The sequence below is a fragment of the Amycolatopsis sp. La24 genome (genome assembly GCF_029087445.1).
Taxonomy (GTDB): Bacteria; Actinomycetota; Actinomycetes; order Mycobacteriales; family Pseudonocardiaceae; genus Amycolatopsis; species Amycolatopsis nivea.
This window is the reverse complement of record NZ_JARACH010000002.1, coordinates 304,756-362,426: the sequence shown is the minus strand read 5'-3', so window position 1 is coordinate 362,426 and position 57,671 is coordinate 304,756. Positions and strand designations below refer to the sequence as shown.

Sequence of the window (57,671 nt, the reverse complement as noted above, 5' to 3'; positions counted from 1 at the left end):
CGAACTCGGTCAGCGTGGTACAGATCGGCTCGACTCCGAACCGGTCCTTGCATTCCGTGATGAACGTTACGAGCGTGACTGTCGAGGGTCGAGCTCCCTGATGCTCCTATGTCAAGCCCCTATGTCAAGCCGCCTGCGGCAGCGGTGCAGATTCGGTTGTGGTCGGCCGCTTGGCCGGCGCGGCACGGTGCTCGTCGGCCAGAAGTGCGCGGAACACAACGTCGGAGAGCCGTCGCCGGAGCAGGCGGATGGCCTCTTTGCGGGTCTTGCCGCGCGCGAGGAGCTTGTCGACGTAGTCCTTGCCCGGTCCGATGCCTCGAACCTGGGTGATGGCGATCATGTGCAGGGCGCAGTTGATGGTGCGGTTGCCGCCGCGATTGAGCCGGACCTTGCCAGAGCTGCTGCCCGACCAGACGGGGATCGGGGCGGTTCCACTGAACCGGGCGTAAGCGTCCTTCGAGCGAAACCGTTGCGCCCCAGCCGTTTCCCCAAGGATAACCGCGGCGCCCAGAACCCCGCAGCCGGGGACTTCCAGCAGCGTGGGCGCCAGGACGCGCACCCGGTCACGCAGTTCACGCTCCAGGGCGTTGATCTGCATCGTGAGCTCCCGGCAGCGAGCCAGCAGTTCGCGGGCGATGCGCGCCACAAGACCGTCGCGGCCGGCCAGGCGGCGGGCCAACTCATCGATGACGCAGTAACGGCGCAGACCACGCGCGGGGACATGCAAGTTCGGGTCGATTTCGTGCAGGTGCCAGCGCAACCGATTGATCAGCTCCGTGCGCTGCTCGACGAGGTTGTGGCGGTAGTCGACCAGCAGCTTCACCTCGCGAGTCGGCCCATCCAGCTGCGCGACGGCCAGGTCTGGCTCGCGCAGAGCCGCGTGCGCCACTGCCAACGCATCGATCGGGTCGGACTTCCCGGGCGCGCGCCCGCTGCGACGGGACGCGGCCATCAGATGGGTGGGCACCCGCGCCACCGCGCACCCGGCGCTCAGCAAGTCACGTTCCAGCCTGCGTGTGACATGCCGGCAATCCTCGACCGCGAAGCGCGCGTTCGGCCACTGGCCGGCCCATTCCACAATCTTCAAGTGGTCCTCGCTGGTGGTGCCGACCGTCCGCTCGGCCAGCTTCCGGCCGATCCCGTCAACGGCTACCAGCGTGTGGCTGCGTTTGTGCGCATCCACACCGATCACGACCATGCTCAACCCGGGTTCCCTTTCCTCGCAGACCGATGACACCATCGGGCGAGGCGGGCACGCGTCAATCGGGCCTGCGGCGCGCTCCTATGAAGCCACATCCTCGCCCAGCGGGTGTCCGGCGGGGCCGCACATCAGGACAAGCCACCAGTCGCCTGGGGCAGCGAAGAAACGAGCGAACCCTGCCGGACACCAAGATCATGACATTGACGCGAAGAAAATCGACGCCGCTTTCAAAATCTCCGTCGCCCGACGCAATTCTCGGTTTTCGCGTTCAAGCTCACGAATCCGCTCCGCCTCCGCGCTCGTCGGCCCCGGTCGCTCCCCGGCACCCGCCTCCGCCTGGCGCACCCACCGGCGCAGCGTCTCCGCCGTCACCCCCACCTTCTCCGCGATCGACCGGATCGCGTCCCACTGCGACGAATACTGCCCCACCTGCTCAAACACCAACGCAACCGAGCGTTCACGCAGCTCACGCGGGTACCTCGACGACCGTCCCATGATCATATTCTCCACTCACACGTGGAGTCTCCATCAAACCCAGTGAGACTTGCGGGGCAGACGTCACCGGCGGGGTCTGACTCGATCAAACCCTGACCTCGAATGGGAGTGTCTTCGCCCCGATCTGTCGGCCTTGCCGGGGCGTCTGCTTGGTACGCGCCGGAGGGCCGGGACGTGACTTGATAGGAGCTTGCGACCGCCCATCACTGGTTTGTCCGCCCAGCCGTCCGGCGCGTGCCGCCTTGCCCGGAACGTCCCGCAGGAAGGCGACAGGCCCCAGGATGGCACAACGCGGTCAGATGAAAAAGCCCAGCAAGCGCAGGATTGCCGGTGGGGTGGACACCCACGGCGACACCCATCACGCGGCGGTGGTGCTGCTCAACGGCGCGCGGGTGGCCGATGCGGAGTTCCCCGCCACCCAGCGGGGATACGACCAGCTGCTGAGCTGGCTGCGCTCACACGGCAGACTGCACGCGGTCGGCGTGGAGGGCACCAGTTCTTACGGGGCGGGCCTGGCGCGCCACCTGGCCAGCACGGACGTGACGGTTGTCGAGGTCAACCGGCCCGACCGCCGCCAGCGCCGCGCGAAGGGCAAGTCCGACCCGCTCGATGCCTACGCCGCCGCCGAGGCCGTGCTCGCCGGCCGGGCCACGGCCATTCCCAAGGCGGGCAGCGGAATCGTGGAGGCAATCCGCACCCTGCACACCACCCGCGCCGGCGCGGTTAAATCCCGTACGGCCGCGATGAACGAGCTACGGTCGCTGCTGGTGACCGCCCCAGCCGACCTGCGCGACCGGCTACGCGGCCTCGGCGCGGTCGGCCTGGTTGAGGCATGCCTGCGCTTGCGCCCGGCAGGCGACCCGGCCAGCCCGCAGGCAGCTGCCCGGGTGGCGCTACGCGCCTTGGCCCGCCGCCACCGCAACCTGACCACCGAGATCGCTGATCTGGATGCCCAGCTGCGGCCGCTGGTTGAACGGGCCTGTCCCCGGCTGATCGCCATCCACGGCGTGGGCTACGAGACCGCCGCCCAGCTCCTGATCACCGCCGGCGACAACCCCGACCGAATCGGATCCGAGGCCGCCTTCGCCGCTCTCTGCGGCACCGCCCCAATCCCCGCTTCCAGCGGCAAGACCCACCGCCACCGCCTGTCCCGCGGCGGCGACCGCCAAGCCAACCGCGCCCTGCACCTGATCGCCTGCACACGCTTGGCCACCTGCCCCAGAACCCGCGCCTACCGCGACCGCCGCGCCCAGCAACAACTATCCACAAAGGACATCCTTCGCTGCCTCAAACGCTACCTCGCCCGCGAGATCTACAAAGTCATCACCACACTGCACGCCCCCGACCACGAACTTCCAGCTACCGCTTGACAAACCATAGGAGCATCAGTGACCAAACGCGTTCAGTCTTCGCGGGAGCGACTGTCTGCGTCGAAGCGGGTCTGGCATTGCCGGTGAGAACCACGGGACCGGTTTTCGATGAGGACGTCTGGGATTTCACCGAGGTCATCGGTCTACGGGTGCAGATGACGCCGGCCCGCCGCCGGTTCGACTTCACCCTCATCGCCGACGCCCGCTGGCGGCTGGTTGCCAAGGAACTGGTCCTGGCCCTGCTTGCGCCTCGACACGAAGCCGTCGCGGTGCTGCCGCGCGCCCTGCGCACACCGCTGCACCCACAGACCTGCCACGGACGACTGGCCGAGCTGACCCGGTGGTTCACCTGGCTCGCCAAGTACGGCATCGTCAGCCTCGACGAGGTCGACGAGGACTGCTGCGCGGCATACCTGGCCCACCGCCGCTACGTTCGTGACGCGGACGGTGTCGTTGTCGGTGATCGCAGTCCCGCCGTCCGCCGAGCCGCTGCGCAGACGGTCGTCGACTTGCTCAACTATCGGGAGCTGTTCACCACTGATCGGGTCCGGGCGGACCTGCGGCCTTGGTCGGGCGCTTCTCCATCGGCCGTCGCCGAGATGCGATCCGGCCGGGACGGCAACACCACCCCGCCACTGGACGATCGAGTGCTGCAACCTCTGCTGGCCGCAGCGCTCTACCTGGTGACCGTGATCGGCCCGCGCACGGCCGAACTCACCGCTCAGATGCGCGAGCAACGCCAGTGGAAGCGTCGCCGAGACCCCGCCCATGACCTCCGCAAACAACCCCCAGAATCTCGAAAGGGATTCGCCCGCGTCCTCAGCGAATACCGGCAGGCCCGTCGACCGTTGCCGTTGCTTCCCGACCATATCGTCGCCGAGCGCGTGGACGCGGGCTGGTCCGTCAACGACCCGCTGACCCCGCTCGCGCTCGACAATTTGGCCAGGCAAGCCGGCTACGTCGTCTTCAACCCGAGCTGGACGCGCACGCTGCGCGATGTGATCGAGTCGACGCTCGACGTCGTCGGGGCAGAGAAACCCTTGGGACGCAACGCCACACACGTTCCTCTCGCCAACAACGACAACGAGACGGTCCCCTGGACTCTTCCCTTGCATGACGCCGAGGCACGCACGTTACTGGGTGCAGTCCGCACCGCGGCAATCATCACGATCACCCTGACCAGCGGGATGCGCTCGAGCGAGCTGATGGAGCTGCGGGCCGGCTGCCGCCAGCCCCCGCAAGAACACGCACCGGGGCTGGTGCGCTACCGGCTGGCCAGCCGCGTCGTCAAGGGCAAGCCGCTGGGCGGCGTCGAGGACGAGTGGGTCGTCGTCGAACCGGCCTACCTGGCCGCCGGCCTGGCCGAGCAACTCCTGGACGATCCCCAGTCCGGCGCCCTGTTGTTCGGACGGTTCGCCTTCGACGTCCGCTATCGATGGTTCCGCAACTGGGTGAATGGTCCCACTGGTCGCCGACTCGGACTGGCTTCCATCCCCGAGGACAACGTCACCATGCGCGCCATGCGCCGAACCCTGGCCCTTGAACTGGCCTACCGCCCCGGAGGGCTGCTGGCCGCGAAGGTCCAGCTGAAGCACATTTCCGTTGTTATCTTGAGCTGCTGAACGTGTGTCTTCCATGTGCGCCACGGGTTCGTGGGGCGGCGTGATCGACCTGGTGGACGTGGTTATCTCCGGCTCGTCTATCACGTTGATCACGTTGGAGGAGTTGTGCACGTTCAGCGCGTGGCGATGCCCGCGTCCCGGGTTCCATCCTGGACCGTCCTGAACGAGGACGGTATCCAGGTCGAGCCGATCGAGCGGTATCTGACCTACCTGACCGACATCGAGCGATCCCCGAACACCGTCAAGGCGTACGCCCATGATTTGAAGGACTACTGGGTCTTTCTGTGGCAGCGCGGGTTGGACTGGCGGGAGACCCGGTTGGAAGACATCGGTGAATACGTCGCGTGGCTGCGGCTGCCGCCGGCCGGCCGCGACGGCCACGTGGCCGTGTTGCCGTCGGTCCAGCCGCACGTGACGGCGTCCACGGTCAACCGGAAGCTCTCGGCGCTGGCGGCGTTCTACACCTACCAAGCGCGCAACGGCGTGGACGTCGGCGAGCTGCTGACCACCTGGCAGCTACCGGGCCGCCGGGGCGGGTGGAAGCCGTTCCTGCACCACATCAGCAAGGGCAAACCCCAGCCTCGGCGGGCGATCTCGCTGCGGGCCGAGAAGAAGCTCCCTCGCGTCCTGACAGTGGCGGAGATGCAGTCCATCATGGACGCCTGCGGTCGACTGCGGGATCGCTTCCTGCTTGCGTTGTTGTGGGACAGCGGCGTTCGCGTCGGCGAAGCGTTGGGGCTTCGGCACGCCGACATCGCCGCGGCTGAACGCGAGGTGACGATCGTGCCGCGGATCAACGACAACGGCGCGCGGTCGAAGTCGCGCGAGCAGCGCACCATCCCGGTGTCGGCGGAACTGATCCGGTTGTGGGGCGACTATCTGCACTGCGCAGTATGGCGATCTGGACTCGGACTACGTGTTCATCAACTTGTGGGCCCAGCCCCTGGGGCACCCATGGTCCTACCCGGCAGTCTATGACCTGGTGCGACGACTACGGCGGCGAACGGGGATCGCGTTCGACCCGCATTGGTGCCGGCATTCGGCGGCGACCAGGATGTTGCGCGACGGAGTCCCGATCGAGGTCGTGTCCAAACTCCTCGGTCATTCCTCTGTGACCACCACGCTTTCCGTCTATGGGCACCTCACGGCCGAGGACGCCCGGCGGGAGTTGGAGAAGGCCGGCTGGTTCACGGGGCGCGAGGTGAGCTGGTGACCACGTCCAAGGTGACGCCCGTCGGCGCGGTGCGTCCAGGCCTGCTGGAGAAGCTGGTCGCCGCGGTCCGACCGGAGTTCAGAGCAGAGATTCTGGCGTTCGGCCCGGACGATCCTGTCTTGGGTGGAAAGCCTTGCCGGGTAACGGGATGCGGGCGCACGGGTCGTATCCGAGGGTTGTGCTTCGGCCATGACAGCCGTTGGCGGCGCGAAGGAAAGCCAGACCTGGGCCACTTCATCGCCACTACCGACCCGAGGATGAAGGGTCACCAGCCCTTGGCGTCGTGCCGGATTCCGGGCTGCCTCAGGGGACGGAAGGAACGGGGGCTGTGCACGCGCCACCACTACGCCTGGCAGCGGTCGGGCCAGTCCGACCTCAACCAGTGGGTGGCCGCGCTGCCGCCGGTAGTGGAGCCCGATCCGCCGGCGACATGCCGGATCGCCTACTGCGACCTATGGGTCCATGCGGACTTGCCGTTCTGCCTGACGCACGGCATCCGCTGGAAAGAACAAGGCCGGCCGGACATCGACGACTACGCCCGCGGCTACGAGAACGACTCCACACCCGGCCACGAGCGCATCGACCTGCGCGAACTGGACGCGCATCTGCGACTGGAGACGCAGTACGCCTTGCAGTGCCGGCACGACGATGCAGCGATCCGGATCGCGCCGAGCGCGGTGCAGGTCGTGGTCAACTTCCTCGCCGCCACCGAGGTTTCCTCGCTGCTGGACCACGACGAACACGCTTGGCTACAGGCGTGGAAGCAACGATTCCCCAAGCGAGCACGGTTCTCCAACGGCGACTCCGGTCGCGCGCTGCTCATCTATGCGCGCCGCAAGGTCGAGGAGTCGCATCTCGGCCGAGGCTGGGACGTCGAGTACCGCCGTGACGTCTGGCGGCTGCGCAACCTAGGGGTCGAGGAGGGGCCCGCGACGGTGCGGTTCGACCAGATCAGCCAGACCTGGCTCAAAGAACTGGCCAAGCGGTGGATCCGGTGGCGGCTGAGCAGCGGCCTCGGCACCGGATCGGCCACCAAGGCCGCGCTCGCGCTCACCAGCTTCAGCCGGTTCCTGACCTCGCCCGCCGTCGGTGTCGACCGGCTCGCCCAGGTCGACCGGCCCCTGCTGGAACGCTACCTGGCCGACCTGCACACCGAGCTGGCCGGCAAGAAGATCCACGGCGAACGCATCAGCCAGCTGCACCTGTTCCTGCAAGCCATCCGCCGGCACGGGTGGGATGAATCGCTGCCCGCGAATGCGACGCTCCACAGCGAGGACTTCCCCAAGAAGGGGCAGTTGCTTCCCCGGGCGCTGGCCGAACACGTCATGACGCAACTGGAAGATCCCCACAACCTCAATCAGTGGAACGACCCCGACCGTCGGCTGATCACCCTCATCCTCATCCGCTGCGGGCTCCGGCTTGGTGACACCCTGCGCCTGGCCGTCGACTGCGTCGTCCACGACGCCGACAACGCCCCCTACCTGCGCTACGTCAACCACAAAATGAAACGCGAGGCCCTCGTGCCCATCGATGAGGAACTCGAAGCCCAGATCATCAAGCAGCGACGAAAAGTCAGCGACTGCTGGCCGAACCGGATCCCAGTGCTCTTTCCCCGCTCCAGAGCCAACCCCGACGGCAGCAAGCGCGCCAGCCACTCCGGCTACCAGCACGCGCTGGCCGAATGGCTGCGCCGCTGCGACATCCGCGACGCCCACGGCAACCCTGTCCATGTCACCCCGCACCAATACCGACACTCACTCGGAACCCGGTTGATCAACCTCGACGTCCCTCAAGAAGTCGTCCGACGCATACTCGATCACGATTCTCATGCCATGACGGCCCACTACGCCCGGCTGGCCGACACCACAATCCGCCGGCACTGGGAAAAGGCTCGCAAGGTCAACGCGACCGGCCAAACCGTCACCCTCGCCCCGGACGGCCCGATGGCCGAGGCGGCCTGGGCCAAGCAACGCATCGGCCGCGCCACCCAGGCCCTGCCCAACGGCTACTGCTCGTTGCCGCTGGTCAAGACCTGCCCGCATGCCAATGCTTGTTTGACATGCCCGATGTTCGTCACGACCGCCGAGTTCCTGCCCCAGCACCGGCACCACCATCAAGAAGTCCTTCAGATCATCTCCGCGGCCGAGGCCCGCGGCCACACCCGGCAGGCGGAGATGAACCGGCAGGTCGCCGACAACTTGGAGAAGATCATCACCACGCTTGAGGTCGACGATCCCGGCCAGCAAGAGGCGGCCGCCGATGCGTCCTGACAACACTAAGCCGATCATCGCCGCCGCCCGGCGGCGCCACGAGTTGACACGGGCCAAAGCGATCCAAGCACTACGCGAACTCGACCATGCCGGCACGCCGGTCACCTTCCACACTGTCGCCACTGCGGCTGCAGTCTCCCGGTCCTGGCTCTACGCCCAGCCCGACATCCGGGCCGAGATCGAGCGCCTCCGCGAGGCCACGGGACGCACGCCCACGCCGCCGATCCCGGCCAGCGAACGCACGACCGAGTCCTCGGCCCTGGCCAGGCTCGATGCTGCACTCAAACGAAACCGTGAACTCGCAGAGGAAAACCAGCGCCTGCGGCGCCAACTGGCCCACGCCCTCGGCCAGCTTCGTCATACACCCGACGCCAGCGACCCGACTGCTCCCGGCAAACGACGTCGCTCTTCGGTAACGATCGGGCCCTGCTGACAGGGATCCCACTACCAGCGGCGGCCGCGTCGGCGACACCGTTCACGACGTGGCCGCCCAGGTCACAGCCGGGATCAAATCGAAAGCTCAAGATAACCGTTGCTACGCCGTAGTCCTTCGCCGTGACCTCCCAGCCCAGGCATTCGATACCCGACCAGAAGTTCCCCACCCGAAATGAGGGGCGGGTGCGCACCGCGAACCAGCCCAGATCCACCGGGTTCGAGCTGGCGGCCCATGAAGAGGCGTAACAACACCGGTTTCTCGCGTATACCTTCCCGTCTCGCTCACCGCGCCCGGCCCATCCGGCAGTGCTGGACCGACGCGACTTCGTCGAGGCTGCTCCCACCCTCCCCGGCGACCCCCGGTTCAGGCTGCCTCCAGCTGCACCAGGCCGCTACGACGACCCAGCGATGGACGGTCTTCCACCTCCATCCGACACATCAGCGCCTCGTGGCGCACCGGACTTTGTGCCAGAGCCGGAATCCGGTCCGGACGAGCCCGTCCGCCTGGGCAAGGCCCGCGTCCAACACGTCTCGTTCGCCGCCTTGGCCAGGACGACCAGCCGTTTGACCAGGCCCCGTGCCTGGGTCAACCAGATCCGGTTGCTGTCCAGCACGACCTGCGAGTCGTCGATCAGTGCCTGGTAGCGGTGGTTGAGATCGCCGTGGTCGTCAACGATCCGGATCGCATGGGCCAAGGCCGCAAGCTTTGCCGTGCGGACGCTTTGCAGGTACGGATCATCCATCGTCACGGCCCGCCGAAGACGGTGCCCGCGCTGGACCAGAACACGAAGACGATTACCAGCAGCAGGAGCGCGACGACCCACCACACCGGCAGGTCGGGATCGATCGCGAAGAACCGCCTCGCCGGCTCGCCGCCTCGCAAGCCGCCTTCGACGACGTCCCTGCACAGCGGCCCGGCGAGGTCCGTCCGGAAGAACCGCCTGGCGAACTCTTCGCCGGTCCGCACGCCGCGCAGGAGGACGTCCGGCGGCCCGTGGGAGACGATCTTGCCGTTCCACAGGACGGCGACCTCGTGTGCCACTTCCCGTGCGAAGTCCAGGTCGTTCGCCGTGATCAGTACCGTGGCCCGCGCCTTCTCGTTGACCGACTTGATCGCCCTGACGATGGCACCCGTGTAGCGGGAATCGAGCGCGGTGTCGACGTCGTCGAGGACGATCAGCGGCATGCCGGACACCAACGCCTGCGCGAGGAGCACCCTGCGCCTCGCGTGCGCGGGGATCTCCTCGGGGAAGGAACGCGCGAAGGCCTCCAGGCCGAATTCCCGCATCAACGGCGCGGTGGTCGCGTGCACCTCATCGTCCGTCGCACCGGCACGACGCAGGACACAAGCGACGTTCTCGTAGACGTTCATCGAGGAGAACAGCCAGCTGTCGAACGGGTGTGAGCCGCCGACCACGGCCGCGATCCCGCCACGAGCACTGACGAGCTCGGCCGAGGTCAGCGACCAGACGTCACGTCCGTCCAGCCGGACGCTGCCGCCCGTCGGCGGCAGCAGGCCCACGAGGTGCCGCAGGAGAGTCGTCTTGCCGCACCCCGACTGTCCGAGGATCACCGTGACCTGCCCGTCCGGCACCGACAGCCGAAGCCGGTGCAGCACCGGTTCGTCGCCGAGAACCGTCGTCACGCCGTCGAATTCGATCTTCAAGGCGCTGGGGGCACTCTCCATGCGCTCACCTCCTCCTCACAGTCGGCTACACCGCGAACTTCACGGCGCGGAAGGTCATTCGAGGGTCTCCACCTTCAACCGGCCGTCCGCGTAGTCCCCGCGCAGCACCTTCTTGTCGAACTTCCCGACGCTGGTGCGCGGGATCTCCTCGACGAAGGTCCACCGCTCGGGCAGCCACCACCGAGGCAGCTTGTCCGACAACCAGGATCGGAGTTCCCCCGGCGAGACGATCGCTCCCTCACGAAGGACGACGGCCGCCAGCGGACGTTCCTGCCAACGCTCGTCCGGTGCTGCGATGACCGCCGCTTCGAACACGTCGGGGTGCCCCGCCAGGGCCGACTCGAGCTCGACCGACGAGATCCACTCGCCGCCGGACTTGATGACGTCCTTCATCCGGTCGGTCAGCGTCAGGAAGCCCTCGGCGCTGATGTGCCCGACGTCGCCCGTGCGCAGCCATCCGTCGTGGAAGCGCGCGTCATCGTCGACCTGGTAGTACGAGCCGGTCACCCACGGTCCCCGCACCTCCAGCTCGCCGACGGCCTGCCCGTCCCGCGGCTGAGGCGTGCCGTCGTCGCCGACGATCCGCATCTCGACACCACAGACCGGGCGTCCCTGCGTCGCCCGCATCCGCCACGCATCGGCTGGGCCGGCGGTGACCGCCGGGCGAGCCACCGACGCCATCGGGGAGGTCTCGGTCATGCCCCACGCCTGCAGGATGGTGACGCCGAGCCGGTTCTCGAACGCCTCCATGAGAGAGCGCGGCACGGCGGACCCGCCGCAGACGACCAGCCTCAACGACGAGAAATCCAGACCGGCGTCCTTCTCCGTGTCCAGGAGCACGTCGTTCCAGATCGTCGGGACCGCGCCGGCCACGGTGGGCCGTTCCGTGTGGACCATCCTGGCCAGCGGGGCCGCCTGCATGAACCGGTCCGGCATCAGCAGTTCCGCACCGGCCATCAAGGCCGCGTACGGCAGGCCCCACGCGTTGGCGTGGAACATCGGCACGATCGGCAAGATCCGGTCTTGCTCGGCGATGCCCAGTCCGTTGCCCGTGCAGGCGGCCATCGAGTGCAGATACAGCGAACGGTGGCTGTACACCACACCCTTCGGGTCGCCCGTCGTGCCGCTGGTGTAGCACATCGCGGCCCCGGCGTCCTCGTCCGCGTCGGTCCACGTGAACTCCGGTGACTCCGCGCCGAGGACGTCTTCGTAGCGGAGCACCGCCTTGCCGCTGCCCTCCAGCGGTGTCAGGTCACCGTCGTCGCCGGTGACCAGCACGACCTCGACCGTATCGACCCCGGGCAGGACGCGGGCCAGCAGCGGCACGAGCGAAGAGTCGACGATGACGACCTTGTCCTCGGCGTGCCCGGCGATGAAGCGGATCTGCTCGGCGGACAACCGGATGTTGAGCGTGTGCAGCACCGCACCCATCGCAGGCACCGCGGCGTACGCCTCCAGGTGCTCCTGGTTGTTCCACTGGAACGTGGCCACCCGGTCGTCGCCGGCGATCCCGAGGCGGCGCAACGCGTTGGCGAACTGACCGCACCGCCGACCCACCTGCTCGTAGGTCGACCGGCGGAACCCGTCGCCCGTCGCGGTGGTCACCTGCCGGTCACCGTGGACCTCCACGCCGTGCCGCAGGATCGACGCGACCGTGAGCGGTGTGCCCTGCATGGTGCTGCGCATCACTTGACCTCCGTCACGCCGACGACGTAGTCACCGGAACCCTGTCCGCCGCTCACGCCTTCAGCAGGTCGTCACGGCCGTCACGCTCGAGCAACGACTCGTAGGCGGGGAACAGGGACTTCGCCGCCGGCACCAGCTTCAGGATCTTCGAGACCGGTCCCTTCGCCCGGACCTGCCCCTTGGCCATCGCGACGGACAGGTTCACCTTGCCCAGCCAGAACCGGTTGCCGGTGTCGGCCGTCATGAACAGCTCGACCTGCGGCGTCAGGTCGCTCGCACCCCGGTGCACCTCACCGGAGGGGAAGTCGACCGTCAGGACCGAGTCGGGGTCGGTGTAAGTGATCTGGAGGACGACGCCGGAGCCCTTCAGCTTCGGGCCCACCTCCGGGTCGGCCAGACCGTTCTCGAAGACACCACCGATGTACTTGTAAACCTCGGAGTCATCCTTGAACGCACCCATTTTGCACTCCTCACTGAGTTTCTTGCGGAAAAATGTGGAATATGGACGGACGGCGGGTTTCAGTCCATCCCGATCCAGACCGACTTCGTCTGTGTGTACCCCAGCAGTGACTCCTCGCCGAGGTCACGGCCGTAACCCGAGGACTTGTAGCCACCGAAGGGAGCCGCCGGGTCGATCATGTTGTACATGTTCACCCAGACCGTGCCCGCCTCCAGATCACGCGCAACGCGGTGAGCTCGCTTCAGGTCGTTGGTCCACACGCCCGCGGCGAGTCCGTAGACGCTGGAATTGGCGCGGCGCACCGCCTCGTCCTCGTCGTCGAACTTCAGGACCGAGAGCACCGGGCCGAAGATCTCGTCGGCGCCGATGGACATCTCGTCCCGCACGTCGGTGAAGATCGTCGGCTCGAGGAAGTGCCCACCGGCCAGCGCGCCTCCGGGCCGTTCGCCGCCGCACACCAGCGTCGCGCCGTCGCGAACACCCGCCTTGACAAAGCCTTCCACCCGGTCCAGCTGCCGCGCCGAGATCAGCGGACCCATCTGGGTGTCCTCATTCAGGCCGTGGCCCAGCTGGATTCCCCGGGCCTCCGCGGCGAGAGCGGCCACGACCTCGTCGTGGATGTCGCGGTGCACGAACAACCTCGAGCCCGCACAGCACACCTGACCCTGGTTCAGGAAGATGGCGTTGAGGGCACCCTGCACCGCCGCCTCGATGTTGGCGTCCGGGAAGACGAGGTTCGCCGACTTCCCGCCCAGCTCGAGCGTGAGCTTCTTCAAGCTCCCGGCGCTGGCGGTCACGATCCGCCGCCCGGTTTCGGTCGACCCGGTGAACGAGATCTTCGCGACGCCCGGGTGGTCGATGAGGGCCTGGCCGGCTTCCGGTCCCAGACCCGTCACCAAGTTCAGCACGCCCGGGGGCAGCCCCGCTTCGAGTGCGACCTCGATCAGCCGCAGTGCGCTCAACGACGTGAACTCGGAAGGCTTGAGCACCGCGGTGTTCCCCGCGGCGAGCGCCGGTGCCACCTTCCACGACGCGATCATCAACGGGAAGTTCCACGGCACGATCGCGCCGACCACGCCGAGCGGCTCGCGCTGGGTGTAGACTAGGGCTTCGCCCACCGCGGGCGACACCGGCAGGGTCTGGCCGCCGAGCTTCGTGGTCCACCCGCCGAAGTACCGCCAGATCTGCGCGGAGAGGCTGACGTCGAGGTAGGTCGACTCGGTGAGTGGCTTCCCGTTGTCCAGCGTCTCGAGGGTGGCCAGTTCCTCGGCGTACTCGTCGATCACGTCGGCAACGTCCAGCAGCACGCGGCCGCGCGCGGCCGGGCTGAGGCGCCGCCAACCGGCGAAGGCCTTGTGCGCGGTCTCGACGGCGCGGTCCACGTCCGCTTTGCCGCCTGCCGCGATGTTCGCCAGCAGCGCGCCCGTAGCAGGGTCCGTGGTCGGGATCTCGCCCCCTGCGGCAGCCGTCGTCTCCTCGGCACCGATGACGATGCTCGCGGCCGCGTTCTCCAGGAAGGGACGCACCGCCGGCGGAATCTCGACTGACCCCATCGTCATCAGCGAACGCCTTTCTGACTGGGTTCTTCACCAAGCAACTTTGTCTCCACTTCGGGTCTCAATCCACCGCGACCGGGTCGACCAGCTCTGCCAGCCGCCGGACGGCGCGGTGCTGCAGTGCGCGCACGGCGCTGTTCTTCCGCTGCATGACCTGCGCGGTTTCCGACACGGACAGACCGTCGAAGAACCGCAGCCGCAGGCAGATCCGCTGGTCCTCACTCAACTCGAACATCTGCCGGGCGATTTCCTCCCGGCAGGGCTGCGAGAAGACGCTGAACTCCGGAATCACGACGGCCTGCTCCTGCTCGGAAAACTCCGAGACCATCACCTCGTGCCGGAAGCGTCCCGACTTCACGTGGTCCAGGATGATGTTCCTGGCGATCGTCAGCAGCCAAGCCCGGACGCTGGATCCGAAGTACCGCACCGTGCCGATGCTGCGGAGCGCACGGAGGAACGTTTCGCTGGTGACGTCTTCGGCAGCGTGTTCGTCGCGCAGCCGTCCTCGTGCGAAGCGGTACACGTCCACCGAGAACCGACTGTACAGCAGGCCGAACGCCCGGTGGTCACCCTCTTGCGAGGCACGGACCAAAGACCATGGATCCGTTTCGGAGGGCGCGAAGCAGGCCTGGCCGTGCCCTCTGTCCTCGTCCCCACGTTCGCAGTCAATCGTCGCCATTGACGTCATCCGGAACTCCTTTGTGGCCCACTCGCGGCCGAGACCGGTCCGAAGCGCGCAGTGTCGCGGCTAGTGCTTTTCGAAGTTCTTCACGTACTCCGTGTCCTCGATCGGGGGGTCGACCTTGGTGGACCCGCCCGGGCTGCCGAGTACGTCGAACGCCGACTTCGCCGATTCCTGGAACGGCCGCCAGCGGTCGTCGACGTGCTGGGCCGGCCTGATGGCCTCGACCGGGCAGACCGGTTCGCACGCCGCGCAGTCGATGCACTCGGAGGGGTGAATGTAGAGCATGCGCTCGCCCTCGTAGATGCAGTCGACCGGGCATTCCTCGATGCAGGTCATGTCTTTCACGTCCACGCACGGTTCTCCGATGACGAAAGCCATCAGTTCCACCTCCTCAGGGTCGTTCGATGAATGTCGGTGTGCTTCAGGCGCCGACTTGGGCGGGAAGGGTCAAGTCACTCGAGTGCCCCGGCGCGAGCCCGGCCTGCGGGTCGAGCGCCACGGCCGCGTTGTTGACCGCGGTCGCCACTTCGCCGAAACCGACGGCGATGAGTTTGACCTTGCCGTCGAAGGTTGCGGCGTCGCCGGCCGCGAAGACCTCGGGCAGGTTGGTCCGCATCCTGCTGTCGACCCGGATCGCGCGGCCCTCGAGTTCGAGCCCCCAATCCTTGATCGGACCGAGGTCCATCAGGAACCCGAGCGCGGCGACGACGACCTGCGCCTTGGTCTCGCGGACCTCGGCCTCGCCGGCCACCTTGATGGCGACGCTCTCCACCCGGTCCTGCCCACGCAGTTCGGTCACGTTCGCGTCGACCAGCACGGTGCAGGCGGACCGGTGAAGCAATTGGACCGAGTGCTCGTGCGCGCGGAACTGCCGTCGGCGGTGCACGAGTGTGGTCGACCGCGCACGCGGCAACGCCGCCAGCGCCCAGTCGACCGCGGAATCCCCGCCGCCGACCACCACGACGTCCTTGTCATCGAGCACCTCCAGCCGCGGGACGAAGTAGCACAGGCCGCGGCCGAGAAAATCCTCGCCTGCCGGGATGGGGCGCGGGGTGACCGCCCCGACGCCGGAGGTGATCACGACCGCGCGGGCGTCGACCACCACGCCGGCCGACGTCGTGGCCCGCCACCCGCCGTCACGGCGCTCCAACCGCTGTACCTGCTGCGAAAGCAGGTACAGCGGGGAGAACGGCGCGGCCTGCCGGACGAGGTTGCCGATGAGCTCCTGCCCCGGCACGCCCGGCAGGCCGGCGATGTCGTAGATCTTCTTCTCGGGGTAGATCGCCTGGACCTGGCCGCCGACCTCGGGAAGGGCGTCGACCACCGCCATGCTCAGGCCGCGGAATCCTGCGTAGTACGCGCCGAAGAGACCCACCGGCCCGGCGCCGATGAAGAGCAGGTCGACGTTCGTGTTCGCTTCTTGCGCAGAGGTGTCCCGCAGCATGTCGGTGATTTCCTTGGGTTCGAGGTCGGCGTCGACCTGGTTACCGGTGAGAACTCGACGGGTCAGGAGCCGACGGCCGTCAGCGCCTGCTCGACCGCCGCTTCGTCTTCCGCGGCGAACTTGTCCTCGAGCTGCATCGGGGAGTAGTCCTCGTCGATTTCCTCGACCGCGCAGCCCCGTGCGCTCTCGATCGACTCGAGCCTGCGGTTGACCTTGTCCAACCCGTAATCGGTCATCTCGTCGAGGCTGATGCCGAACGGGGTGTTGTCCCCGAAATTGTCGAACAGCCGCACGATCAGCTGCAGCGCCGGCTGGAGCAGCTCCTGCATCCGCTCGTCGACGACGTCCCAGTTGCGGTCGTCGGCGGCGACGTGGCGCCGGCAGGTGAAGGTGCCCCACGCCATGTGACGCCGCTCGTCGTCGCCGATGTACTTCACGACCTGCTGCATGCCCGGCAGGATGTTGCGGCTCTTGCACACCTTGGCCCACGCGTAGTAACCGGTGAGGGCGAGACAACCTTCGACCACGTGGTTGTAGGTCACGGACGCGCGGATCTGGGCGGCCGGAGACGGATCCGTCGTCAGCGCGTACAGCGATTTCGGCAGCTCTTCGGTGAAGATCTTCGTGTACGCCTCGCTGTACTCGACGAACTCGTGGAGGTCGGTGCCGAGACCGACCGCGTCGAACCACAGGCGGAACGCCTGCATGTGCTTGGCCTCTTCGAAAGTGAACTGCGTCAGGTAAGCCTCGTCGGCCAGCCGGCCTTCGACGGCCATCGCCGTCATGAAGGGCTGCAGGTCCTGGGTCACGGACTCCTCACCGGCCATGAACTGGGCGGCCAGGATCGACGTGAGCCGCTTCTCGTCGGGGCTCATCGCCGCGAAGTCCTTGGCGTCCTGGGAGAAGTCGATGTCCTCGGGGTTCCAGAACTTCTTGTTCCCCTTGCGGAACAAGCGCATCGGGAACGACTCCATGCGGAGACCACCCTCGCTCAGACTGCCGAAGCCCGTGCGCTTGCCGTGTTCGATGTTGCGTTCGATAGCCATGAAACTGTCCTCACATCACGAATTTGAGCCGTTGCGGGCGACCGAGGTGGGCTAGTACCGGATGAGGCCGCGGATGTTCTTGCCGTTGCGCATGTCCTCGTAGCCCTGGTTGACGTCCTCCAGGGAGTACTCGGTGGTGATGAGCTCATCGAGCTTCAGCAGCCCGGCGTTGTAGAGCTCGAGCAGCCGCGGCACGTCGTGCTGGCCGTTGGACGAACCGAACAGGGAACCGCGGAGCTGCTTTTCGTACAGCGTCAGCTCGATGAGACTCGTCGTGATCGACGTTTCCTCGGGATGGCCGATGGCCGTGACGACGACCCGGCCGCGCTTCCCGACGAGCGAAAGGGCGGGCGTGATGTGTGCACCCTCGGCGACGTCCGTGGTGATCACGCACACGTCGGCCAGCTGGCCGCGGGTGAGCTCGCTGACGGTGTTCCACGCCTCGTCCATCGACGCGGCCGTGTGGGTGGCCCCGAACTCGAGAGCCTTGGTGCGCTTGAACTCGACGGGGTCGATCGCGACGATGAGCCGGGCGCCGGCGATCCGGGCACCCTGGATCGCGTTGACGCCGATCCCGCCGACGCCGACGACGACCACAGCGTCACCGGCCCGCACTTCGCCGGATCGGACCGCGCTGCCGAAGCCGGTCGTCACGCCGCAACCGACGAGCGCGGCCTTGTCCAGCGGAATGCCGTCGTCGATCTTCACGACCGACGCCGCCGGCACGACGGTGTATTCGGAGAAAGTGCCGAGCAGGCACATCTGGCCGACGTCTTCGCCGCGGGCGTGGAAGCGGTAGGTGTTGTCCAGCTGCGGGCCGAGCATCACGGCGGCGCCGGCGTCACAGAGGTTGCCCAGACCCCGCGCGCAATACGAGCACCGGCCGCAGGCAGGCAGGAAGGTCATGACCACGTGGTCGCCCTCGGCGATGTCCATGACGCCAGGGCCGGCGGCCTCGACCACACCGGCGCCTTCGTGGCCGCCGACCAGGGGGTAGGGGAAGGGCAGGTCTCCGGTGACGAGATGCTCGTCGGAGTGGCACAGCCCGCTGGCGGTCAGCTTGACCAAGACCTCGCCGGCCTTCGGTGGATCCAGGTCTATTTCCTCGACCTGCCACTTTTCGTGCTGTCCCCAAAGGACCGCAGCCTTCGTCTTCATTGACGTCAACTCCTCGTAGGTGAAGGACTCGGGTAATCATCACAAGATTCGGCGCGATGCACACCGATCGCGCGAGCCATCGGTGGCCCGCGCGTGCCAACCCCGCCGACCCGCGCGGGCCACGCACACGGAAACGGACGCGAAAAGACGTCAGAAAATGAAAAGTAGCCGGCCCGAACGGCGAGACCCGCTCAGCCGACCGGCATGTCGAGGCAGACGACCAAGCCGCCACCCGAACGCGGGCGGAACCGGATCCGGCCGTCGAGCGACTGGACGATCTGTTCGGCGATCCACAGTCCGAGCCCCGCGGTGCCACGGTGTTCCCCGGAAACGAACCGCTCGGTGACGATGGGCGCGAGTTCGGCCGGGAAACCCGGCCCCCGGTCGAGGATCATGACCTGGAGCCGTTCTGGTCCCAGCCGCGCGACGACCTCGACGGGCGCGCCCCGGCTGTGCCGTCCGGCGTTTTCCACGAGGTTGGTGATGACGCGTCGCAGCAGTTGTGCGTCCAGGCGGGACTGTGCGCCCGGCGGCGTGACGGTGATCCGCAGCTCGGAGCCCGCCAGGCCGGCGGCGTCTCCGGCCGCGGACAAGAACTCCTTGATGTCGACGACCCGGCGACGCCCGGTGCTGAAGGTGGGCCGCCGGCTCGCGGCGACGTCGCCGAGCGCGTCCATCATCGACGAAAGGTGGCCCGCGTGGGCCGCCAGCAGCCGCAGGCTGGCCCGGCTGTCGTCGCCTTCGGCCGCCGCCGTGCCGGTTCGCTCGACCAGGTTGTCGGTCAGCGCCTTGAGCGAGGCGATGGGAGTGCGGAACTCGTGCAGAATGACGTGCAAGCCGGTTTCCTGGGCCTCGTAGGACTTCATGAGGCGGGCACGCAGGTCCCGTTCCTCTTCCGCCGCCGCCCGTTCCGCGATCGCCTGTGCCCGGGCGGCGCTGTGTGCTTGTATCGCCCGTTCGGTCAACAGCGCGAAGCCGCCCGTCAGTGCTGCGGTGAACACCAGGTAGACCGGCCACCACAACCCGGACTGCATGCGGGTGGCCGACGAGGTCTGATCGGCGTCCACCAGCACCGCGATCAGGAAGTAGGCGCCACCGAGGGCTATCGACATGGCCACAGTGGCCACGAAGGACAGTCGCATCGCCGCGGCCGCGATGACCAGGAACAGCAGCGACACCGCGACGCTGCTCGCACCGCCGGTGAACGCGATGATGGCCAGCGACAGGACCGAGTCCAGACCGGACACCACCGAAGCGGACCGGATGCTGCGTAACTCGATCGTAGGATCCCAGAAGACGATGAGCGCGTAGATGCCGCCGATAGCCAGCCACATCAACCCGATCGCGAGGTGGTGCCGCACGGAGTTCGGCCCGAGCGCGAGGAGCAGCCCGACGGACACCACGACGCCGACCCGGACGCTGGCGGGCACCCGTTCCACGATCCGGATGTCGGTCTCCCGGAACGTATCCGTCTGGAGGATCGTGCTTGACCGCACGGAACGCCACCACGGTACGGTCGACATCGGTGCCTCCACGACGCTGCCGCCAGCGCCTCTGCCGGTGGGCTCGTATAGTGATTTTGTCATCTTCCGACGAGGAGAGCCATGCAAGACCACAAGCTCGTCCTGGTGCTCGTCGATGACCACGACCTGTTCACCCAGGGGCTGGCTCTGCTGCTCAAGGCGAAAGCCGGCGACCGGTTCGAGATCGGTGGTACGACGAACCGCGCGGAGGAGGCGGCCTCGCTCGTCGGCTCGTGCGAGGCCGACATCGCGATAGTCGATCTCGCCATGCCGCCCGTCAACGGGATTCTGGCGATCCGCCATATCAAATCCCGCCATCCCGATACAAAAGTCATTGCGCTGTCAGGCACGTCGGACCTGAAGCTCGCCGAAGAAGCTCTCCGGGCCGGCGCCGACGGATTCCTGCCGAAGTCGGCTGATCCGGATGTGCTGGTCGCTCCCCTGCTGTCCGTGGCCGCGGGCTTCCGAGTGGTCGAGGACACCTTGTTCACCGCGTTGCTCGACGCGGTGCGGCACCCGCCGGAGGAGATCTTCGGTCAGCTGGCGGTGGAAGAGATTCGCCTGTGGGTACTGCTGTCCCGCGGCTTGGAGACCACAGAAATCGCCGAACGCATGCTGGTTTCCGAGCGGACCGCGAAGCGCCTGGTCGCCTCGCTCCTGAACAAGCTGGGGGCGCCGAACCGGATCGTCGCCGCCGGCATGGCCGGTCATTACGGCTTGTTTGGTAAGCAGGCGCCGAGCCCGGGCCGACCAGGCTCGGCACCCGCCGGCTAGAAGAGCGCGGCAACCGACACGACGACGAAGACAGCCGCGACAACGTAGGCGCTGACGGCGCCTCGGCGGACGACTTTCGCGCGCCGCTCGCGCTCGGCCATCGGCAAGTTCGCCGGAACGAGATCCTGTGAGCGCCAGCTACCCCACCGTCCCAAAAGGACAAGCAGAACCGCCAAGACGAGGAACGGAGCGGCCGTGCTCATCGCGAAGGAGCCGGCTGTCCTGGTGAAGGCGGGCCCGGGTTCGCCGCGCCCTGCTGACCGGCAACCGGGCTCTCGCCCGGCTTCACGTCCGGCGCGGCGTCGGGATTGTCCGGCCGGTACTCGTCCGCGTACTCCACGCCGGCGCTCTTGATCTGGTCTCCCAGCCAGGAACGCCACACGGCGAGCATCTTTTCCATCTTCAGCTGCTGTTTGAGGCTGTCGTGCACCTTTTCGAAGGTGGCCGGCACCGGAGCCGTCACTTCATTGACCCGGCCGACGTTCCAGCCGAACTGGTTCTGCACCGGACCGAAGACTGTCCCCGCCGCTGCACCGAAAGCCGCTTTTCCATAGTCGTCCTGCAGCTGGCTACGGGAAAGCGTGCCGAGGTCGCCGCCCTTGTCGCGCGTCGCGGTGTCGATGCTGCGCTGCTGGGCCACGGTTTCGAATTTGGCTCCGTGCGACAGGTCGGCGATGACCTGGTCTGCCTCTTCCCTCGTCCGGACCACGATGTTGCCGATCTCGCGCCGCTCCGGGGTGCCCAGCTGGTCCCTTCGCCTCGCGAAGGCGTCCTTCACTTCCTGCTCGCTGACGTCGCCGGATCCCTTGGTCACCGCGTCGAACAGCTGAGAGAGAGCCAGCTGCTGTTTGATTTCCTCGATCACGGCCGGTTCGGACGTGCCGACGTTGCCCAGTTGCTGAACGAACTTGTCGTGCGCTTCCGTCCCCTCGCCGAGCTGCTGCGAGATCAGCCTGGTCAAGGCGTCCTGCGCCACCTTGTTACCGATCACGATCCCGCGGTCCTGCGCGGCTTTCTGCAGGATCAGGCTCACCGCGTACGCCTTGGCGGAATCCTTGCGGAACTTGCCGAGGGTCGCTTCGTCCTGCGGCGGCTGGACCCCGTACATGGCCCGCCAGGTCTCGAGGACGCCGCTGAGCTGGTCGGCGGTGACGGTTCGGCCCGCGACGCGGAAGGCCGCGTCGTCCGGCAGCCGCTGGGAGTCGTACCAGACGTAGCCGCCTACCCCGCCGCCGGCCAGAAGCAGCAGGACCACGAGCAGGATCACGCGCACCTTGCGGGTTTTCGGCAGTTTGGCCCGGATGACGTCCTTCAGACCGATCTTCGGGCTCTCCGGCCCGGCTTCGGCGTCCTCGCCGGACTCGTCCTCGCCGTCGTCCGATTCGGACAAGTCGTCCGGGCTGTCGCTCTCGGCCGGTTCTTCCGCCTCGTCGTGGCCGTCCTGGAGGTCGACGACGTCGGCTTCCTCGTCTTCGATCGTGCTGGGGCTCGAGGTCTTCACGGTAGCCTCCTCGTCGTCAGTCTTCTTCTCGCGTTCGACTCGCAGGCTCATCGACCCACCTCCGCCACGACTCGTTCGACAGGTTCGGGAACGGGTGCCGCCACCCGGGTAACGCGATCACGCGGTGGCCAGAGCCACACCACGCAGCCCGCGGACAGCAAGGCCAGCACGACCGAGCCGGCCAGCAGGACGCCGAACTCGCGTACGGCGGCCAGCTTGGACAGCACCAGGACCGCGTACCCCACGGTGGAGGTGGACGCGGCGAGCAGGATCGACAGCCGCAGTCCCCGGCTGCGACGGCGGGCGGCTTCCGACAGCAGGACCGTGAACTCACACCCGACCGCCGCGGTCAGCGATCCCAGGCCGGCGGTGACGGGGCTCAGCGGCACCCCGGCCAGCCACAGGAAGCACAGCCCCGCACCGGTGGCGGTGGCCGCCGCCGCGACCGCGCGCGCCGCGTCGGCCCGGCGCCGCAGCGCGATCAGCAGGACCGCGCCTGCGGCCAGGATCCCGGCCAGGTTGGTGAGCAGGCGGTCGGCGGACACGAGCTCGTTCCCGCGGACCGCGACCATCGGCAAGCCGGTCAGGTCCACGTGATACCCCTGCGGTGGCGGCGGCAAGTGCCGCAGCACGTCGTCGCGGAGGGTCTGCAACTTGCTCAGGTCTTCCATCCGCACGCCGAAGCTCAGCAGCGCGGACGTCCGGTCGTTGCGAAGAACCGCACCGGTGAGGTACGGCGGCAGCAACCGGACACCGGCCGCGATCTGGCTCGCCGTGGGCGAGCTGCCCAGGAACTGCAGCAGAGTCGGCGGCGACACCACCGGGCGCATCTGGTCGCCGTGTCGCGATACGATGCCTTCTTGCGCCTCCCTGGTCCATTTCATGGCCTCGGGCGACAGCACGTCAGGACCGTTGAGGACGACGGCGACCTCGCCCGAGGAGCCGATGACGGATTCGACGTGCTGGGCGTCGGTGAGCGCGTCCAGTCCGGTGGCGAAGCTCTGGAAGTTGCTTTCCAGCTCGATCCGGGGAAGCGCCATCCAGCCGGTCAGTGCCACCGCGGCCACGACGACGCCGGCGGCGACCCGAGCCCATCGAGGCGACGTCACCGCGCGCGGTGAGGAGACCATTTCATCGAGTGGCCGGTCCGGTTCGGCGGTGAACGAGAGACCGCGGACGAGGAGCATGCCGACCAGCGCCGCGATGAGCCCGCCCATCGAAAGCGCGAGACCGAGCTCACGGACGAACGGCAACGGCGACAGCAGCAGCATCGCGAACGCCGCCGCGGTGGCGGTGGCGACCACGAGCACCACCCGGCGTCTGGCCTGCTGGGCGAAGTAGGTCGGGTAGTAGCTCCCGACGCCGAGCAGGACGGGGAGGAAGGCGACGACGCCGAGCGACAGCGGCCGCCCGAGCCACCCGAAAACGGCGAGCGTCAGCCCGATCGCGACGACGGTCGTCATGACCGGCACCAGCCTGCGGCGCACCTTCCGGGTCCAGGGAATCAGCAGGAAGCACGCGCCCACCGCGAGCAGGGCGGTCCCCCCGATCCACGGGATCTCGCGCTGCACCTGGTCGCCCAGGGAAACGGCGATGACCGGGACACCGGACACCGTGATCCGCTGCGCGTCCGGCTTGGCCGTCGCGACGGCGTCACGAACCGCCCGAACCAGCCGTTCCGTGCCCTGCTGGTCCAGGCCCTCACGCGGACGGACGAGGATTGCCGCCGACCGGTCGGAGGGCACGACGAACCGCCACTGCGGGCGGGGCTCGCCGGCACCGGTGTACACGACCGTGTCCACGAAGGACGGATTGTGCAGGGTCGGGAGGCCGGCCGGCATGCCTTGGACCAGCAGCGGCCCGTACCGGGCGTCGAACGCGGCGACCGCGGCGTCGCCGGCCTTCTCCGCGTCCTTGCCGGTCTTGCCCTGCTGGGCTTGGGACCGGACGGCGTCGCGGCGTCCGGACAGCTCCGCGAGCAGGTCCTGTGTCCGGCCGGCGATCTGGTTCAGGGTCGTCCCGGGGCCGTAGACGGCCGCGACGTCCGGCAGCCGTGACAGCCGGCCTTCGAGGTTGAGCAGCGCCGGCAGGTGCTGCTGGTCGAGCTGCGCCCGCGGCTGCCCGGACTCCAGCAGGACGACGATCGGGTCCCCACCGAAGGAGCCCGACTCCGCCTCGAACTGGCGCACCACCGGGTCGTCGCTGGGCAGGAACGAGTCCACGCTCGTCTCGACCCGCACCTTCGCGAGCCCGCCGAGTACGAAGCCCGCCGTCGCGAGCACGCCCAGTGCTACGAAGAGACCGCGCTTGGTCGGCCGTCGCCAGAGGGCGCGCACCCTTCGCGCCCCTCCGCGGAGGAGTGAGCTCGGGGACAGCTTGCGCAACGACGGCCGACGCACCATCACTTCGTTCCCTTCTCCACTCGCGGGTACGAGCCGCCCTGGTACGGCCCCGGGTTCGAGGACTGGCCGGGTGCTGGGTACGGGTTGCTCTTGTCGAGGGGCGGGATGTTGTTGAGGTTGAGCGGGTTCCCGCGCAGGCTCTGCTCGTTGAGGATGATGAAGGTGCGCAATGCCGTGCCGTTGTCGTCGCCCCTCGACAGGGCCTGGCCCATGTTGGTGAACATCGCCGCGACGTCGTGCCCGTACGGCTGCAGGTAGGACAGCATCGGGTTGACGTCGCCGAGCGCGACGTTCAGCGTCGGCAGCAGCTGGTGGGCGTCGGCGGCCACGACCGGCACCCGCGCCAGCGTGTCCGGGGCGTGGTCGAGCACGCCGTTGAGCGAGGGCAGCAGGCCGCGCAGGTCGCCGGCGGTCTGCGGCAGCTGCTCCAGCGCCTTGCTCAGGTCCGGGGCGGCGGTGTTCAGGTTCTTCGCCACCGGCGCGAGCGAACCCGACAGCTCGTTCAGGCCGTCGCTCGCGCTCTTGGCCTTGTCCATGACGCCCGGCAGCTCCCGCATGACGGCCTGAAGGTCTTGCCCGCCGTCCGCGGTGGTCTTCGTCAGGGTGTCGGCGTCACGCACCAGCTGCGCGATCTGCCCCTGCCGGGTGTCGAGTGCGGCGAGAAGGTTGGCCGCGTTCCCGCTGAGCTTCTGCAGGTCCTCGCTCTGCGCGGACAGCGCGGACAGCGCGCCGTGTCCCTCACGGCCGAGGTCACCGAGACCGCTCAAGGCGCGGGAGATGCTGTCCTGGCTGTCCTTGGTGGATGCCCCGAGCGAGCGGATGGTGCTCGCCAGCGCCTGCCTGGTCGAAGGATCGATGCTGGCCAGCACGTCGTTCAGGCCGACTGCGGGCTTGCCCGCGTTCGCCGGCAGGACCGTTCCGCTGTCCAGCACCGGACCGTCGCCGTCGGTCAGTTGGAGGAAGGTCTCCTCCACGAGCGTCTTGTTCCGGACCTGGACGGTTACGCCCGCGTGCAGCGGGTACTGCTGATCGAGTTCCATGGTCACGTGCGCGCGGTCGCCCTCGTTCTTGATCTCGGCCACCTTCCCGACGGCGACGCCGCTGATCATCACGTCGGAGTCGGGCACGAGGTTCGCCACGCTCGGGAAGGTCGCCGTGACCGTGTAGCGGGAGCTGCTGAAGGGGAGTTTGCCGCCGGAGTTCACCCAGAGGTAGCCGAAGAACACGGCGCAGCCGGTGGCGAACACGACGAGCACGATCAGCCGGATCACCGGCATCGCGGAATGAGAGATCCTCATGGCAGCCACCTAGTGGGGGGTCTGGCCGGACGTGGCGCCACCGGGGGTCCCCAGGCTGCTCGGCGTGAGCTCGAGCAGGCCGCGCAGGATCCCTCCGTTGGCGTCGTGCAGGCTGGTCAGGGAATTCGTCTGGTAGACGAAGGCCGAGAGGTCGTTCAGGTACGGCAGGACGGCCGCCGTGATCGGGTTGAGCCGGCCGGTGACCTCGTGCAGGTCCGGCAGCGTCCCGTTGAGGTCGCCGACCAGCGGGCGCAGGTCGTCGACGACGGGCTTGGCCTTCGTCACGACCGGGGTCGCCTGGTCCACTGTGTTGCCGGCCTGGTCCACGGCTTTCGTCAGCTTCGACAGGGAATCGGGCAGCTCACCCGAGGCCTTGCGCAGGTTTTCCAGTGTCGGATCGAGCTGGTCGCTCAGCCCGACCACGCTGCTCGTCGCCTCGTCGAGCTGATGGGTGAGGTCGGGCAGCTGCGCCAGCGACGCGTTCAGCGGACCACTCTGCGCACCAGCGGCTCCGAGCGTCTCCTGCAGGCTCTGGGCCAGCGACGACAGCCGCGCGTCGTTTCCGCCGACGGACTTGGAGATCTGGGCGAGAGCGGTCACCAGCTTCGCCAGCGTGTCCTTGCGGGTCTGCAGCGCCGTCACGACTGGCTTGAGGCTGGTCGCGACCTGGTCGGTCGCCGACAGGCCACTCGCCAGCGACTGCGGGGCGTGAGCCAGGGCCGCGTCGGACTCGTTGACCAAGGACGTCAGTGCGTTCAGCGTGTTGTCGTCCAGGTGCCCGAGCACCTCGTCGACCTGGATCGGCCGCTGCGAGTGGCTCGCCGGGAGCGTCCCGTCCTGCGGGAGTTCCTTCCCCGGTGGCCCGCCGGGGTCGATTTCGACGTACATCTCGTTGAGCGGGCTCTTCGGGCGCAGCACCGTGCGTGCGTTGTCGTACACCTTGTACTTCGGGTCGATGGAGAGGGTGAGCAGCGCCTTGCCGTCGTCCGAGACGGACGCCGAGTCGATCTGGCCGACCTTCACCCCGGCGATCCGGACTTCCTGGCCGTTGCCGGGGCTGATGGCGGGAGCGTTGTCGAACTCCGCCTTCATGATGAACCTGTCCTGCCACGGCCAGGTCGTGGTCCCCGCGCCCTGCTGGCTGACGATGTAGCCCCCGACCGCCAGCCCGACCACCAGCAGCACCGCGAGTGTGAGCACGTTCCGGCCGAGCTTCGGCTCGTTGCGGACGCGTTCCCAGGTCTTCTTGATCCGGCCTTGATCGCGGGTCATCGCCCCTCCTGCTGCTGTCCGAGCCTCATGAGGTTGCTGTAGAGCTGTTCGAGGCTGATCGGCAGACCGCCGATGCTGCCGGGGCCGATCCCGGGTTCGAACGCGATCGACGCGCCGTTGCCGTCGGTCATCGACGATGCCCTGTCCACGTTGGACAGCATGTATCCGAGTTCCTGGTAGAGCGGCCGGTCACCGGAGGTGCCGGCGTACGGTCCCGTTCCGCGGTACGGCGAGAGGATCGTCGACTTGATCGGCCCGTTCACCCGGTCGAGGACCGGTCCGCGCACGTCGTCGAGCACTGTGGTCAGGCCCTGCGCGGTCGGTACGAGATCACGGACGACGGGCCTGGCGTCGGTCAGCAGGTTCTTCAGGTCGTTCACCAGCGGACGTGCCTTCGCCAGCACCGGGTCGGCGTGCTGCAGAGCCGTGTCGAGCTCGCGGGCCACCGGACGGGCCGGGCCGGCGACGTCCTTGATCTTGGCCAGCGTGCCGTCCAGCCGGGAGAGCCCGGCGTTCGTCGAGTCCAGCGCCTCGGGCAGGCCGGAGACCGTGTGGGACAAATCCGACGCGCGGTCCCCCAGCACGGTGCTGACCTTGCCGAGGTTCTGGACGATGGAGTCGAGCTGCCCCGGCTCCTTCGTCAGCGCGGAGGAAGCCGATTCGAGCCCGCTCACCACGTCGGTGAGGTCCTGGCGCGGCCGGGTGCCCTGCGCGGCGTGCAGGACGTCACCGGCCGGGTCCAGCGTGCCCGGCGCGTCGGCCAGGAGCTGGTCGATGGCCCCTCGGCCTTCGTCGTCCAGTGTGGCGTCCAGGTTCCCGACCGTCTTCTGCAACGAGTTCAGGGTGTTCGGCGGCAGCGCGTCGACGACCTTGTCGAGTTCGACCGGCACCCGCGTGCGGTCCTTGGGGATTTCGCCGGCCGGCGTGCCCTTTTCCCCGCCGGGAACGAGGTCCACGTAGTACCTGCCGCCCAGCACGGTGGCCGCCCGGATCACCGCCGAGGGGGCGGTGCGCAGCTTGGCGGGCACGTCGTCGTCGACCTTCACCGTGACGTCGGCGGAGCCGTCGGGTGCCTCCCGGACATCCACGACCTTGCCGATCGGGATGCCGGCGACCTTGACCTCCGTGGTAAAGGGCTGGAGCCGGTAGTCACGCGCGAAGTTGATGCTCAACTCCGTGCCCGGTCGCAGCGTGGTGAGGATCCGGTCCTTGTTGAAGAGAGCGAGACCGGCGACGAGCGCCACGACGACGAACATCGCGCCCAGTTTGAACAGCGATCCCTTGCTTTTCGGACGTCGGCGCCGGTTCTTGATACGCAAAGCCATCTTCCTCACCTCGGCCCCAGCAGAGAGCTCTTCTTGTCCTGCGGTGCCTGTCCCGGTGCGGGATAGGCGTTGCGCGCGGTGACCGGGTCCTTCAGCGCGCTCAGGGCGCCGGACAGGGACTCGGTGTTGAACAACGGGTAGATGCGCAGCCAGTGGCCCGACGCGTCACCCTGGCTGAGCGCGTTGGCCGCGTAGGAGAACCACGACGCGATCTCCGGCGAGTACGGCGCGAGGATCTCGAGCGGCACGTGCGCCGAGCCCACGGCCGAGCGCACCGCCGGCGCCAGCGGCCTCGCGTCGGAGAAGGTCTGCGTGAGCGCCCCGACCGCCGGGTCGGCCTGCCCGGCGACGCCCGGCACCTTGTCGAGCGGCGGAACGCCCTCGCGCAGCACCCCGCGGACGTCCGGGGTCGCCTGGCCCAGCGCGTCCGCGCCCGGCTTCAGCGACGACATCGCCGCCTGGGCATCGGCCAGCGGCGCCTGCAGCGACTGCAGTGCCCCGCGTGCCTTGCCCAGCGTGTCCGGCGCCTTGTCCACGACGTCCGCCAGCGGCTTGCCGCCATCGACACCGACTGCGTCCAACGTGGTCTTCAGTTGCCCGACCAGCGCGGAGATCTCCTGCTGGCGGTTGGTGAAGCGGCCGCTGAGGCTGTCCAGCGCACGCAGTGTCCGAGTCAGGTCCTTCCCGTCGTCGGTGGCCAGCGCGCTGGCCACGGTTCCGAGGTCAGGCAGTTCCTCGGGCAAGGCCCCCAGCGCGTCGCGGAGGTCCTGCTGGTGTCCGCCGACGCCGCCGCCGGTCTCGCGCAGCGTGTCCTGCAGGGCCTTCCGCGTCGGCTCGTCGAAGACGGCCAGCACGTCGGAAAGCTCCTGCGCGCCCTCGGTCTTCGCCGACGGGATGACGTCGTTTTCGCCGACCTCGCCCGCGTCGGGCGTTCCCGGCGTGAAGTCGACGTACTTCTGGCCCAGCGCCGATCGCGCGCCGACCGATGCGGTCACGGCCTTGGAATTGCGGTAGATCGGCTTGTCGCCGTCGAACTTCAGCTCGACGACGGCCTGGTTGCCGACCAGGTTGATGTCGCCGACCTGGCCGACACGCACACCGCCGATACGGACGTCGTCCCCGCTGCGCAGGGCACCGACGTCAGCGAAGGCGGCCTTCACGACCGTCGTCGGCTTGCCGGGCAGGCCGTCGCTCGCGGTGATCGCGATCCCGACCGAGGCCACGAAGAGGGCGAGGACGACTAACCCGATGAACAGGGACCGCCTCTTGCGGCCGACCGTGCTCGCCATCACTGACCTCCACCGATGAGGAACTGCAGAGCGCCGCTTTCCTGCTGCTGGTTGAGCCCGGTCACGCCGCCGTCGGATTGCTGTCCCGTGGCCAGCAGCCCGCCGAGTACCCCGCCTGAGGCGGTGAGTCCCGGGAGGCTCGGCAGCGGCAGGGGCGGAGCCGCTTGAGCCGGCGTGCCGGTGTCGCCCTGGGGAGGGCCCTGCGGCGGGGGCGTAGGAGCCCCGTTGGGCGCGTTGAGGCCGGGCACGAGGCCCGTCAGCAGGTCGGGGTTGACGACGAGCATGGCCCGGAAGTAGTGGGAAACACCGTCGCCGCCGTTGGTGGTCAACGCCCAGTTCCGGATGAAGTTCAGCACGTTCCCGAAGTTGTTCGTCAGGTCGGTGACAATCGGGCGGGCAGCGCCGACAGCGGATCGCAGGTCCGGGCCGGCGGCCTTGAGCTGGTCGACCACCGGCCGGGCCTCGTCAAGCAGGCCTTGCGCCTTGTCCAGAACCGGCTTCGCGCTGGCCAGCGCGGGGTCGAGCGACTCGGAGAACTTCTTGAGCTCGTCGCTGATGGCGCTCAGGTTGTCCGTGGTCGGCCTGATCGACTGCAGGATAGGCGTCGTGGCCTGCGCGGTACCGGTCAGCTGCCCGAGCGTCTTCCGGGCCGCGGAGAGGGTGTCCGGCAGCTGGCTGAGGGTCGACTCGAGCGCGGCACGGTTCTTCGCAGTGGCTTCGGTGGCGGTCTGCGCGGACGAGAGGAGACCGTCGAGGGTCGCCCCGTTGTCCACGGCCAGGGCCTGGGCCACCGGTTCGATCTTGTCGACCACGCTGGTGAGCAGGCCGTTCTGCTCCTTGAGGACCTTCGCCAGCCCGTCCGTGTCCTTCATCGACGACGCGAGCGCCTGGATGGTCGCATCGGCGTTCTGTCCGTTCTCCCGCATGCCTTCGCCAAGCACGGTCACCAAAGCCGCCAGCGACTGCCCGGTGGGGTCGTCGACGGTGTTGAGCACCTGGTCGAGGTCGGTGTAGACGCTGGTCTGCCGGACCGGCAGGACGCCGCCGTCCTGAAGCGCGGGCGCCGAGGGCGTCCCGCGGTCCAGGTCGAGGTAGCGCTCGCCGAGGATGCTGACCGGCTTGATGGTGACCTTGGCGTCGGTGTGGACCGGCAATGCCGCGGGATCCAGGCTCAGCGCCACCGCGGCGTGCTTGTCGCTGTCCACCGTCATGGCCGCGACCTGGCCGACGTTGACGCCGTCGACCTTCACCTCGTTGCCCGGGATCAGCGGGCTGGCGTCGGTGAACTTGGCGACGATCGTGATCTCGCCGGGTTGTCCTTTGTCGTTCGCGCCCACGGCGCCGGCGGTCACGCCGAGGCAGGCGACGGTGACCACGGCGAGGCCACGGAGCCGGTAGGACGCCGGGCGGGACCGCCGGGGCGGCCGGGAGGTGCGCTTGCTCATCGGATCCCACTTCCGAACGCGTCGGTCCAGGGCTGGCCGACCGGCGATCCGGGCAACGGTGTCGGGTTGCTGGTGAAGCCCGGCGGCACGATGCCCGGGTTGACGTTCACGCTCGACGCCCCAGCCTGTACGTAGATGCGGCCGTAGTGGCCGTTGGCGTCGTAGTTAGCGCTCGCCGAACCCCAGTTGGACAGCAGGCCCACCGCTTCCGGGGTGAACGGACGCAGGAAGCTCAACGCGGGCATGAGGCTGCTCACGGCCGAGTTCAGGCCGGGCGCCGTCGCGTGCGCGGTGTCCAGCAGTCCCGGCGTGTAGTTCAGCAGGGTCTGCGCGTCGGCCAGAGTCGGCCGCAACTCGGCGACCAGCGGCCGCAGGTCGGTCAGCACCGGCCGGAGGTTCCGGCTCACGTCCGGCAGCTTCGCCGTCGCCGGTTCGAGGTCCTTCAGCAGCGGCACCGCCTGCCCGACCGCGTCGGGCACGTCGCCCAAGGTCTTGCCCGCGGTCTGCAAGGTGCCGGGCAGCTTCTTGAGCGCCGAGGCGAGTGCCTCGTGCTGCTGCGCGGTGAGCGAGGTCGTCTTCGACAGCTGGTCGATCACCGTGCGCAGGTCGGCCTCACGACCGGCGAGGGTTCCGACCATGGTGTCGAGCTGGGTGACCATCTGCTTGATGGCCGGCCCGTCGCTGCCGAGTCCCCGCAGCACTTCACCGAGCGCTTGCACGGCGGGGCCGGCCGAGCGCACCGTCTGGTTCACGTCGGCCTCGTTGCCCTTGACCGTGCTGTCGAGCCGGTTAATCAACGAGCTGAGCTTGGCCCGGGTCGGCGGATCCAGCGCGTTGAGCACCTGGTCGAACTCCATCGGCACCGGCATGTCGCCCTTGATCATGCCGTGGTCGGGGATCTCCGCGTTCCCGCTCGGTCCGTCGGTGATGTTCACCATCCGCTCGCCGAGCGCCGCCTTCCACTCGATCCGCACCTGCGCGCCGTCGTGGAGGGGAACGTGGTTCCCTTCGAGGGCGAGCATCAGCTTCGCCTTGCCGCCCTCGACCGAAATGTCGGACACCTTGCCGACTTCGAAACCGTTGACCTGCACGGTTCCCCCGTCCACCACGTTCGTCGCGGAGTCGAGGATGACGCCGACCTGGTAGTCGTCGCTTCTCATCGCGGCGACGGCACCGGCCCCGACGCCCAGGGCCGCCACCACGATGACGCCGACCGTCAGCACACGTTTCATGAGTCAGTCCATCCCCAGCGGGCCCGCGGATTCGCCGGCCAGGAACTGCCGCACGAACGGGTCGTCGGACGCGAACGCTTCCTCGGCCTCGCCGTAGTGCACGACCTGCCCTTGCCAGATGAGGCCGACGTAGTCGCTGACCTTGCGCGCGGTGCGGATGTCGTGCGTGACGAGCAAGTAGGTGCCCTTGTGCTCGCGGTGCATGTCCAGGATGAGGTCGTTCAGCAGGCTGGTGCGGACCGGGTCCAGACCGGAGTCCGGCTCGTCGAACAACACGATGTCCGGGTTGAGCACGAGCGCCCGCGCGAACCCGGCGCGCTTCCGCATACCACCCGATACCTCGTTCGGGAGTTTCGTGATCGACCGCTCCAAGCCGACTTCCGTCAGCCGGGTCATGACGATGTGCTCGATCTCCGCCTCGCTCATGTCCGTGTGCTTGCGCAGCGGGAAGGCGGTGTTGTCGTAGATGTTCATGGACCCGAACAAGGCACCGTCCTGGAACAGAACACCGAAGCGCTTGCGGAGATCGTAGCGCTCCTGCTCGGTGATCTTCCACAGGTCCTGGCCGAAGACGACGATCTCGCCCTCGTCAGGCTCGAGGAGCCCGACGAGGTGCTTCAGGAGCACGCTCTTACCGGTACCCGACGGCCCGAGCACCGTCGTGATGGCGTCGTCGACGAAGTTGATGTTCATGCCGCGCATGACGTGGAAGTTCCCGAACGCCTTGGAAACGTTCCGGACTTCCATCGAGTGCGTCCGGTCGGCCGGGCCGGCCAGGAGGTGGCCGCTGCGGGTGTGGGTCCGCGGGGGTGCGTCAGCGGTGTTCGATGTGGACACAGAGTTCTCCTCGCGGGACGAAGGGGCGGCGTGCTGATCAGTTGGCGATGGGTGCATTCGGCGCTAACCCCCAGAAGAGCTGCGTCCCCAATACACCGATGATATGTATCAGCACCATGTTCAGCATCATCGACTTCGCCGTATTTCTTCCCACACCGACGGATCCGCCACTGGCGTTGTATCCGTAGTAGCAGCCGACGAAGATGATCGCCGTTCCCATGGCCATCACCTTGCACAGGGAGAAAAATAGATCCTGCGGGTTCTGGTAGAGCCAGAAGATGAAATTGTAACCACCGGGGGAAACTCCGCCGAGCATCTTCACCGTCGTGAGGAACTCCCCGATGTACATGATCCCGAGGCCCACCACGTAGAGGAACGGCATCGCGATCCAGGCCGCGACGATGCGGCTGCCGACCAGGTAGCTCCTCGACTTGACGCCCATGACCTCCATGGCGTCGATCTCGTCCGAGATGCGCATCGAGCCGATCTCGGCGACCAGGCCGCAGCCGACCTTCGCCGCGAAGATGTAGCCCCACATGTACGGCGCCATCTCGCGGATCGCGCACCAGGCGTTGAAGATTCCCGAATAGAGGGGAACGCCGATCTGCTTGAGCGTGTAGTTGCCTTCGAGGCCGCACTCGTACCCGATCACGAACTGCATGAGCCAGATGACGAGCCCGCTGGACAGGATGAGCACGCCGCACTGGTGGAAGACTTCGGTGGCGGAGTGCCGGAGATCGGGCAACGCCCGGATCGTCCGGCCGGAGAACCGGGCGATATCGCCGCCGGTTTCGACCGCGGACTTGACCGAAGTCGCCATGCCCTTGAACGAAATCTCGACGTCGGCGGGCTTCGGCGCACCGGGCAGCTTCTTTTCGCCGACTCCGCCGTTCTGCACAGCTCGGGTCACGGTGTCTTCTCCCCGCCTCGTCACTTGTAGATCTGCATCTCGGGGTTGAGACCGAGCATGATCGCGGTGAAGACCGCGTTGAAGATCCAAATCGCCGCGAACGCGATCACCACGGCCTGGTTGACCGCCCGCCCCACCCCGATCGGCCCGCCGCCGGTGTGCAAGCCCTTGTAGCAGCAGACGACGCCGATGATCAGCCCGAAGATCGACGTCTTGACCACGCTCGCCCAGAGGTCGGTCGTCGTCGCGTTGTCGAAGAAGCTGCCGAAGAACGCGCTGCTGTTCGCCTTGAGGATCGGCACGGCGGCGATGTACCCGCCCACGACACCGAAAGCCAGCGCCACCAGGTCCATCAGCCCCGTGATCAACGTCATCGCGACCACCCGCGGCACGATGAGCGTCCGGATCGGGTCGACGCCCAGGACTTCCATCGCGTCGATCTCTTCACGGATGCGGCGGGCACCGAGGTCCGCAGTGATCGCGGTGCCCATCACGCCGGCCACGACCATCGCGTTGATCCAGGGCGCGAACTCGCGGACGCTCGCCATGATGAAGAACGAGCCAAGCCGTTCGGGGATACCGAAAAGGGAGAAGATGTTCCCGCCCTGCAGCCCCGGAGCCCCAAGGCCGAAGGCCGTGGTCGAGATGATCATCGGGATCCAGCACAGCTTCAGCGTCTGGAACATCTGCTCACGAACTTCGCCCCAGTAGCCAACAGGGTGCCGGAGGGCGGAGTAGAGCACGTCGCCCATCAGCCACACCATTTCGCCGGCCTGCTCCAGCGGACGCGCGACCGCGGAACCCAGGCCTGATCGCCGGCTCGCCTTCCGGCGCTGCCGGCCTTTCGCCTTGGGCGGTGCCGCTGCGTGCGTCGTCATCGGTGCACTCCTTGGTCGACTTCGAGTCTTGGTGGACTTCGAGTCAGTTCTGTCCGGCGGGACTCACCTGGGAAACGAGTCTCGCGCGATTCCGCCACGCTAGGATCGTCGAATCCTGCTTGGAAGCCACAGAACCGTTGCCATCACTACGAATCTCCGGATTTTTCCACTCCGCTCATGCGTCCGCGAAAAAAGCCGGACGCGCCGCCGACCACCACAGCCGTAGCCGCCGTCAGCCCGATCTGGAGAGGATCGCGGCCCGCTGGTACGAGCAAGGACAACGGAAGCGCGAGCAGATAGCTGCACAGCGCGGCTAGCGCGCCGTGTACCACGGGAAGGCTGGCGTTGCCGATTCGCCTTGAAGCAACGAAGAACGCGACCACAGCGACAAGCGGAAGCCACACATAACCCAGGACCGGTACCAAGGCCACGACCAGTGGCTGGACCAACCCGCCGATGAGGAGAACGCTGAACCCGGTCGAAGCGCCCCGGACCGCCTCGGGCGCGTCGATCCGGTCCACCCAGGACTGCCGGTCCGGACCGGCGGCGTTGTCACGAGCACGCGTCATGGAGATCCCGCCTTTACGCTGGCCCACCCCGACCTGGACGACGTCCTGCCGGACGTGCTCGGTAGCGACGGATTTCGAGTTGCGCACCCGCGGGAGGCATTCCGCTCGCGGCCGCGCCGGTGTCGCGGCGCTGAGCGCGGAGGATCGGACGGCGATTCGCGGCGATCGTCCACACCGGGCGAAAGCCGATTGGCGTTCCACGGCTGAGCCAGGCATCGTAGGCCGACGGACAGTACGCCGAGCACGGGTTCCCGGCGTCGCTGTTCCCGGAGTTCGACAATGAACACTGCGGAAGTATGTCCGGCCAACGCTGGTCCATATGGGCCAACGACGGCACCCGAGGGCCAACTTCAATCTCGGCCGAACGGGCCGAAGTTCTCCGGCGGTACCGCCTCGACCAACAGGCCGAAACGACGGCCGCGATGTCGCGGACCGCGTCGCCCTCGTCGGCCACGGCGTGCCAGGCCGTTGCGCCGCAACCGGACAGCGTGGCGAGCCGGCGCCGGACGAACTCCAGTTGCGCGTCCCGGGAAGAGAACGCCCGAGAACCGCGCTGCCAGTCGTCCACAGCCTTGCCGTCCTGGTCGGCGTGTTCCAGCCCCACTTCCCAGTCCCGTCGATACGGGTTGCGTTCGTTGTCCACCGAGATGCTGTAGGTGTGCCCCTGGTGCTCACTGGTGTAGACGGTGGCGTCCATGGCATGAGTCTCCGTAGTAGTAGTTCGGTTGTGGTGTAAGGAATCATGCTCGCTGGCGAGGCGGGTCGAGCAGTTTGGTGACGGCGGTGACTGCGGCGAGTCCGGGGGCCACGGCCGATCACACCCCGCACTGGCACACCCAGCGCGACCTGCTGCACACCATCAGCTGCTGCGTGAACTGGCCGAAGCCTGAGTCGGAAAACACCGCTCCTACGCCCATCGCCCCGACCCCGGCCGATGAACGACTCCCCGCTGTTGCGTCGCTACGTTCGGAACCCGCCGGTCAGTTACCGGCGTTGAACAGGCTGGTCACCGATCCGTCAGAGAAGACTTCGTCAATAGCGCGAGTCAGCAGGGGGGGCGATGGATTGCACGCTGAGCTGGGTGAAGTGCTTGTCGTCTGGAATGGGGAGGGTGTCGGTGAGGACGACTTCCCGGATTCCGCTAGAACTCAGGCGCGCAGCGGCGTTACCCGAAAGCACGCCGTGGGTGGCAGCGGCAATGACGCCAGCGGCACCTGCGGCGTTCAGGAGTCGGGCGGCGCCGACCATCGTGGTCGCGGTGTCGATCATGTCGTCCACGACTACACACAGCCGGTTTGCGACGTCGCCGACGAGCTGGCCGGTGTCGGGATGTTCGGCGTGGAGGGATTTCCGGTGCTGGATGAACGCGATGGGTTGCCCGCCGAGAAGGTCGGCCCAGGTTTCGGCGAGCTTGACGCGTCCGGCGTCTGGAGCGACCACGGTGATGGCCGAGTCCTGGTAGCGCCGCCGGACGTGCTCGGCGAGCAGTGGTTGCGCCAGGAGGTGGTCGACGGGGCCGTCGAAGAACCCTTGGGCTTGGGGTGTGTGCAGGTCGACGGTGATGATGCGATGGGCGCCGGCGGTGGTGAGCAGGTCGGCGACGAGCCGGGCGGAGATGGGTTCTCGTCCTCGGTGTTTCTTGTCTTGGCGGGCGTAGGGGTAGAAGGGCCAGATCACGGTGATGCGTTTCGCGCTGGCTCGTTTGAGCGCGTCGATCATGATCAGCTGTTCCATGAGCGCCGTGTTGAGCGGTCCGGTCGCGGTGTGCAGGACGAAGGCGTCACAGCCGCGAACGGACTTGTCGAAGCGCACGAAGGTCTCGCCGTTGGCGAAGGTGTGCGCGGTCTGCGGGGTTACCGACGCGCCCAGTTCGTCCGCGATGTGCTGAGCCAGGGCGGGGTGAGCGCCGCCGGCGAAGAACATGAGCCGCTTGGTCACCTCTCCCGGCAACCTGTTGCCCGGAGCGACGCCAGTGGCGATCGGGGTCGGTGTGGCGGCTCTCATCCGTTGTCTCCAGTAGACGCGTGGCAGGTGGTGGAACCGCGGGCGGAGCCGAGCGGGGAGCCGCCGACGGCTCCGCCCGCGGGATCGTGGGGCGTTATGCCAGGCGCCGGGTCAGCGCGTCGAACTCCTCGCGCAGGGCCGTGGGCAGCTTGTCGCCGACGGTGGCGAACCAGTCGCGGATCAGGTCGAGTTCGGCTGACCACTCGGCCGGGTCGATAGTGAGGGCCTCGTCGACATCGGCGGGGTTGATGTCCAGGCCGGTCAGGTCGAGGTCGCCAGCCGTCGGCACGGCCCCCAGCGGCGTGTCGGTCGCGTCGGCGGTTCCCTCGATGCGACCGAGGATCCAGGCGAGGACTCGTGAGTTCTCCCGGAACCCTGGCCACAGGAATCGGCCGTCCTCGCCGCGGCGGAACCAGTTGACTCCGAAGATCCGCGAGAGTTTCGCAGGATCAGCACGCTCGCCGAGGCTCAGCCAGTGGGCGAAGTAGTCGCCGACGTGGTAGCCGGTGAAGGGCAGCATGGCCATCGGGTCCCGGCGCACCACCCCGACCTCGCCGGTGGCGGCAGCGGTGGTTTCCGAGGAGAGGGTGGCGCCCAGGAACACGCCGTGCTGCCAGTGCCGGGACTCGGTCACCAGCGGGATGGTGGAGGCGCGGCGACCGCCGAACAGGATCGCCGAGATCGGCACCCCGGCGGGATCGTCCCATTCCGGGGCGATGCTCGGGCACTGCTGGATGGGGGTGCAGAACCGGGAGTTGGGGTGGGCAGCGGGCTCGGTGGAGTCGGGGTGCCAGTCGCGGCCCTGCCAGTCGGTGAGGTGCTCCGGCGCGGTGTCGGTCATGCCTTCCCACCAGACGTCGCCGGTGTCGGTGAGCGCGACGTTGGTGAAGATCGTGTTGCCCTGCTCGACCATCCGCATCGCGACCGGGTTGGTGCGGTAGCCGGTGCCGGGGGCGACGCCGAAGAACCCGAATTCGGGGTTCACGGCGTAGAGGCGGCCGTCGTCGCCGAAGCGCATCCAGGCGATGTCGTCGCCGAGGGTCTCGGCTTTCCAGCCGGGCAGGGTCGGTTGCAGCATGGCGAGGTTCGTTTTGCCGCAGGCGCTGGGGAACGCGGCGGCGACGTAGTGGACCGCGCCTGCAGGTGAGGTGAGTTTGAGGATGAGCATGTGCTCGGCGAGCCAGCCTTCGTCGCGGGCCATGACCGACGCGATCCGCAGAGCGTAGCTTTTCTTGCCCAGCAAGGAGTTCCCGCCGTAGCCGGAGCCGTAGCTCCAGATGGTGCGGTCCTCGGGGAAGTGCGTGATGTATTTGACGTCGCTGCACGGCCACGCCACATCGGCCTGGCCGGGCTTGAGCGGGGCGCCGACCGAGTGCAGGGCCTTCACGAAGTCGGCGTCCTCACCGAACTTCTCCAGCGCCATGGCGCCCATGCGGGTCATCAGCCGCATGGAGACGGCGACGTAGGCGGAATCGGTGATCTCCACGCCGAGTTTCGGGTTCTCCTCGGCGAGGGGGCCCATGCAGAACGGGAGCACATACATCGTGCGTCCGCTCATGCTGCCCCGGTAGAGCTCGGTCATGATGATGTTCATGTCGACCGGGTCCATCCAATTGTTGGTGGGCCCGGCGTCGTCGGCGTTCTCGGAGCAGATGTACGTGCGGTCCTCGGCCCGCGCGACGTCGCGCGGGTCCGATGTGGCGAGGAAGGAGTGGGGTTTCTGCGGGACGCGGACCAGCGTGCCGGCCTCGACCAGCGAGATCGTCAGGCGGCGCCATTCGTCGTCGGAGCCGTCGCACCACACCACCTTCTCGGGCGTGGTGAGTTCGGCGACTTCGTGCACCCACGCCAGCAGAGCGTGATGGGTGGTGGGTGCGTGATCCAGTCCAGGGATGGCACCGGCTGGGCGGTTGTCCGTCGAGGTGGTCATGGTGCCGCTTCCTGTGTTGCGGTTCCCGGTGTTGGTCAGCGGGAGGGTTGGGTGTGAAAGACGCTGGTTACCGCGTCGGTGACGAGGCGGGTCACGGCGATGCCTTTGACGAAGGGCACGGACCTGCCCGACGGTGGGATGTCGGTGAGGGCGATGGCGCACGCGCGGAGAATCTCGACGTCGAAGGCCAGGCCGGGTGCGTACACGGCGGCTCCCAGGAGCCCGGCCGCCGCGTACGGTGCCGCGCCGGTGTCCTCGCGGGTGATCACGGTGAGCCCGCCGAGCCGCCTGGTCGCGCTGGAGGGCAGCTCCCCGATGAGGTCGATCACGAGGTCGGCGCCGAAGACGATGTTGTGCAAGGGAAAGATCGTGGCGTCGGAGGAGTTCCAGGTGGTGATGTCGTCGACCCCGGTGGCCATGAGCAGCGAGGTGAGGACAGGCAGGTCCCGCGCTCCGGCAAGGACCACCCTGCTGCCGTGGGCTCGCCGCCCCGCCTTGGCCAGCGAGTCCACTGCCGCGGCGGCCAGGGCGATCGCGGTGACGTCCTCGTCGGTCAATAGCGGACGCGCGTGGCTGTCCTGCAGCTCCCGCTGCACCTCGCGGGCCCGCGCAGGGGCCACCCGGGTCAGCAGGACCGCGCCGATATCGGCGGGCAACGCCCGGATGCCTGCCGCGAGGCCGGCCGCGTCGGAGGCGAGGATGACGGTCGGCCGGACGGGAACGCGGGCCAGGCCACTGATCAGCTCAGCGCCGTCACGTAGCGTCGCTGTCAGGTCGGTGCCGCTGGGCAGGGCGCTGCCATCGGACACGATCGCCACCCGCTGGGCCTTGGAGTCCGCAGAAGAAGCCGACGTCATGGTTGCTATCCCCTGGCCTCTGTTGTGGTCAGTTCCGCGGGGTCGATCCAGTCGGTGGTGTCGATGCCATGGCGTTCGGCCAGGTCGAGCAGATCCTTGATGCGGGCGATGTGCAGGTAGATCTCGTAGTCGTGCCCGGCTTCCCGAGCGGTGGCCAGCTTTTGCTGCGCGCCCTGGACGCGACCTCGCAGCACTGTCACGAACTCACTCATCGTCTTCGCCTTTTCTCCGTCCCGACGCCCACGCGGGCGAGCCCGTACCCCGTCCACGCCGACTTCTCTATCGTCTATGCAGTTAAAGAAGTATGCAAGTCTTAACTTATGCGAGAATGCACACACCGTGCGTACGTCGACACGCCACGCACGGTGAGTGCGTCTACAGGTCGTTACCTGCGTAGGAGAGGTTGAAGCTCTTATTGGTCAGCGGGAAGTCCGGGACGATCGTGTCGGCCAGCGCGACCGGCAGGGCGGGCCAGTTGAAGAAGCTGGGGTCCACGATTTTCACCCGCGACAGCGTCCCGTCAGTGGTGATCTCCACGCGGTGCACGATGGTGCCGCGCCAGCCCTCGGTGATGCCCACCCCTGAGCGTGCGGCACCGCTGAGCCGGCCGAGACCCGAGGTGAAGGACGCGAGCCCGTCGTCGATCTCGCCCGCCAGGTAGGTGATCGCCCTGATCGATTGGGCGATCTCCTCGGCGCGCACCAGGAACCGCGACAGCACGTCACCCTCGGTGCGGACGTGCTCGACGCGGGGAAACGCCCCGTCCAGGAACGGATGGTCATGGCGGGCGTCGACGGTCAGGCCGCTGGCGCGGGCCACATACCCCAGGGTGCCCAGGTCCGTGGCCTGCGTGGTGGTGAGGATCGCGGTGCCGGTGAACCGGTCGGCGACAACGCTGTTGCCCAGGGCGAGGTCGACGATCTCGGCGACGTCGGCGCCGATCGCGGCCAGCTGATCGGGGTCGGGCAGGGTGTGGACGCGCGTGCCGCCGGGCCGGATCGCGCCGCGCAGCAGCCGGTGCCCGGTGACGTCGTCGTTGATCCGCAGCAGTTGTTCGCGGACGCGCTGGGCGTGGGTGTTGAGGATGGCGTGGCCGACGTCGTTGCACAGCGCGCCGAGATCGGTGACGTGGTTGTAGAGCCGTTCCAGCTCCAGCAGGATCGCCCGCAGCCGGTTGGCGTCCTCGGAGACCGGGATGCCGCATGCGTCTTCGACGGCGTGGCAGAACGCGAGGGTGTGCCCGACGGCGGCGTCACCGCTGACGCGTTCGGCGAGGTCGAGCGCCTGCTCGGGGCGGCGTCCCTGAAACAGCTTCTCCAGTCCTTTGTGGACGAACCAGAGGCGGGCTTTGAGGTTGAGGATGGTCTCGCCGACGACGGAGAAGCGGAAGTGGCCGGGTTCGATCATCCCGGCGTGCACCGGGCCGACCGGGATCTCGTAGACGCCGTCTCCTTCGACGGTGCGGAACGGGTACGGGCCGTCGACGTCGCCGAACTCGGGGGGTTCGCCAGCGTCGCTCAGCATCGGGTACCAGCCAGCCGGCCAGTGGAAGTGGCGGACCAGACGACGGGGCAGCGGGTGGTCGGTGGGCACGATGCCGAACAGGTCGCGCATCTCGCGTTCGAACCGCCCAGCCGCGAAGGACAACCCGGCCAGGCTGGGCACCCGCGGGTCGGCGGGATCGAGCCGGACGTGTAGTTCGACGCGCCGCTCCGGGCCGGTCGCGGTGAACAGGTACACCGCTCGCAGCGTGTCGCCGTCGTCGTGTCCGGCGACCAGCGCGAGGCGGTGTCCGTGCTCGAGTAACGCCTGCGCCCGCTCCGGTAGCTCGGCGGCGGCGATGGTGCGGGCAGTGCGGCGATATCCGGCCGCGCTGCTGAACGACGACGACGGCGCGCTGGTCATGGTGCCCCCGTGACGGCGGTAGCGGCGGTGTGCAACAACGAGGTCAGCGGTCCAGCGGCGATACCGAGGGCCGCACATGCCACCAGCCCGGCCGTCAAGACGACGGCGACCGTGATCGGCAGCGGCCGGGTAGCGGTGGCCGCGCCCGGCCCGTCCGGCGGTGCGCCCAGCAGCATCCGGCTGGTGTGCCCGATCAGGGCAGCGGCGATCACCAGCACCACGAGCAGCGCGGCAGCGGTCACCCAGCCGAGCCCCGCCGCGAAACCGGACCGGGCGATGCCCAGTTCACTGGCGAAGATGCTGAACGGCGGCAGCCCGATCAACGCGAGGACCCCGAATCCCAGACACCCGGCCAGCACGGGTTGCCGCGCGGCCAGCCCGCGGACACCGTCGATACGACTGGTGCCGGTGGTCTGCAGCAGCCGCCCGGCACCGAGGAACAGCACCGCCTTGGCCAGGCCGTGACCGAGGACGTGCAGCAGGGCAGCGGCCAGTGCCAGTGGGCTGCCGACGGCGGCGCCGAGGGCGACCAGGCCGAGGTGTTCGATGCTGGAGTAGGCCAGCATCCGCTTGTAGTCCCGCTGCGCCAACAGGAGCGACGCCGCCACCGCGAGGGACGCCAAGGCCATGACGATCAGCACGGCGCGGGTGAACCCGGTGCCCAGCGCGGCGTCGGCGATGACCTTGACCCGCAGGATCGCGTAAAACGCCACCGACAGCAGCACCCCGGACATCAGCGCCGACACGGGCGCCGGGGCTTGGCTGTGCGCGTCGGGCAGCCACGCGTGCAGCGGTGTGAGTCCGGCCTTGGTGCCGAACCCGAGGATGAGCAGCACCACGGCGATCCGCGTCACGCCCGGGTCGAGGCTGTGCGCTGTGTGGGCGAGCGCGGCGAGGTCCAGGCCCGGCGTGCCGGGGGCGTGCTGGGCGGCGAAGTTGAGCAGGAACGTGCCCAGCAGGGCGAGCGCGATGCCGGTGGAGCAGATCACCACGTACTTCCACGCCGCTTCGATCGCGGTCCGGGTGCGTCGTTGCCCGACGAGGAACGCGGTGACGATGGTGGTGGCTTCGATCGCGACCCACAGCACGCCGAGGTTCGCGGCCAGCACCGCCAGGGCCATCGCGGCGAGGAACACCTGCACCAGGACGCTGTGCCGGGCGGCGGTGCGTGCGGTTGCCCGGTCCGCGTCGATTTCGCCGCGCAGGTACGCCGGGGTCGCGGCGGTCGCCAGCAGCGCGACCGAGCCGATCACGATCAGCATGAATGCCGACAACGCGTCGACCCGGATCAGCCCGGCCAGCGCCGTGCGCGGCCCGGACCCCGACACGGCGGCGGCCGTGATAATCGCGGCAGCCAGCACGAGGGCGGAGGAGCCGGCGCTGATCCATCGGGTGGCTGGTCGCCACCCGCCCAGCAGGTACACCGCGGCACCGAGGAGTGGCACGACGATCGGGGCGAGGACCAAGGCGGTGTTCATACCGCCTCCGGGAGAAAGTACGGCGGCGGTCATGAGTCGCGTAGCTCCCGCAGTTCGTCGAGGTCGGCGGTGCCGAAGGTCTCCCACATCCGAGACGCCAGGATCTGCAGCACCAGCACCGCCAGCAGCACGTCGAGGGACACCCCGAGCTCCACGACCAGGCCGGCACCGGAGGTGGTGAGGAACCCGACCGCGGTGATCCCGTTGTCCATCAACAAGAACCCGACCAGTTGGGACAGGGCGCGGCGGCGGGTGACGAGCACGAAGAACCCGATCAGCACCACCGTCATTCCGACCGGGATCGCCTGCGTCGCCGCCGAGGGCGCCAACGCAATCAGCGGCTGCGACACCGCATAGGCCAGCATCGTCAGCACCGCCACCGACAGCAGGGACGCGGCCACGTTGACCAGCGGCCGGGTTTCCCGCCGCGCCGCACCGGCCTTCACCAGCGCCCGGCGCAGCAGATACGGCAGGACACCGACCCGCAACACCGCGATCCCGGCCGCGACGAACCCCAGTTCGACCGAGCGTTCGTGCACGGCCAGCACCGCCACCAGGGCCGTCAAGGCCAGTCCCTGAACGGCGAACACCCGGATGATGACCGCGAGTTCGCGGCGCCACACGATGAGCACCGCGGTCAGCAGCAGCGCACCACACGCCAGATCCAGCGCTTGCACATACGCGGTGTCACTCACGAAGCCAGTCCTCAGCGGACATTCGACGAAGTCCTTTCATGTCAGTGCTCCATGACCCGTGGCCGGGTCGCTCGGTAGGGGTGAGAATGTGTGGGTCGTCCGGCGACGTCGTGTGGCCTTGATGCCGGGTGCTCGAATGTCAGTGGGACGCGGGAGCCTGCGGTACCCGGTAGTGCTGCCATGAGCGCGTGATTCAGACTCGTTGTCGACAGGCTCCTCCGGACGGCGCGACTGCGTCGGAAGGAGCCGAGGCGATGGACGTGGTGATCCAGCGATGCGCGGGGATCGACATCGGCAAAAAGACGATGGCGGTCACGATCCGGACGCCCGGGCAGGGCAAGCGCCGCAGGACCGAGACGCGCACGTTCGCGACGATGACCGATCAGGTGCTCGCGCTGCGCGACTGGCTGCTCGGCGAAGGTGTCGAGGTCGCGGGGATGGAAGCGACCGGGGACTACTGGAAACCGGTGTTCTACCTGCTCGAAGACGCGCTGGAGTGCTGGCTGCTCAATGCCGGGCACCTCAAGGCCGTCCCGGGACGCAAGACCGACGTCAAAGACTCGGAGTGGATCGCCCAGCTGGTCGAGCACGGGCTGGTCCGCCCGTCGTTCGTCCCGCCGCCCCCGATCCGGGAACTGCGCGACCTGACCCGCTACCGCAAGACCGTCATCGAGGAACGCACCCGCGAAGTGCAGCGGCTGGAGAAGATCCTCGAAGACGCCGGCATCAAACTCAGCTCGGTCGCCTCCAGCACCGTCAGCGTCTCCGGCCGGGCCATGCTCGCCGCCTTGATCGACGGGGAGCGGGACCCCGCGGCGCTGGCGAACCTGGCCAAGGGACGCATGCGCCGCAAAACCCCGATCCTGCAGCAGGCGTTGCGCGGACGCTTCGACGCCCACCACGCCGTCCTCGTGCGGGAAATGCTCGCCCGCATCGACGCCGCCGACGCCACCGTCGCCCGGCTTTGCCACGAGATCGCCGAACGGCTGCGACCCTTTCAAGAGCAACTCGACCTGCTGATGTCCATCCCCGGCATCGCCCGCCGCAACGCCGAGGTGCTCATCGCCGAAACCGGCGGCGACATGACCGCGTTCGGTTCCCCCCACCGGCTCGCGGCCTGGGCCGGCCTCGCACCCGGCAACAACGAGTCCGCCGGCAAACACCGGCCCGGACACACCCGCAAGGGCAACAAATGGCTCGGCTCCGCACTCGTGGAATCCGCGCACGCCGCCGCCCGCACCAAAAACACCTACCTCGCCGCGCAGTACTGGCGCCTCTCCGGCCGCCGCGGCAAGAACCGCGCCGCCGTCGCCGTCGCCCACTCCATCCTCGTCATCGCCTACCACCTCCTCGACCGCCACCAGCCCTACCGCGACCTCGGCGGCGACTACTTCACCAGCCGACTGCCCGACCACGCCCACGTCCGCCGACTCGTCGCGCAACTCGAACGACTCGGCCAGCACGTCACCCTCACCCCCAACAACCCGGAGGCGGCTTGACAGACCAACTCGCCTATTCACGATTCAGGCCAGGAAGAACGACGCGGCGACCGCGAGCAGGGCGAGCAGGAACGACCCCGCGAGGAGTTCGGGAACCCGGAACAGGCGCAGCTTCGCCAGGAACACCTCACCGGCGGCCAGTACCGTGCCCAGGACCGCGACCTTCACCACCCACACCAGCACCCCGGCGAGGATCGCGAGCGGGGCGGCGGTGGTGGCGATGCCCCAGGGCAGGAACAGGTTCGCCAGCAACCCGAGAAACACCGTCAGCCGCATCGCCGAGGCGAGCTCGACCAGCGCGAGGTCCGGACCCGCGTATTCGAGGATCATGGCCTCGTGCACCATGGTCAGTTCCAGGTGCGTGGAGGGGTTGTCCACCGGCAGCCGCCCGGTCTCGGCGACGATCACCACGATCAGCGCGACCGCGGCGAGCAGGCTGGCCGGGGAGATCACCCGCGCCGGGTCGTGCAGGGTCGAGGTGACGATCGAGGCCAGGTTGGTCGACCCGACCCGCACCGACAGCGCGAAGATCGCCACCAGCAACGTGGGCTCGACCAGCGCGATGATCGTCATCTCGCGGCTGGCGCCCATCCCGCCGAACGCGGTCCCGGTGTCCAGCCCGGCCAGTGCCAGCGCGACCGTGCCCAGCGCGAGCAGCGCGACCACCGCGAACAGGTCCGCCACCGCGGCCACGGCGGAGTCGGTGGTCGCGAACGGCGCCACCACCGCGACCACCAGTGTCGTGGCGACCAGCACCAGCGGCGCGAACCGGAAAATCTCACTCGTGCCGCGCGGGGCGATTCGCTCCTTGCCGAAGAGCTTGCGCAGGTCCCGCCACGGCTGTCCGATCCCTGCGCCGGCGCGGCCTTCCAGCTTGGCCCGGACCTGTCGCATTACCCCGGCCAGCACCGGGGACGCGGCCACCACGACGACTGGCTGCAGCACCCCGCCGACGATCCCGAGCGCGCTCACCGGGTCACCGCCAGCAGGACCAGGACGGCGCACACGGTGTAGAAGCCGTAGCCGAGGTACCGGTGCACGCTCCCGGTCGCCAGCCTGCGTCCCACCCGGCCCCACGCGGACACCGCGGTCAGCACAGGCTGGTAGAGGCGGCGTTCGATCCGGTCGGGTACGCGGCGCCGGTACTCCACGGCTTGCACGAGGTAGGCGGATTCGCGGTGGTGCGTGACGTCGACGTCGGTTTCGGGCTGCACGACGTCGTCGAACACCCGCTGCAGTGGCTCGGCGAACGAGGTCGCGGTGTATTCCATCCGCGCCGACATCGGCCCGGCGCCGCAGTCCCACAACCGGGCGGCCCGCCGTGCCCGCCGGGTTGCGACCAGCCGCACCGCCCCGGCCGCCACGAGCACGGCGGCCAGCAGCGCGAGCGTGAGCATCAGCGGTGAGAGGGCACCGGTGATCCCGGCCAGCCGCATCGTGACCGCTCCGGTCACCGCCGGCCCCGCCGAGGGCAGCGCCGTGCTGGCAGCCGTGGCGATACTGGGCAGCACGAGGGCGGGCGCGACCGCCAGGACCGCGCTGACCGCGGCGGCCACTCCCATCCCGGCCAGCATCGTCGGTGGGCTCTCGTGCGCGTTCTCCGCGGCGGTACTGCGGGGCCGGGCCAGGAACCCGACGCCGAACGCCTTCACGAACGTCGCCACCGCCAGCCCGGCGGTCAAGGCGACCGCCGCGACCGCCAGCGGCATCGCGATCGCCGTCGCGACGCCCGATGTGGGCAGGCCGTGGATCAGGGCTTGCAGCAGCAGCCACTCCGACACGAACGCCGTCCCTGGCGGCAACGCCGACGCCGCCAGCGCGCCCCACCCGAACGCCGCCGTCGTCACCGGCATCGTGGCGCGCAGGCCACCGAGCGCGTCGAGGTCGCGGCTGCCGGTCGCGTGCAGCACCGACCCGGCCGCGAGGAACAGCAGGGTCTTGAACGCCGCGTGCCCGATCACGTGCAGCAACGCCGCGCTCAACGCCAGCGCCGCCAGCACGTGGTCACCGGACGCGGCGAACAAGCCGGACGCGCCGACACCGACCAGGACCAGTCCCATGTTCTCCGTCGTGGAGTACCCGAGCAGCCGCTTCAGATCGGTCCCCATCGCGGCCTGCAGAATCCCGTACACCGCCGAGACCGCGCCGAGCGTGAGCACCAGCAGCCACCACCACCGCGGGCCGCCGCCGAGCAGGTCGGACCCGATCCGCACGATCCCGTACACCCCGAGGTTCACCATCGCCGCCGACATCAACGCCGACACATGACTCGGCGCCTCCGGATGAGCGCGGGGAAGCCACGCGTGCAGCGGCACGATCCCGGCCTTCGACGCGAAACCCGCGAACATCAGCACGAAAACCAGCCCCGCGGTCGCGGGCGGCAGGTGCGAGGCGGCCTCGCGCAGCGCCGGGAACGAGTCGCCGGTGGCGTGCCCGGCCAGCACCAGAAGCCCGATCAGGATGGTCACAAACCCGAGGTGGGTCATCACCGCGTACCAGCGGCCCGCCCGCGCCACCTCCGGGCGGCGACGGTGCTCGGCGAGCACCAGCAGCAGCGAGGTGGCCGCCATCAGTTCCCAGCACACCAGCAGCGTGCCCGCGCTGGAGGCGACCGGCACCAGCAGCATCGCCGCCACGAACACCGGGAACACGGCCTGGAACAGCCGGGAATCGAGGCCGTGCCGGGTGTAGGAGATGCCGTACATCCCGGCGGCGACCGCGACGCCACCGGTGACCGCCATGAACAGGCCGCCCAGCCCGTCCATCGTGAACGAGACACCGGACAGGGGCAGCACCCCCGGCAGGGCAAGGGAAAACGCCTGACCGGCCATCGCGGCGGCACCCGCCGTCACACCGGCGGCCCCGGCCAACGCCGTACCGACACCCACCACCGCCGAGCGCACCCGCTGCGGCACGACCAACGCCGCAACGGTGCCGAGCACCCCTACCACCATGGCCGCACCGAAGCCGACAGCAGCGACGTTCATCGACCGGTCAGCTTCCGCAATCCCTCGACAATCGCCTCCGGCCGCGGCGGGCATCCCGCGATCTCCAGATCCACCGGCACCACGTCCGACACCGCACCGGCCAGCCCGTAAGCCCCAGCGAACGCGCCGCAGTTCCGGGCGCAATCCCCGACCGCGACCGCGAGCCGGGGCGCGGGGGTCGCCTCGTAGGTGCGCCGCAACGGTGCCGCCATGTTCCGCGTCACCGGCCCCGTCACCAGCAACGCATCCGCGTGGCGCGGCGAGGCGACCAGGCGCGCGCCATAGCGTTCGGCGTCGTAGACCGGCCCGAACGCCGACCCGATCTCCACCTCGCACCCGTTGCACGAGCCGGCGTCCACGTGCCGCACCTGCACCGAACCGCCCAGTGCAGCGGCGGCCGCGGGCATGTCACCGCTCGGTCGAGGTGGCGCGGGCTCGGCCACCCGGCCGGTCCGGCGGATCTTGCGCCACAAGCTCAGCACACGCTGCTCCTGACTGTCGTTCTCAAGAAGGGTGCGGTCCAGTCCGCCTGGGCGACTGAGCAGAGGACCAGGCGCAGTGGACCGCGGCTCATGCGCTCCGCGAGTCCTACGTCGGCGGAGGCGGCCCTGCCGACCCGGCCGGAGCGCGCAGGTCGTCGAGCAGCTCGATCTGCCCGGTGAGCACACCGGTCAGGATCTGCCGCGCGACCCGCAGCAGCTCCGCGACGTGCGGGCTGGTCAGCGAGTAGTAGACAGTGGAGCCTTCCTTGCGGGTCACGACCAGCCCGGCGCGGCGCAGCACGGCCAGCTGCTGGGACAGGTTCGCCGCTTCGATCCCCACCTCGGGCAGCATTTCCGCCACGGCATGTTCGCGTTCGCTCAGCAGCTCCAGCACCCGGATCCGCGCGGGGTGGCCCAGGGTCTTGAAGAACTCGGCCTTCGCTTGGTAGAGGGGTCTGCTCACGGACGCTCCTCCTCACGCACGCGCCACCACGGCATCATGTTCAACACTTGCTAACCTTAGCAAGTCTGAAATCCTATTGTGCACTGAGTGGACCGCATCGAGAGGCACGAGATGCGCCAACCGACCGTCGCCGACGTCGTGACCAGGGCCGTCGTGTTGCGGGGCATGACGTTGGTGTCGGTGCCTCCCGTCGTTGTCGGGGCTGCTTTCCACCCGGTCCAGTCGTCTCACCGGACCCGGCTGCCCCCAGCTCCTACCGCTCCGCTGCGACGGACCGGCGGCGCGGGCCTCACACCCGCACACGGATCAGTGAGGTCGGCTCGGAGCGCCGTGCCCGCGTTGCCGCGGGTGGGTTTCTCCGAGCCGCCTCCCGAACCCGGCGTGCCAGTTGTCCCGGCACCGGGCTCTCCACAAGTCCCGGCGGGATCGTGTTGGTCTCATGCGACGCTCGGCCATGGCGACGGGATGCGCGCGCCCCGGTAGTAGTAGCGCTTCGCGCGTACCCTGGCGGGGTCGAACAGCCCAATATCGCCATCGGCGGGCCAGATGCCGTAGCGTCGACGCAGTTGCTTCCATGGGGTGCGTCGATGCTTGCGTTTCTGCCACCGGACGATCTCCTTCCACAAGTATGACCGTAGGTAGCTGAAGGTCGCGTTCGAGCATCCGTACTTGAAGTACGCGGTCCAGCCCCGCAGCATCCGGTTGAGCTGGAGCAGCAGGACTGCGAGCGTTTGGTTCGTGTTCTTCCGGCAGGTCGTCTTGATCTTGGCCATGACGGCAGCGAGCGCCTTCTTGGCCGGGTAGACGCGACGAACTCGCCGATGTCTTCCAGCCGCACCTCCCGCCAGTCCACGCCGCGACCGTCGAGGAAGGCGAACCAGTCCTTCAAGTCATGGGCGTAAGCCTTGATCGTGTTCGGGGACCGCTCGATGTCGGTCAGATAGGCCAGATACCGCTCGATCGGGCCGACCGGGGCGTCGTCATCGCCCAGAACGGTCCACGACTCCAGCGGCGAGGCGGGTGAAACGACCCGCTGAACAAGCATTGCTCCTCCGGAAGATCCGCGTGATGGACGGCGGCAGATAAGCACGTCCAGCACGCAGTCGCCCGGCTCTCACCTCCTCGTGTCCAACATGGACGACACAGGCCAGCGGGCTCAAGATAACGATCGCGTTCGTGGTGCACACCACCGTGCGGATTTCCTTGTCAAACTGGAGAAACGGCACGAACTCGGCCCACGCGTTCTCCCACAGCCTGATGATCGCCGGGTAGCGGGCCTCCCACTTCTCGCCGAAGGCGGCCAGTGGGGGCTCTCCCAGCTGGCACCCGGCGGGCGGCTGGTGATACCCCTGCGGATTCGCGGAAGCGTGTCGCGCTCGATCGCGTTTGAGCGGGACCCCGACGGTGGCTGGCGCAGCGCCGAACACGCGATGTGCGGCTTCGTCCCGCTGCGCGGCGGCATCGCCGACGACCCCCGCAGCCGGATCGACCTGACCGGCGACAACACCGTCACCCTCCAATCCCACCAGGACCAGCCCTTCGCCCCCGAACGGCTGACCGGCGTGCTCGACCAGCCCCGCAGCGAGATGTGGACCGGGGTCACTTTCGCCCGGATGGAATCGTTGGAGTGGATGTACCTCTGGCTCACCTGCGCGCTACCCGGCGGCCTGCGCAGCATGCCCGCGGAGCAGACCGCGATCGACTCCGGCCGCATCACCCCGATGTTCCGCACCGGGATGGCCGTACCCGGCGACGGCGAGTTGGCCTACCTCGCCAAACGTCCCGGCGGCCACGACAGCGACGGCCACGAACTCACCGAAACCGGCGTCATCGGGCACGGCCCCCACGGTGGCGAACTGGCGGCCCGCGTCGCCGACGAGATCCGAACCTGGCACCGGGACTTCCGGCACCGGGACGTCCGGTTCGAGATCCCCGCCGACGGCACCGACACCTCCGACCCCACGCGCGGCCGGTTCTTCCTCGACCGCCCCCATCACCCCATCACCGTCGTCTGGCAGTAAGCCGAACCAGTGGTGGTGTTCGACCACGCGGGGCGACTACCGGACACACGAGAAGGCCGGGGCGGCGCGTTCCTGATCGCCGCTCCGGTCCCCTCGCCCTTCCCGTCAGGCCGATGCCCGCACGAGTTGGCGTGAGGCTTGCCCGATCACCCGTTGGTGTCCGCACCGTGGCTGGCTACGGTCGTTGACGTGACCGAAACCGAAGCTGGTGCTCGCCACAAGCCCAGTGCGCTGGAACTGATCGCGGAGTGCGTCGCACGGCTGCGGATGACCGAGCCTGCGGACACGCCGGCCGTGCTTCTGGCGGCGTGGCACGGGTTCGGCACCGCCGAGGCCGCCGGCCGCATGCTGCGCTGCGACAACGACGAGGACGCCGTGCTCGCGCGCAACGCGACGCCGGTGTTCGAGGCCGTCGCCGTGCTGATGCGGCGAGCACCGTCGATGCCCTACACCGACTTCGTGGTGGAGAACATCAGCGGCCTGGTCCCCGATGGCTACCAGCCGACGAGCAACGCCGACCAACTCGACGACCCACTCGCGGTCCCCGACATGTCGCCGGCTGGGAGTGTTCGCAGCGGCATTCTCGCGCTCGCGCTCGAACTGAACACCCTGCTGCCCGAAGCAGCCGAGAACGCCACCGCACCGGACGACCGCGTCGCGTGCGAGCACGGAACCAGACTGGCCTACGAGCTGTCGAACTGCTGGGAGGGCAAGCTCACCTCCTACATGAATGGCGGGCGGGATCTCATTGGCGACCGTCGAACCCAACCGGTAGGCGCGAAACCCAAGCAGGGAAAGAAAAAGCGCAAGCCGAAGCGGAAATGATCTGAGCATGTTGCCGACAGATCGGGTCGTGCTGGTCGATCTGGAAAACGTGGTGGGGTTTCGGCCCAAGCGACGAACCTTGCGCAGCCGGATGACCGCGCTGCTCGACGCCGCCGGGCCGTGGCACCACGCCGTCGCCGCCTACGCCTGCATCGAGGACGCCGACGACGCCACCGCCTCCACCCTGGCGGCGCTCGGCGTCGCACCCCTGCGCGTCACGCCCGGACCCGACGCCGCCGAACTCGCCCTGCTCGCGCACGCGCGGCGGATGCAGGCCGACGGCTGCACCCGCTTCACCGTCTGCTCCGGCGATCACGCCTTCGCCGTACTCGGCGACGCCGACGCCTCGACTCTCGAAGTCCTTGTCTGGCAAGGACAACCGGTCGCCGCCGGCCTCGCGGCAGCCGCCGACCACGTGCACCGACTCCCTCGGCTGGGCGAAGGCGACATCCCGGTTCGGCCCGAGAACACCGGCAACCTCGGGCGCCTCACGCAGCGCCGCGCCACATCCCGCTCGAAGCGACAGCCTCAACTGCCGTGGGACGGGCTTGTCACAGGATTCGCCACCGGCATCGGCATCGTCCTCGGTGCACGGCTCGGCAGCCTGCTCTGGCCCGGCGCCGCCGTTGACGAACGCCGCGGCCCGCGTTAACCGAAAGTGTCAGGGCGTCAGTCAACGAGTTTCGTCACCGTGGCGGTGATCCGTCCGTCGTAACCATCGACCACGAGGTACCAGCGAGCGTCGTAAGGCACATCGAGGATCGTGGGGCTGCTTTCCCAGTAACCGCCGTGGTATTCGTACTCCTCGCCGTCGAGGTAAGCCTGGTACTCCTCGACATCCATCAGGCACACCCTGGCAGGAACTCCGCGCAATTCGACCTCGACGGACGTGGCACCCACGCACGGGCCGAGATCCCAATACAGGTGTTCCATGCCACCATCCTTTCGCAGCCCGACCGGGCGCGGTGATCACCCGCTTATCCGGGAGGCGTGCGTCCGGGGTTCGGACCGGCGCATGCAGGTCCGCGTGCGGATCGAGTGTCAGTGCTCGTTCAGGAAGGCCGTCTTGACCAGTTCGGCGGCGTCCACGAGCGGGCCGGCGGGGACGGCCATCTCGCCCTGGGTTGTCAGGTCGCTGCTGTCTTCGGTGAGCACCCAGGTCACGCGCACGGAGGTGGCCTGCGGGTCGCGGGCCACGAGCACGTAGTCGTCCACTTCAGTGCGCCACTCCACGTTCGGCCGCAACGACTCCGGTGTGAGCGTTACCTCGGCGTTCGCGCCGCGCTGTGCCCAGTCCACTGGGTAGCCGCGCGGGGTTATCCGCGAAGCCACCGAATCGAGCACGCTCCAGTGCGAAGTCTCGCGCCCCCGGACCGGCTCGACCAGCCGCGACAAGTCCGCCTCGTCACGCTCGTCGAAGTCGGCGATCTCGCAGTTGTGGAAGGTCAGGACGATTTCCGGTCTGGCGACGAACCGGTCCCGGCTGACCACGCGCACTCCCACACCGTCGAGGGCTACGCCGAACAAGTGTGCACGGCCTGCCTCGATGTGCGTCGGGCGCGCTTGCCTCCATGCGTCCAGCCGCGCGGCCCGATCCTCGGTCGTCGGCGTCACCGTGTCGCCGAACAGTCCCGGTGGGACATAGCCAGGCAGCGGCGACGTCTTCTCCTTCGACGGCGGCTCGAGGTATTGCTGCTCTTCGAGGTCATACAGCCGGTCGAGGATCTCCGCGACCCGGTCCACCCGGCTGATGGAGCCGAGGAGGTCGATGTCGAGGGTGATCGGAGGCCGCGGGACACCGCGAGCCCGGTCGGTCAGCGCCATGATCTCGCCGGCGTTCGCGGTCCTGGTGTTGCTGTGATCGCGAACGTAGATCGCGCCATCGGCCAGCTGGTCTTCTCCGGGCACGCCGTACGCCTTGTGGCAGGGGTAGATCGGTTGCCCGTCCTCGGGTGGCAGCCCGATGACGAATAGCACCTCCCGATCGCCGTCCGCGCTGATCCGGCCGAACTCGAAGCCGGGGAACGTCGCACCCAGGTAGGGCCGGAGCCGGTCCGCGAGCTCGTGGGGCTCCGCACCGCGAGCGACACCACCCGCCTCGCCTTGCTGCGCGCCGATCACCAGCACGGCGTAGCCCTTGAAGTGCCGGGCCGCATCCTCGGGCAGCCGGTTCGCGCAGGCCAGGAGAAACTTGGCGATCTTCACCAGCCCCGGCTTCGAGGCGATGTCCACGGTGCTCTTGGCTTCGAGATAGCTCGTCTCCGCCGCATCACCATTCGCGACGACGTGATTCAGAACGGACCGCAGAATGCGCTCGCCCAGCGGTACGACATTCGTATCCACCCATCAACCTCCACACGCCTGCCTTCGTCCGTTCGGTCAGACGGTAATGCCAGACATCGAACCCCCGCGCGAACGAGGCAAAACCCCAGGTCAACCCGTGTCGCGGACCCGCTTGAGCACAGCAGGAAGAACGGAGACATAACGGAGCCCAGACTGCCCGTTAGCAACCGCAAACATGATCTTGAAGTCGCCAAAACCGCAGGTAGAAGCCCTGCAATCGAAGCCCGTTTCAAGATCGCCGCGATCGAACCCGCGGGCTTTTAATCCGTAGGTTCTGGGTTCGAGCCCCAGGCGGCCCACCAAAATCCCAGGTCAGCGGCTATCCGGTCGAGACCGAGCGAGATCAGCTCCCCGGTTTTGGGCCGGGTTGTCCAGCAGCCCTTCCGGGGCCATCGCCGTGACCGGGTCGACCGCCTTTCGCTTCAGGTCGTTGTCCTGCGGCGTCGACACCCGCGATCAGCCGGGCGGGATGCCCGCGTCGTCCAGCGCGGTCGCCGTCGTCTTCCGGAAGTTGTGGGACGTCAGCCAGATGAAGTCGTCGCCACCGCGGCCAAACTAGGCTTTTCCGCGCGCGACAACGCGTCATAAAATTGCCACCAGACCTTTTTTGCCAATTGTGCAGGCACCAGAGTTCCCCACGCGGACATGCTGTGGCCCATCGCGATGCACTCGAGCGTGATGTCGTTTCATCAGATTTCATAGCTCCGTGCCACCGCGACGAGATCGCCGTCCTCACGGGTCGACGCGACCACTCCGGGGGGCCTCGGCTGGAATCCCGGTGCGTCGGCGAGGCCGAAGGTCTCGTCGACAGCGGTGATCCGGACGTGGTCGGCGCCTGGTGTGCGCAAGGTGATGTCGACTCCGCCGGGTGGCAGGTCACGGAAACGGATCTCCGCCGGCCAGGTGTTGGCTCGCGTTCCGGCGACGGTCACGGTCACCGGTGCCGCCCCCGGTATGGCCGCGGTTGCTTCGATGATCTGGTGATCAATTCGGAGCGTCAACGACGTGGCCCCACGCCTGGACGTCACGTGCACCGTGCGGGTGTCCCCGTCGCGGGCCAGTACCGAGACCTCCGGCCCTGCTGCGGCCATCGGCTTGGCGGCACCGGTCCACAATCTGCCGCGAGCGTAGCCGGGCGGCAGGGCAGTGAGGTCGCGGCTGTTCACGTGCTTGCCGGTCCACGCGGTGGGTTCGTCCTCCCCGCTGACCCAGGCAGCGGTGCCCGTGTCGGCGTTCAGTACGTAAGCGAGGTGTGTGCGCTCGGGGTGCCGCGCGTCGAAACGGTCGACGGCGAGTCCCGCACCGACCAGGCCCACTGCCAGCGCCGTCGCGGTGAGCGGCACTGCCATGGCGATACGCCTGCCGACGCCGCGGGCAGGGCTGGGGAAGAACAATTCGACGATCGGCAGCAGGGTCAGGCCGAACAGGGTCAGACATACCGTCCCGACACCGGCGAGTGCCAGTCCCATTCCGATGAAGGCGTTGCGGGCCAGCAGCGGGAGCAGCGCCGTGGGGATCAGTGACCCGAGGGTCACCGCGACGACGGGCCAGGCCGCGAACCGTACCGGCAGCGACGCGAGAAGCAGGCCGAGCGCACCGGACATCGCCGTCAGTGCGAAGAGGAAGGACGCTCCCGGCGCCGACACCGCGCAGACCACGCCGAGCGCGGCGGGCCACATCATCGCGCCGATCGCGAGCGCGGCCGGCCCGAGCCGGCGTCGCAGCAAGAGGTACCAGCCGAGCAACGCCAGCCCGGAGAGGGTGGCGAGAGCCGCCTGGTAGGCCAGCGGGCGGTGAAGCAAACCGCCCATCGCGTCGTAACCGGGTCGCAGTCCTACCAGGACGGTCCACAAGCCCTGCCCTAGCAACGCCGACAAAGCCAACGGCAGCACCGCGGACGCTGCACCGAGAAGCATCCGCGGCACGCTCGCCAACCGCCGCCGCCGCGCGATCAGCACCACGGCCGCCACTAGCAACACCGCCAGGATCGCGATCGGCCAGACCAGGGCGTCGGAGTAGGTGATCATCGTCCCGAAGATCCGGAAGTAGGTCGCGTCGCGGCCGGAGGCGAGTGCGGGCAGGTCGGCGCCACCGAACGCGGCGGAGAGACGGAGCATGTTCTCGCCCAGGTGCTGCAGGCTGCCGCGATCGAGGTTGGCGATGGAGTCGTCGGCGGTGTGGTAGCGAGACGCCCCTTCAACGTAAGCGGAGTTCAGCCCGGTGAAGCCGGCTTGCGACAGCGCGGTGAAGTCACTGTTGTTCGGCAGCATCCGGTACATTTCGACCATCGACGAGTCACCCCGCGGATGGGGCACGGCGTCGGTGAACAACGAGACCAGCCCCGAGTTGCCCCTCGACGTCTCGAACATCAGCGACGGTCCGCTGACCCCTCGCGCCTCCCAGTTGAGCACCACGCCGCCCCGGCGAGCCAAGGGGTGCTCCCTGACGAACGCGTTGGCCCCCAGCAGTCCGTCCTCCTCGCCATCGGTGAACAACAGCACCAAGTCGTTGCGCAGCCGTCCCTGTCCGCCGAGCGTCCGCGCGATCTCCACCATGGCGGCGACCGCGGCGCCGTCGTCAGAGGCACCAGGTCCGGCAG

The 57,671-nt window shown here is 68.3% G+C and carries 50 protein-coding genes and 4 pseudogenes (2 of these 54 only partly in view); 11 read left to right on the top strand and 43 right to left on the bottom strand.

Annotation, left to right across the window (positions count from 1 at the left end; genetic code table 11):
- From PUT80_RS05355 to PUT80_RS05345, 3 genes and pseudogenes are all read right to left on the bottom strand, one after another.
- Positions 1-61 carry the beginning of an IS3 family transposase gene (locus PUT80_RS05355; protein ID WP_107503638.1) on the bottom strand. The gene continues 614 nt to the left of window position 1, outside the view, so only the first 61 of its 675 coding nucleotides appear in the window; its start codon is at positions 59-61; its stop codon lies beyond the left edge, outside the window.
- A gap of 63 nt (positions 62-124) precedes the next feature.
- Positions 125-1,198 carry an IS110 family transposase gene (locus PUT80_RS05350; protein WP_101434552.1) on the bottom strand — a complete coding sequence of 358 codons (1,074 nt, stop codon included), beginning with the start codon at positions 1,196-1,198 and terminating at the stop codon, positions 125-127.
- A gap of 210 nt (positions 1,199-1,408) precedes the next feature.
- A pseudogene (locus PUT80_RS05345) lies at positions 1,409-1,696 on the bottom strand (transposase); the annotation flags it as partial.
- A gap of 299 nt (positions 1,697-1,995) precedes the next feature.
- Between PUT80_RS05345 and PUT80_RS05340 the strand changes: the two are divergent.
- The 6 genes from PUT80_RS05340 to PUT80_RS05315 all read left to right on the top strand — a co-directional run bounded on the left by PUT80_RS05340 (position 1,996) and on the right by PUT80_RS05315 (position 8,604).
- Positions 1,996-3,066: an IS110 family transposase gene (locus PUT80_RS05340; protein ID WP_229858590.1), complete on the top strand. Its 1,071-nt coding sequence runs from the start codon at positions 1,996-1,998 to the stop codon at positions 3,064-3,066.
- 83 nt (positions 3,067-3,149) lie between these two features.
- The gene (locus PUT80_RS05335; protein ID WP_101436354.1) at positions 3,150-4,688 is read left to right on the top strand and encodes a hypothetical protein; all 1,539 of its coding nucleotides are present in this window, start codon (positions 3,150-3,152) and stop codon (positions 4,686-4,688) included.
- A 126-nt stretch (positions 4,689-4,814) separates the two neighbouring features.
- On the top strand, positions 4,815-5,666 hold the full coding sequence (locus PUT80_RS05330; RefSeq protein WP_229858600.1) for a site-specific integrase: 852 nt from the start codon (positions 4,815-4,817) through the stop codon (positions 5,664-5,666).
- On the top strand, positions 5,605-5,901 hold the full coding sequence (locus PUT80_RS05325; RefSeq protein ID WP_208637360.1) for a tyrosine-type recombinase/integrase: 297 nt from the start codon (positions 5,605-5,607) through the stop codon (positions 5,899-5,901). Before PUT80_RS05330 ends, PUT80_RS05325 begins: the two co-directional genes overlap by 62 nt.
- Positions 5,898-8,171 carry a tyrosine-type recombinase/integrase gene (locus PUT80_RS05320; protein ID WP_144639116.1) on the top strand — a complete coding sequence of 758 codons (2,274 nt, stop codon included), beginning with the start codon at positions 5,898-5,900 and terminating at the stop codon, positions 8,169-8,171. The genes PUT80_RS05325 and PUT80_RS05320 overlap by 4 nt, the downstream gene beginning before the upstream one ends.
- Positions 8,161-8,604 carry a DUF6262 family protein gene (locus tag PUT80_RS05315; RefSeq protein ID WP_101436356.1) on the top strand — a complete coding sequence of 148 codons (444 nt, stop codon included), beginning with the start codon at positions 8,161-8,163 and terminating at the stop codon, positions 8,602-8,604. Before PUT80_RS05320 ends, PUT80_RS05315 begins: the two co-directional genes overlap by 11 nt.
- 747 nt (positions 8,605-9,351) lie before the next feature.
- Here the strand turns inward: PUT80_RS05315 and PUT80_RS05310 are convergent.
- From PUT80_RS05310 to PUT80_RS05265, 10 genes are all read right to left on the bottom strand, one after another.
- A complete protein-coding gene (locus PUT80_RS05310) occupies positions 9,352-10,293 on the bottom strand; it encodes an ATP-binding cassette domain-containing protein (RefSeq protein ID WP_101436357.1) in 942 nt (313 codons plus the stop codon).
- Positions 10,294-10,347: 54 nt separating this feature from the next.
- A complete protein-coding gene (locus PUT80_RS05305) occupies positions 10,348-11,979 on the bottom strand; it encodes a long-chain fatty acid--CoA ligase (RefSeq protein ID WP_275291256.1) in 1,632 nt (543 codons plus the stop codon).
- 52 nt (positions 11,980-12,031) lie between these two features.
- The gene (locus tag PUT80_RS05300; protein WP_144639106.1) at positions 12,032-12,439 is read right to left on the bottom strand and encodes an SCP2 sterol-binding domain-containing protein; all 408 of its coding nucleotides are present in this window, start codon (positions 12,437-12,439) and stop codon (positions 12,032-12,034) included.
- Between the two features lie 59 nt (positions 12,440-12,498).
- Positions 12,499-13,998 (bottom strand): aldehyde dehydrogenase family protein, encoded by a 1,500-nt coding sequence (locus tag PUT80_RS05295; RefSeq protein WP_144639104.1) that lies wholly within the window; start codon positions 13,996-13,998, stop codon positions 12,499-12,501.
- 58 nt (positions 13,999-14,056) lie between these two features.
- Positions 14,057-14,674 carry a sigma-70 family RNA polymerase sigma factor gene (locus PUT80_RS05290; RefSeq protein WP_144639205.1) on the bottom strand — a complete coding sequence of 206 codons (618 nt, stop codon included), beginning with the start codon at positions 14,672-14,674 and terminating at the stop codon, positions 14,057-14,059.
- A 69-nt stretch (positions 14,675-14,743) separates the two neighbouring features.
- A complete protein-coding gene (gene fdxA / locus PUT80_RS05285; protein WP_144639102.1) occupies positions 14,744-15,058 on the bottom strand; it encodes a ferredoxin in 315 nt (104 codons plus the stop codon).
- Positions 15,059-15,101: 43 nt separating this feature from the next.
- Complete coding sequence (locus PUT80_RS05280) at positions 15,102-16,124, bottom strand: NAD(P)/FAD-dependent oxidoreductase (protein WP_144639100.1); 1,023 nt, start codon at positions 16,122-16,124, stop codon at positions 15,102-15,104.
- A gap of 62 nt (positions 16,125-16,186) precedes the next feature.
- Positions 16,187-17,170: a R2-like ligand-binding oxidase gene (locus PUT80_RS05275; RefSeq protein ID WP_144639098.1), complete on the bottom strand. Its 984-nt coding sequence runs from the start codon at positions 17,168-17,170 to the stop codon at positions 16,187-16,189.
- Between the two features lie 51 nt (positions 17,171-17,221).
- Complete coding sequence (locus PUT80_RS05270; protein WP_101436364.1) at positions 17,222-18,328, bottom strand: NDMA-dependent alcohol dehydrogenase; 1,107 nt, start codon at positions 18,326-18,328, stop codon at positions 17,222-17,224.
- Positions 18,329-18,519: 191 nt separating this feature from the next.
- A complete protein-coding gene (locus PUT80_RS05265; RefSeq protein ID WP_144639203.1) occupies positions 18,520-19,851 on the bottom strand; it encodes a HAMP domain-containing sensor histidine kinase in 1,332 nt (443 codons plus the stop codon).
- 81 nt (positions 19,852-19,932) lie between these two features.
- Between PUT80_RS05265 and PUT80_RS05260 the strand changes: the two genes are divergently transcribed.
- Entirely contained in the window at positions 19,933-20,625 is a 693-nt protein-coding gene (locus PUT80_RS05260) for a response regulator transcription factor (RefSeq protein ID WP_144639096.1), read from the top strand.
- Positions 20,626-20,824: 199 nt separating this feature from the next.
- On the opposite strand, the gene PUT80_RS05255 is transcribed toward PUT80_RS05260, so the two are convergent.
- From PUT80_RS05255 to PUT80_RS05160, 20 genes and pseudogenes are all read right to left on the bottom strand, one after another.
- Positions 20,825-22,177, bottom strand: coding sequence for a peptidylprolyl isomerase (locus PUT80_RS05255; protein WP_183127650.1), 1,353 nt, complete (start codon positions 22,175-22,177; stop codon positions 20,825-20,827).
- Complete coding sequence (locus PUT80_RS05250; RefSeq protein ID WP_144639089.1) at positions 22,174-24,462, bottom strand: MMPL family transporter; 2,289 nt, start codon at positions 24,460-24,462, stop codon at positions 22,174-22,176. The genes PUT80_RS05255 and PUT80_RS05250 overlap by 4 nt, the downstream gene beginning before the upstream one ends.
- A gap of 65 nt (positions 24,463-24,527) precedes the next feature.
- On the bottom strand, positions 24,528-25,826 hold the full coding sequence (locus PUT80_RS05245) for an MlaD family protein (RefSeq protein ID WP_229857380.1): 1,299 nt from the start codon (positions 25,824-25,826) through the stop codon (positions 24,528-24,530).
- Positions 25,827-25,835: 9 nt separating this feature from the next.
- Positions 25,836-27,098 (bottom strand): MlaD family protein, encoded by a 1,263-nt coding sequence (locus tag PUT80_RS05240; protein ID WP_101436370.1) that lies wholly within the window; start codon positions 27,096-27,098, stop codon positions 25,836-25,838.
- Positions 27,095-28,423, bottom strand: a complete 1,329-nt coding sequence (locus PUT80_RS05235) for an MlaD family protein (RefSeq protein WP_101436371.1) — start codon at positions 28,421-28,423, stop codon at positions 27,095-27,097. The genes PUT80_RS05240 and PUT80_RS05235 overlap by 4 nt, the downstream gene beginning before the upstream one ends.
- Before the next feature lie 5 nt (positions 28,424-28,428).
- Complete coding sequence (locus PUT80_RS05230; RefSeq protein ID WP_101436372.1) at positions 28,429-29,712, bottom strand: MlaD family protein; 1,284 nt, start codon at positions 29,710-29,712, stop codon at positions 28,429-28,431.
- Positions 29,712-31,157 carry an MlaD family protein gene (locus PUT80_RS05225; protein ID WP_101436373.1) on the bottom strand — a complete coding sequence of 482 codons (1,446 nt, stop codon included), beginning with the start codon at positions 31,155-31,157 and terminating at the stop codon, positions 29,712-29,714. Before PUT80_RS05225 ends, PUT80_RS05230 begins: the two co-directional genes overlap by 1 nt.
- Positions 31,154-32,389: an MlaD family protein gene (locus PUT80_RS05220; protein WP_101436374.1), complete on the bottom strand. Its 1,236-nt coding sequence runs from the start codon at positions 32,387-32,389 to the stop codon at positions 31,154-31,156. The genes PUT80_RS05225 and PUT80_RS05220 overlap by 4 nt, the downstream gene beginning before the upstream one ends.
- A gap of 3 nt (positions 32,390-32,392) precedes the next feature.
- Complete coding sequence (locus PUT80_RS05215) at positions 32,393-33,136, bottom strand: ATP-binding cassette domain-containing protein (protein ID WP_229857395.1); 744 nt, start codon at positions 33,134-33,136, stop codon at positions 32,393-32,395.
- Positions 33,137-33,263: 127 nt separating this feature from the next.
- Positions 33,264-34,136 (bottom strand): ABC transporter permease, encoded by an 873-nt coding sequence (locus PUT80_RS05210; protein ID WP_101436376.1) that lies wholly within the window; start codon positions 34,134-34,136, stop codon positions 33,264-33,266.
- A gap of 20 nt (positions 34,137-34,156) precedes the next feature.
- Positions 34,157-35,014 carry an ABC transporter permease gene (locus PUT80_RS05205; RefSeq protein ID WP_101436377.1) on the bottom strand — a complete coding sequence of 286 codons (858 nt, stop codon included), beginning with the start codon at positions 35,012-35,014 and terminating at the stop codon, positions 34,157-34,159.
- 146 nt (positions 35,015-35,160) lie between these two features.
- A complete protein-coding gene (locus PUT80_RS05200; RefSeq protein WP_101440881.1) occupies positions 35,161-35,583 on the bottom strand; it encodes a hypothetical protein in 423 nt (140 codons plus the stop codon).
- A 13-nt stretch (positions 35,584-35,596) separates the two neighbouring features.
- Positions 35,597-36,280 carry a hypothetical protein gene (locus PUT80_RS05195; protein WP_229857379.1) on the bottom strand — a complete coding sequence of 228 codons (684 nt, stop codon included), beginning with the start codon at positions 36,278-36,280 and terminating at the stop codon, positions 35,597-35,599.
- A gap of 283 nt (positions 36,281-36,563) precedes the next feature.
- A pseudogene (locus tag PUT80_RS05190) lies at positions 36,564-37,506 on the bottom strand (ribose-phosphate diphosphokinase).
- Between the two features lie 175 nt (positions 37,507-37,681).
- Complete coding sequence (locus PUT80_RS05185) at positions 37,682-39,517, bottom strand: phosphoenolpyruvate carboxykinase (GTP) (RefSeq protein ID WP_101436378.1); 1,836 nt, start codon at positions 39,515-39,517, stop codon at positions 37,682-37,684.
- Between the two features lie 35 nt (positions 39,518-39,552).
- Complete coding sequence (locus PUT80_RS05180; RefSeq protein WP_101436379.1) at positions 39,553-40,374, bottom strand: hypothetical protein; 822 nt, start codon at positions 40,372-40,374, stop codon at positions 39,553-39,555.
- Positions 40,375-40,379: 5 nt separating this feature from the next.
- Complete coding sequence (locus tag PUT80_RS05175) at positions 40,380-40,586, bottom strand: hypothetical protein (protein ID WP_101436380.1); 207 nt, start codon at positions 40,584-40,586, stop codon at positions 40,380-40,382.
- A gap of 163 nt (positions 40,587-40,749) precedes the next feature.
- A complete protein-coding gene (locus PUT80_RS05170) occupies positions 40,750-42,279 on the bottom strand; it encodes an NADH-quinone oxidoreductase subunit C (RefSeq protein WP_101436381.1) in 1,530 nt (509 codons plus the stop codon).
- Positions 42,276-43,757 carry a proton-conducting transporter membrane subunit gene (locus PUT80_RS05165; protein ID WP_101436382.1) on the bottom strand — a complete coding sequence of 494 codons (1,482 nt, stop codon included), beginning with the start codon at positions 43,755-43,757 and terminating at the stop codon, positions 42,276-42,278. Before PUT80_RS05165 ends, PUT80_RS05170 begins: the two co-directional genes overlap by 4 nt.
- A 29-nt stretch (positions 43,758-43,786) precedes the next feature.
- The gene (locus PUT80_RS05160) at positions 43,787-44,452 is read right to left on the bottom strand and encodes a hypothetical protein (protein ID WP_101436383.1); all 666 of its coding nucleotides are present in this window, start codon (positions 44,450-44,452) and stop codon (positions 43,787-43,789) included.
- Positions 44,453-44,706: 254 nt separating this feature from the next.
- Here PUT80_RS05160 and PUT80_RS05155 point away from each other — a divergent pair, with 254 nt between their 5' ends.
- Complete coding sequence (locus tag PUT80_RS05155) at positions 44,707-45,951, top strand: IS110 family transposase (protein ID WP_101436384.1); 1,245 nt, start codon at positions 44,707-44,709, stop codon at positions 45,949-45,951.
- 24 nt (positions 45,952-45,975) lie between these two features.
- On the opposite strand, the gene PUT80_RS05150 is transcribed toward PUT80_RS05155, so the two are convergent.
- The 7 genes and pseudogenes from PUT80_RS05150 to PUT80_RS05120 form a co-directional block, all read right to left on the bottom strand.
- The gene (locus PUT80_RS05150) at positions 45,976-46,923 is read right to left on the bottom strand and encodes an NADH-quinone oxidoreductase subunit H (protein ID WP_101436385.1); all 948 of its coding nucleotides are present in this window, start codon (positions 46,921-46,923) and stop codon (positions 45,976-45,978) included.
- Positions 46,920-48,938, bottom strand: a complete 2,019-nt coding sequence (locus tag PUT80_RS05145; RefSeq protein ID WP_101436386.1) for a proton-conducting transporter membrane subunit — start codon at positions 48,936-48,938, stop codon at positions 46,920-46,922. Before PUT80_RS05145 ends, PUT80_RS05150 begins: the two co-directional genes overlap by 4 nt.
- Positions 48,935-49,420, bottom strand: coding sequence for an oxidoreductase (locus PUT80_RS05140; RefSeq protein WP_208637361.1), 486 nt, complete (start codon positions 49,418-49,420; stop codon positions 48,935-48,937). The genes PUT80_RS05145 and PUT80_RS05140 overlap by 4 nt, the downstream gene beginning before the upstream one ends.
- A gap of 106 nt (positions 49,421-49,526) precedes the next feature.
- Positions 49,527-49,883 carry a metalloregulator ArsR/SmtB family transcription factor gene (locus PUT80_RS05135; RefSeq protein ID WP_101436387.1) on the bottom strand — a complete coding sequence of 119 codons (357 nt, stop codon included), beginning with the start codon at positions 49,881-49,883 and terminating at the stop codon, positions 49,527-49,529.
- Positions 49,884-50,320: 437 nt separating this feature from the next.
- A complete protein-coding gene (locus PUT80_RS05130) occupies positions 50,321-50,656 on the bottom strand; it encodes a group II intron maturase-specific domain-containing protein (protein ID WP_101436388.1) in 336 nt (111 codons plus the stop codon).
- A gap of 32 nt (positions 50,657-50,688) precedes the next feature.
- Positions 50,689-50,928, bottom strand: a pseudogene (locus PUT80_RS05125) (site-specific integrase); the annotation flags it as partial.
- A 109-nt stretch (positions 50,929-51,037) separates the two neighbouring features.
- Positions 51,038-51,178 (bottom strand): annotated as a pseudogene (locus PUT80_RS05120) (transposase); the annotation flags it as partial.
- 72 nt (positions 51,179-51,250) lie between these two features.
- On the opposite strand from PUT80_RS05120, the gene PUT80_RS05115 reads away from it, so the two are divergent.
- From PUT80_RS05115 to PUT80_RS05105, 3 genes are all read left to right on the top strand, one after another.
- The gene (locus PUT80_RS05115; RefSeq protein ID WP_183123704.1) at positions 51,251-51,904 is read left to right on the top strand and encodes a hypothetical protein; all 654 of its coding nucleotides are present in this window, start codon (positions 51,251-51,253) and stop codon (positions 51,902-51,904) included.
- 189 nt (positions 51,905-52,093) lie between these two features.
- Positions 52,094-52,729, top strand: coding sequence for a hypothetical protein (locus tag PUT80_RS05110; protein ID WP_143271397.1), 636 nt, complete (start codon positions 52,094-52,096; stop codon positions 52,727-52,729).
- Positions 52,730-52,757: 28 nt separating this feature from the next.
- Positions 52,758-53,381, top strand: coding sequence for a hypothetical protein (locus PUT80_RS05105; protein ID WP_143271398.1), 624 nt, complete (start codon positions 52,758-52,760; stop codon positions 53,379-53,381).
- Between the two features lie 17 nt (positions 53,382-53,398).
- Here PUT80_RS05105 and PUT80_RS05100 read toward each other — a convergent pair whose 3' ends face one another.
- The 3 genes from PUT80_RS05100 to PUT80_RS05090 form a co-directional block, all read right to left on the bottom strand.
- Positions 53,399-53,662 carry a DUF1883 domain-containing protein gene (locus PUT80_RS05100; RefSeq protein ID WP_101436391.1) on the bottom strand — a complete coding sequence of 88 codons (264 nt, stop codon included), beginning with the start codon at positions 53,660-53,662 and terminating at the stop codon, positions 53,399-53,401.
- Between the two features lie 108 nt (positions 53,663-53,770).
- The gene (locus PUT80_RS05095) at positions 53,771-55,072 is read right to left on the bottom strand and encodes a hypothetical protein (RefSeq protein ID WP_101436392.1); all 1,302 of its coding nucleotides are present in this window, start codon (positions 55,070-55,072) and stop codon (positions 53,771-53,773) included.
- 689 nt (positions 55,073-55,761) lie between these two features.
- Positions 55,762-57,671, bottom strand: partial view of a M20/M25/M40 family metallo-hydrolase gene (locus PUT80_RS05090; protein ID WP_275291252.1) — the 3' portion only. It continues 409 nt past the right edge of the window; 1,910 of the gene's 2,319 nt are visible here — the last part of the coding sequence; its start codon lies off the right edge, out of view — the gene reads right to left on this strand; its stop codon occupies positions 55,762-55,764.

Excerpts from the sequence above, each read along its gene's own strand:
- PUT80_RS05300 (WP_144639106.1), bottom strand. The coding sequence starts at position 12,439 with ATGGGTGCGTTCAAGGATGACTCCGAGGTTTACAAGTACATCGGTGGT.
- PUT80_RS05350 (WP_101434552.1), bottom strand. The coding sequence starts at position 1,198 with ATGGTCGTGATCGGTGTGGATGCGCACAAACGCAGCCACACGCTGGTA.
- PUT80_RS05175 (WP_101436380.1), bottom strand. The coding sequence starts at position 40,586 with ATGAGTGAGTTCGTGACAGTGCTGCGAGGTCGCGTCCAGGGCGCGCAG.
- fdxA (WP_144639102.1), bottom strand. The coding sequence starts at position 15,058 with ATGGCTTTCGTCATCGGAGAACCGTGCGTGGACGTGAAAGACATGACC.
- PUT80_RS05275 (WP_144639098.1), bottom strand. The coding sequence starts at position 17,170 with ATGGCTATCGAACGCAACATCGAACACGGCAAGCGCACGGGCTTCGGC.
- PUT80_RS05185 (WP_101436378.1), bottom strand. The coding sequence starts at position 39,517 with ATGACCACCTCGACGGACAACCGCCCAGCCGGTGCCATCCCTGGACTG.
- PUT80_RS05220 (WP_101436374.1), bottom strand. The coding sequence starts at position 32,389 with ATGAAACGTGTGCTGACGGTCGGCGTCATCGTGGTGGCGGCCCTGGGC.
- PUT80_RS05260 (WP_144639096.1), top strand. The coding sequence starts at position 19,933 with ATGCAAGACCACAAGCTCGTCCTGGTGCTCGTCGATGACCACGACCTG.
- PUT80_RS05280 (WP_144639100.1), bottom strand. The coding sequence starts at position 16,124 with ATGCTGCGGGACACCTCTGCGCAAGAAGCGAACACGAACGTCGACCTG.
- PUT80_RS05265 (WP_144639203.1), bottom strand. The coding sequence starts at position 19,851 with ATGTCGACCGTACCGTGGTGGCGTTCCGTGCGGTCAAGCACGATCCTC.
- PUT80_RS05100 (WP_101436391.1), bottom strand. The coding sequence starts at position 53,662 with ATGGAACACCTGTATTGGGATCTCGGCCCGTGCGTGGGTGCCACGTCC.
- PUT80_RS05255 (WP_183127650.1), bottom strand. The coding sequence starts at position 22,177 with ATGAGCCTGCGAGTCGAACGCGAGAAGAAGACTGACGACGAGGAGGCT.
- PUT80_RS05310 (WP_101436357.1), bottom strand. The coding sequence starts at position 10,293 with ATGGAGAGTGCCCCCAGCGCCTTGAAGATCGAATTCGACGGCGTGACG.
- PUT80_RS05130 (WP_101436388.1), bottom strand. The coding sequence starts at position 50,656 with ATGGCCAAGATCAAGACGACCTGCCGGAAGAACACGAACCAAACGCTC.
- PUT80_RS05165 (WP_101436382.1), bottom strand. The coding sequence starts at position 43,757 with ATGAACACCGCCTTGGTCCTCGCCCCGATCGTCGTGCCACTCCTCGGT.
- PUT80_RS05240 (WP_101436370.1), bottom strand. The coding sequence starts at position 27,098 with ATGACCCGCGATCAAGGCCGGATCAAGAAGACCTGGGAACGCGTCCGC.
- PUT80_RS05340 (WP_229858590.1), top strand. The coding sequence starts at position 1,996 with ATGAAAAAGCCCAGCAAGCGCAGGATTGCCGGTGGGGTGGACACCCAC.
- PUT80_RS05315 (WP_101436356.1), top strand. The coding sequence starts at position 8,161 with ATGCGTCCTGACAACACTAAGCCGATCATCGCCGCCGCCCGGCGGCGC.
- PUT80_RS05225 (WP_101436373.1), bottom strand. The coding sequence starts at position 31,157 with ATGAGCAAGCGCACCTCCCGGCCGCCCCGGCGGTCCCGCCCGGCGTCC.
- PUT80_RS05230 (WP_101436372.1), bottom strand. The coding sequence starts at position 29,712 with ATGGCGAGCACGGTCGGCCGCAAGAGGCGGTCCCTGTTCATCGGGTTA.
- PUT80_RS05205 (WP_101436377.1), bottom strand. The coding sequence starts at position 35,014 with ATGACGACGCACGCAGCGGCACCGCCCAAGGCGAAAGGCCGGCAGCGC.
- PUT80_RS05235 (WP_101436371.1), bottom strand. The coding sequence starts at position 28,423 with ATGGCTTTGCGTATCAAGAACCGGCGCCGACGTCCGAAAAGCAAGGGA.
- PUT80_RS05295 (WP_144639104.1), bottom strand. The coding sequence starts at position 13,998 with ATGACGATGGGGTCAGTCGAGATTCCGCCGGCGGTGCGTCCCTTCCTG.
- PUT80_RS05195 (WP_229857379.1), bottom strand. The coding sequence starts at position 36,280 with ATGGACGCCACCGTCTACACCAGTGAGCACCAGGGGCACACCTACAGC.
- PUT80_RS05270 (WP_101436364.1), bottom strand. The coding sequence starts at position 18,328 with ATGAAGACGAAGGCTGCGGTCCTTTGGGGACAGCACGAAAAGTGGCAG.
- PUT80_RS05215 (WP_229857395.1), bottom strand. The coding sequence starts at position 33,136 with ATGGAAGTCCGGAACGTTTCCAAGGCGTTCGGGAACTTCCACGTCATG.
- PUT80_RS05245 (WP_229857380.1), bottom strand. The coding sequence starts at position 25,826 with ATGAGGATCTCTCATTCCGCGATGCCGGTGATCCGGCTGATCGTGCTC.
- PUT80_RS05155 (WP_101436384.1), top strand. The coding sequence starts at position 44,707 with ATGGACGTGGTGATCCAGCGATGCGCGGGGATCGACATCGGCAAAAAG.
- PUT80_RS05145 (WP_101436386.1), bottom strand. The coding sequence starts at position 48,938 with ATGAACGTCGCTGCTGTCGGCTTCGGTGCGGCCATGGTGGTAGGGGTG.
- PUT80_RS05330 (WP_229858600.1), top strand. The coding sequence starts at position 4,815 with ATGCCCGCGTCCCGGGTTCCATCCTGGACCGTCCTGAACGAGGACGGT.
- PUT80_RS05290 (WP_144639205.1), bottom strand. The coding sequence starts at position 14,674 with ATGGCGACGATTGACTGCGAACGTGGGGACGAGGACAGAGGGCACGGC.
- PUT80_RS05200 (WP_101440881.1), bottom strand. The coding sequence starts at position 35,583 with ATGACGCGTGCTCGTGACAACGCCGCCGGTCCGGACCGGCAGTCCTGG.
- PUT80_RS05180 (WP_101436379.1), bottom strand. The coding sequence starts at position 40,374 with ATGACGTCGGCTTCTTCTGCGGACTCCAAGGCCCAGCGGGTGGCGATC.
- PUT80_RS05170 (WP_101436381.1), bottom strand. The coding sequence starts at position 42,279 with ATGACCAGCGCGCCGTCGTCGTCGTTCAGCAGCGCGGCCGGATATCGC.
- PUT80_RS05305 (WP_275291256.1), bottom strand. The coding sequence starts at position 11,979 with ATGCGCAGCACCATGCAGGGCACACCGCTCACGGTCGCGTCGATCCTG.